Annotated in this window: 57 protein-coding genes and 1 pseudogene (2 of these 58 cut by a window edge); 17 read left to right on the top strand and 41 right to left on the bottom strand. The window is 41.2% G+C overall.

Annotated elements, in window-relative coordinates; genetic code table 11:
* Positions 1 to 27, bottom strand: partial view of a glycosyltransferase gene (locus IGI94_RS08210; protein WP_086332390.1) — the start only. The gene continues 1218 nt to the left of window position 1, outside the view; only the first 27 of its 1245 coding nucleotides appear in the window; its start codon is at positions 25 to 27; its stop codon lies beyond the left edge, outside the window.
* Positions 28 to 188: 161 nt separating this feature from the next.
* Here IGI94_RS08210 and IGI94_RS08215 point away from each other — a divergent pair, with 161 nt between their 5' ends.
* The 3 genes from IGI94_RS08215 to IGI94_RS08225 all read left to right on the top strand — a co-directional run bounded on the left by IGI94_RS08215 (position 189) and on the right by IGI94_RS08225 (position 1966).
* On the top strand, positions 189 to 581 hold the full coding sequence (locus IGI94_RS08215; RefSeq protein WP_008379958.1) for a hypothetical protein: 393 nt from the start codon (positions 189 to 191) through the stop codon (positions 579 to 581).
* 61 nt (positions 582 to 642) lie between these two features.
* The gene (locus IGI94_RS08220) at positions 643 to 1182 is read left to right on the top strand and encodes a sigma-70 family RNA polymerase sigma factor (protein ID WP_051013026.1); all 540 of its coding nucleotides are present in this window, start codon (positions 643 to 645) and stop codon (positions 1180 to 1182) included.
* Positions 1172 to 1966 carry a hypothetical protein gene (locus tag IGI94_RS08225; RefSeq protein WP_005235915.1) on the top strand — a complete coding sequence of 265 codons (795 nt, stop codon included), beginning with the start codon at positions 1172 to 1174 and terminating at the stop codon, positions 1964 to 1966. The genes IGI94_RS08220 and IGI94_RS08225 overlap by 11 nt, the downstream gene beginning before the upstream one ends.
* Positions 1967 to 2683: 717 nt before the next feature.
* Here the strand turns inward: IGI94_RS08225 and IGI94_RS08230 are convergent.
* On the bottom strand, positions 2684 to 4009 hold the full coding sequence (locus IGI94_RS08230) for a dihydrolipoyl dehydrogenase family protein (protein ID WP_008379964.1): 1326 nt from the start codon (positions 4007 to 4009) through the stop codon (positions 2684 to 2686).
* Positions 4010 to 4189: 180 nt separating this feature from the next.
* Here IGI94_RS08230 and IGI94_RS08235 point away from each other — a divergent pair, with 180 nt between their 5' ends.
* On the top strand, positions 4190 to 4378 hold the full coding sequence (locus IGI94_RS08235) for a hypothetical protein (protein WP_005226063.1): 189 nt from the start codon (positions 4190 to 4192) through the stop codon (positions 4376 to 4378).
* Positions 4379 to 4440: 62 nt separating this feature from the next.
* On the opposite strand, the gene IGI94_RS08240 is transcribed toward IGI94_RS08235, so the two are convergent.
* From IGI94_RS08240 to IGI94_RS08250, 3 genes are all read right to left on the bottom strand, one after another.
* Positions 4441 to 5418 (bottom strand): Gfo/Idh/MocA family protein, encoded by a 978-nt coding sequence (locus tag IGI94_RS08240; protein WP_008379967.1) that lies wholly within the window; start codon positions 5416 to 5418, stop codon positions 4441 to 4443.
* 23 nt (positions 5419 to 5441) lie between these two features.
* Complete coding sequence (locus tag IGI94_RS08245) at positions 5442 to 5882, bottom strand: heme-binding protein (RefSeq protein ID WP_315042034.1); 441 nt, start codon at positions 5880 to 5882, stop codon at positions 5442 to 5444.
* A 72-nt stretch (positions 5883 to 5954) separates the two neighbouring features.
* Entirely contained in the window at positions 5955 to 6980 is a 1026-nt protein-coding gene (locus IGI94_RS08250) for a Gfo/Idh/MocA family oxidoreductase (RefSeq protein WP_016611799.1), read from the bottom strand.
* Between the two features lie 204 nt (positions 6981 to 7184).
* Between IGI94_RS08250 and IGI94_RS08255 the strand changes: the two genes are divergently transcribed.
* The 4 genes and pseudogenes from IGI94_RS08255 to IGI94_RS08270 form a co-directional block, all read left to right on the top strand.
* Positions 7185 to 8078: a MurR/RpiR family transcriptional regulator gene (locus IGI94_RS08255; protein ID WP_016611800.1), complete on the top strand. Its 894-nt coding sequence runs from the start codon at positions 7185 to 7187 to the stop codon at positions 8076 to 8078.
* Complete coding sequence (locus IGI94_RS08260) at positions 8075 to 9040, top strand: Gfo/Idh/MocA family protein (protein ID WP_008379972.1); 966 nt, start codon at positions 8075 to 8077, stop codon at positions 9038 to 9040. The genes IGI94_RS08255 and IGI94_RS08260 overlap by 4 nt, the downstream gene beginning before the upstream one ends.
* Before the next feature lie 159 nt (positions 9041 to 9199).
* Complete coding sequence (locus tag IGI94_RS08265) at positions 9200 to 9424, top strand: hypothetical protein (RefSeq protein WP_005235901.1); 225 nt, start codon at positions 9200 to 9202, stop codon at positions 9422 to 9424.
* Positions 9425 to 9723: 299 nt separating this feature from the next.
* Positions 9724 to 10077 (top strand): annotated as a pseudogene (locus IGI94_RS08270) (GNAT family N-acetyltransferase); the annotation flags it as partial.
* Between the two features lie 69 nt (positions 10078 to 10146).
* Here IGI94_RS08270 and IGI94_RS08275 read toward each other — a convergent pair.
* The 8 genes from IGI94_RS08275 to IGI94_RS08310 all read right to left on the bottom strand — a co-directional run bounded on the left by IGI94_RS08275 (position 10147) and on the right by IGI94_RS08310 (position 18503).
* Complete coding sequence (locus IGI94_RS08275) at positions 10147 to 11190, bottom strand: AI-2E family transporter (RefSeq protein ID WP_008379977.1); 1044 nt, start codon at positions 11188 to 11190, stop codon at positions 10147 to 10149.
* A 172-nt stretch (positions 11191 to 11362) separates the two neighbouring features.
* Positions 11363 to 12220 (bottom strand): triphosphoribosyl-dephospho-CoA synthase, encoded by an 858-nt coding sequence (locus tag IGI94_RS08280; RefSeq protein ID WP_016611802.1) that lies wholly within the window; start codon positions 12218 to 12220, stop codon positions 11363 to 11365.
* Positions 12221 to 12232: 12 nt separating this feature from the next.
* Positions 12233 to 13318: an acyltransferase family protein gene (locus IGI94_RS08285; RefSeq protein ID WP_016611803.1), complete on the bottom strand. Its 1086-nt coding sequence runs from the start codon at positions 13316 to 13318 to the stop codon at positions 12233 to 12235.
* Between the two features lie 24 nt (positions 13319 to 13342).
* Positions 13343 to 13936, bottom strand: coding sequence for a malonate decarboxylase holo-ACP synthase (locus IGI94_RS08290; RefSeq protein ID WP_005231351.1), 594 nt, complete (start codon positions 13934 to 13936; stop codon positions 13343 to 13345).
* A 3-nt stretch (positions 13937 to 13939) separates the two neighbouring features.
* Positions 13940 to 15622, bottom strand: a complete 1683-nt coding sequence (mdcD, locus tag IGI94_RS08295; protein ID WP_086372983.1) for a biotin-independent malonate decarboxylase subunit beta — start codon at positions 15620 to 15622, stop codon at positions 13940 to 13942.
* Positions 15612 to 15911 (bottom strand): malonate decarboxylase subunit delta, encoded by a 300-nt coding sequence (locus tag IGI94_RS08300; RefSeq protein WP_005226050.1) that lies wholly within the window; start codon positions 15909 to 15911, stop codon positions 15612 to 15614. Before IGI94_RS08300 ends, mdcD begins: the two co-directional genes overlap by 11 nt.
* A gap of 25 nt (positions 15912 to 15936) precedes the next feature.
* Entirely contained in the window at positions 15937 to 17583 is a 1647-nt protein-coding gene (gene mdcA / locus IGI94_RS08305) for a malonate decarboxylase subunit alpha (RefSeq protein WP_438899625.1), read from the bottom strand.
* A gap of 5 nt (positions 17584 to 17588) precedes the next feature.
* On the bottom strand, positions 17589 to 18503 hold the full coding sequence (locus IGI94_RS08310) for an ACP S-malonyltransferase (RefSeq protein ID WP_086372985.1): 915 nt from the start codon (positions 18501 to 18503) through the stop codon (positions 17589 to 17591).
* Between the two features lie 117 nt (positions 18504 to 18620).
* On the opposite strand from IGI94_RS08310, the gene IGI94_RS08315 reads away from it, so the two are divergent.
* The gene (locus IGI94_RS08315) at positions 18621 to 19475 is read left to right on the top strand and encodes a LysR family transcriptional regulator (RefSeq protein WP_042890734.1); all 855 of its coding nucleotides are present in this window, start codon (positions 18621 to 18623) and stop codon (positions 19473 to 19475) included.
* Positions 19476 to 19684: 209 nt separating this feature from the next.
* Here the strand turns inward: IGI94_RS08315 and IGI94_RS08320 are convergent, their stop codons facing one another.
* The 4 genes from IGI94_RS08320 to IGI94_RS08335 form a co-directional block, all read right to left on the bottom strand.
* Positions 19685 to 20104 (bottom strand): cupin domain-containing protein, encoded by a 420-nt coding sequence (locus IGI94_RS08320; protein WP_086372986.1) that lies wholly within the window; start codon positions 20102 to 20104, stop codon positions 19685 to 19687.
* Positions 20105 to 20449 carry a carboxymuconolactone decarboxylase family protein gene (locus IGI94_RS08325; RefSeq protein WP_086316141.1) on the bottom strand — a complete coding sequence of 115 codons (345 nt, stop codon included), beginning with the start codon at positions 20447 to 20449 and terminating at the stop codon, positions 20105 to 20107.
* A complete protein-coding gene (locus tag IGI94_RS08330) occupies positions 20418 to 20984 on the bottom strand; it encodes a flavodoxin (RefSeq protein ID WP_086372987.1) in 567 nt (188 codons plus the stop codon). The genes IGI94_RS08325 and IGI94_RS08330 overlap by 32 nt, the downstream gene beginning before the upstream one ends.
* 164 nt (positions 20985 to 21148) lie before the next feature.
* Positions 21149 to 22030, bottom strand: a complete 882-nt coding sequence (locus IGI94_RS08335; RefSeq protein WP_034872660.1) for a LysR family transcriptional regulator — start codon at positions 22028 to 22030, stop codon at positions 21149 to 21151.
* A gap of 288 nt (positions 22031 to 22318) precedes the next feature.
* Between IGI94_RS08335 and IGI94_RS08340 the strand changes: the two genes are divergently transcribed.
* A complete protein-coding gene (locus tag IGI94_RS08340; RefSeq protein ID WP_196044522.1) occupies positions 22319 to 22507 on the top strand; it encodes a hypothetical protein in 189 nt (62 codons plus the stop codon).
* A gap of 211 nt (positions 22508 to 22718) precedes the next feature.
* Here the strand turns inward: IGI94_RS08340 and IGI94_RS08345 are convergent, their stop codons facing one another.
* From IGI94_RS08345 to IGI94_RS08370, 6 genes are all read right to left on the bottom strand, one after another.
* Positions 22719 to 23423: a flavodoxin gene (locus tag IGI94_RS08345; RefSeq protein WP_196044521.1), complete on the bottom strand. Its 705-nt coding sequence runs from the start codon at positions 23421 to 23423 to the stop codon at positions 22719 to 22721.
* A gap of 191 nt (positions 23424 to 23614) precedes the next feature.
* A complete protein-coding gene (locus IGI94_RS08350; RefSeq protein ID WP_196044520.1) occupies positions 23615 to 24556 on the bottom strand; it encodes an ABC transporter ATP-binding protein in 942 nt (313 codons plus the stop codon).
* Between the two features lie 102 nt (positions 24557 to 24658).
* Entirely contained in the window at positions 24659 to 26089 is a 1431-nt protein-coding gene (locus tag IGI94_RS08355) for an ATP-binding cassette domain-containing protein (protein WP_429967805.1), read from the bottom strand.
* A 6-nt stretch (positions 26090 to 26095) separates the two neighbouring features.
* A complete protein-coding gene (locus tag IGI94_RS08360; RefSeq protein ID WP_016620098.1) occupies positions 26096 to 26992 on the bottom strand; it encodes an ABC transporter permease in 897 nt (298 codons plus the stop codon).
* A gap of 11 nt (positions 26993 to 27003) precedes the next feature.
* On the bottom strand, positions 27004 to 27933 hold the full coding sequence (locus IGI94_RS08365) for an ABC transporter permease (RefSeq protein WP_438899626.1): 930 nt from the start codon (positions 27931 to 27933) through the stop codon (positions 27004 to 27006).
* Between the two features lie 61 nt (positions 27934 to 27994).
* Positions 27995 to 29572, bottom strand: a complete 1578-nt coding sequence (locus IGI94_RS08370) for an ABC transporter substrate-binding protein (RefSeq protein ID WP_042890729.1) — start codon at positions 29570 to 29572, stop codon at positions 27995 to 27997.
* Positions 29573 to 30064: 492 nt separating this feature from the next.
* Here IGI94_RS08370 and IGI94_RS08375 point away from each other — a divergent pair, with 492 nt between their 5' ends.
* Positions 30065 to 30577: a GNAT family N-acetyltransferase gene (locus tag IGI94_RS08375; protein ID WP_016620095.1), complete on the top strand. Its 513-nt coding sequence runs from the start codon at positions 30065 to 30067 to the stop codon at positions 30575 to 30577.
* Positions 30578 to 30662: 85 nt separating this feature from the next.
* On the opposite strand, the gene IGI94_RS08380 is transcribed toward IGI94_RS08375, so the two are convergent.
* From IGI94_RS08380 to IGI94_RS08415, 8 genes are all read right to left on the bottom strand, one after another.
* Entirely contained in the window at positions 30663 to 32705 is a 2043-nt protein-coding gene (locus tag IGI94_RS08380) for a glycosyl hydrolase 115 family protein (protein WP_176273501.1), read from the bottom strand.
* 498 nt (positions 32706 to 33203) lie between these two features.
* On the bottom strand, positions 33204 to 33455 hold the full coding sequence (locus IGI94_RS08385) for a hypothetical protein (protein WP_015509648.1): 252 nt from the start codon (positions 33453 to 33455) through the stop codon (positions 33204 to 33206).
* Between the two features lie 273 nt (positions 33456 to 33728).
* Positions 33729 to 34679, bottom strand: a complete 951-nt coding sequence (locus IGI94_RS08390; protein ID WP_061054202.1) for a zinc-binding dehydrogenase — start codon at positions 34677 to 34679, stop codon at positions 33729 to 33731.
* 566 nt (positions 34680 to 35245) lie between these two features.
* Positions 35246 to 35773: an NUDIX hydrolase gene (locus IGI94_RS08395; RefSeq protein ID WP_315041827.1), complete on the bottom strand. Its 528-nt coding sequence runs from the start codon at positions 35771 to 35773 to the stop codon at positions 35246 to 35248.
* 24 nt (positions 35774 to 35797) lie between these two features.
* Complete coding sequence (locus tag IGI94_RS08400; protein ID WP_016620089.1) at positions 35798 to 36247, bottom strand: pyridoxamine 5'-phosphate oxidase family protein; 450 nt, start codon at positions 36245 to 36247, stop codon at positions 35798 to 35800.
* 10 nt (positions 36248 to 36257) lie between these two features.
* Positions 36258 to 37103 carry an SIR2 family NAD-dependent protein deacylase gene (locus IGI94_RS08405; protein WP_194199717.1) on the bottom strand — a complete coding sequence of 282 codons (846 nt, stop codon included), beginning with the start codon at positions 37101 to 37103 and terminating at the stop codon, positions 36258 to 36260.
* On the bottom strand, positions 37057 to 37866 hold the full coding sequence (locus IGI94_RS08410) for a protein-ADP-ribose hydrolase (protein WP_194199716.1): 810 nt from the start codon (positions 37864 to 37866) through the stop codon (positions 37057 to 37059). The genes IGI94_RS08405 and IGI94_RS08410 overlap by 47 nt, the downstream gene beginning before the upstream one ends.
* Positions 37867 to 37926: 60 nt before the next feature.
* Positions 37927 to 38772, bottom strand: coding sequence for an SDR family oxidoreductase (locus tag IGI94_RS08415; RefSeq protein WP_086299416.1), 846 nt, complete (start codon positions 38770 to 38772; stop codon positions 37927 to 37929).
* Between the two features lie 115 nt (positions 38773 to 38887).
* Between IGI94_RS08415 and IGI94_RS08420 the strand changes: the two genes are divergently transcribed.
* The gene (locus tag IGI94_RS08420) at positions 38888 to 39355 is read left to right on the top strand and encodes an Rrf2 family transcriptional regulator (RefSeq protein WP_008380035.1); all 468 of its coding nucleotides are present in this window, start codon (positions 38888 to 38890) and stop codon (positions 39353 to 39355) included.
* A 1108-nt stretch (positions 39356 to 40463) separates the two neighbouring features.
* Here the strand turns inward: IGI94_RS08420 and lepA are convergent.
* Positions 40464 to 42299 carry a translation elongation factor 4 gene (lepA, locus tag IGI94_RS08425; RefSeq protein ID WP_005235823.1) on the bottom strand — a complete coding sequence of 612 codons (1836 nt, stop codon included), beginning with the start codon at positions 42297 to 42299 and terminating at the stop codon, positions 40464 to 40466.
* 145 nt (positions 42300 to 42444) lie between these two features.
* Here lepA and IGI94_RS08430 point away from each other — a divergent pair, with 145 nt between their 5' ends.
* From IGI94_RS08430 to IGI94_RS08445, 4 genes are all read left to right on the top strand, one after another.
* A complete protein-coding gene (locus IGI94_RS08430; protein ID WP_429967807.1) occupies positions 42445 to 43659 on the top strand; it encodes a GNAT family N-acetyltransferase in 1215 nt (404 codons plus the stop codon).
* Between the two features lie 51 nt (positions 43660 to 43710).
* Positions 43711 to 44196 carry a nucleoside 2-deoxyribosyltransferase gene (locus IGI94_RS08435; RefSeq protein WP_010748216.1) on the top strand — a complete coding sequence of 162 codons (486 nt, stop codon included), beginning with the start codon at positions 43711 to 43713 and terminating at the stop codon, positions 44194 to 44196.
* Positions 44197 to 44862: a hypothetical protein gene (locus IGI94_RS08440; protein ID WP_008380055.1), complete on the top strand. Its 666-nt coding sequence runs from the start codon at positions 44197 to 44199 to the stop codon at positions 44860 to 44862. It abuts the gene before it with no gap.
* Positions 44863 to 45138: 276 nt separating this feature from the next.
* Positions 45139 to 45324, top strand: a complete 186-nt coding sequence (locus tag IGI94_RS08445) for a hypothetical protein (protein WP_005226019.1) — start codon at positions 45139 to 45141, stop codon at positions 45322 to 45324.
* Between the two features lie 59 nt (positions 45325 to 45383).
* Here IGI94_RS08445 and lepB read toward each other — a convergent pair whose 3' ends face one another.
* The 4 genes from lepB to clpB form a co-directional block, all read right to left on the bottom strand.
* Positions 45384 to 45953 (bottom strand): signal peptidase I, encoded by a 570-nt coding sequence (gene lepB / locus IGI94_RS08450; protein WP_016611831.1) that lies wholly within the window; start codon positions 45951 to 45953, stop codon positions 45384 to 45386.
* 167 nt (positions 45954 to 46120) lie between these two features.
* Positions 46121 to 47074 carry an ABC transporter ATP-binding protein gene (locus tag IGI94_RS08455; RefSeq protein ID WP_005235811.1) on the bottom strand — a complete coding sequence of 318 codons (954 nt, stop codon included), beginning with the start codon at positions 47072 to 47074 and terminating at the stop codon, positions 46121 to 46123.
* Positions 47071 to 48612 carry an ABC transporter permease/substrate-binding protein gene (locus IGI94_RS08460; protein WP_016611832.1) on the bottom strand — a complete coding sequence of 514 codons (1542 nt, stop codon included), beginning with the start codon at positions 48610 to 48612 and terminating at the stop codon, positions 47071 to 47073. Before IGI94_RS08460 ends, IGI94_RS08455 begins: the two co-directional genes overlap by 4 nt.
* Before the next feature lie 163 nt (positions 48613 to 48775).
* A complete protein-coding gene (gene clpB, locus IGI94_RS08465; RefSeq protein ID WP_087664106.1) occupies positions 48776 to 51382 on the bottom strand; it encodes an ATP-dependent chaperone ClpB in 2607 nt (868 codons plus the stop codon).
* 307 nt (positions 51383 to 51689) lie between these two features.
* Between clpB and IGI94_RS08470 the strand changes: the two genes are divergently transcribed.
* Positions 51690 to 53216, top strand: a complete 1527-nt coding sequence (locus IGI94_RS08470) for an ABC-F family ATP-binding cassette domain-containing protein (RefSeq protein WP_438899627.1) — start codon at positions 51690 to 51692, stop codon at positions 53214 to 53216.
* 39 nt (positions 53217 to 53255) lie between these two features.
* Here the strand turns inward: IGI94_RS08470 and IGI94_RS08475 are convergent, their stop codons facing one another.
* From IGI94_RS08475 to IGI94_RS08495, 5 genes are all read right to left on the bottom strand, one after another.
* On the bottom strand, positions 53256 to 54287 hold the full coding sequence (locus IGI94_RS08475) for a lysylphosphatidylglycerol synthase transmembrane domain-containing protein (protein WP_016620081.1): 1032 nt from the start codon (positions 54285 to 54287) through the stop codon (positions 53256 to 53258).
* 27 nt (positions 54288 to 54314) lie between these two features.
* Positions 54315 to 54587 carry a DUF1294 domain-containing protein gene (locus IGI94_RS08480; protein ID WP_005235800.1) on the bottom strand — a complete coding sequence of 91 codons (273 nt, stop codon included), beginning with the start codon at positions 54585 to 54587 and terminating at the stop codon, positions 54315 to 54317.
* 33 nt (positions 54588 to 54620) lie between these two features.
* Positions 54621 to 55529, bottom strand: a complete 909-nt coding sequence (locus IGI94_RS08485) for a diacylglycerol/lipid kinase family protein (RefSeq protein ID WP_008380060.1) — start codon at positions 55527 to 55529, stop codon at positions 54621 to 54623.
* 101 nt (positions 55530 to 55630) lie between these two features.
* Entirely contained in the window at positions 55631 to 56863 is a 1233-nt protein-coding gene (gene pepT / locus IGI94_RS08490) for a peptidase T (protein ID WP_301389208.1), read from the bottom strand.
* An 11-nt stretch (positions 56864 to 56874) separates the two neighbouring features.
* Positions 56875 to 57671: the 3' portion of a Nif3-like dinuclear metal center hexameric protein gene (locus IGI94_RS08495; RefSeq protein WP_438899628.1), read on the bottom strand. Its footprint extends 322 nt past the window's final position; the window shows 797 of its 1119 coding nt (coding positions 323-1119); the start codon falls outside the window, past its right edge; it ends in the stop codon at positions 56875 to 56877.

Genomic DNA, 57671 nt, shown 5'->3' on the forward strand with positions numbered 1-57671 from the left:
CGCAGGTGCAAAAAGAATCATTGGCATGCAATCCTCCTCATGTATCGAGTCCATCCACTCGTTTCTTTCAAGTATACTAAAAGAGCGCATACTTAGGAGAAGTTTTTTGCAGACCTTCTCGTTCATCTTTTTACATTGTTTAACTAAAAATTTGCTATAATAAAGAAAACCTTTCAAGGAGTAAACCAATGCGAAAAAAAATATCTTCCTTGCGGCTTAGTATATTCTCACGCGGGCTCATTCTCTTTGCTTTCTTTTTCTTGATTCAACAATTGAGGGAAATGGTTGTTTCTGACTTTGCACTTTTTCCTTCTCTGGCATTCATCCAAATTCTCTTGATGATCCTTTCAACCTTTCTCATTAGCAAGTTTGTTAAAAAACGCTCGTGGCGGCAAGTGCTTTTTGGCAGCTACCTATTCATCATCGGCTCGCTGTTTTCTTTCCGGCTAGCAAATAATCCATTGGAGCTGCAAGCAGCCACTCTTTATATGATAGGCGCTTTTTTTGGTGGCATTCTTTGGGAGTATTTGGCACAGCGCTTAGCAACAGATCTTATGGCCAAAGAACATGAACCTCGTTAACAGAGGTTTTTTTCTTTTTCTGATAGAAAAGACAAAAATTCTTCGTATATAGTGTGAAGGGGTGAAAAAGGTGCAGGATGAAGAAATCATTAAACGAATCAAAAAGAAAGACTATGCCGGCTTAGAAGAACTGTTAGCTGTTTATGGTGATAGCATGCTGAGGACGATTCATAGTGTCCTCTCCCAACCGCATGAAGTGAGCGAGCGCCAAGATGTAGCGAACGAAGTTTTTTACGAGGTTTGGCAAAAGATTGCTGCGTATCAACCTGACAGAAGCCGCTTGATTACTTGGCTGCTTTTGATCAGTCGTAGTCGTGCGATTGACCACAAGCGAAAGTTGAACAAGCGCTCATTGGAAGAAAAACCTGTTGATGAGCAGGAACTAGCTATTGAAGAATCACCTTTAACAAAGGAAAACTTTTTGGGCTTTATTGAAGACCTTGAAGCCCTTGATCAAAGGATCTTTCTGCTCTACTATTTTTATCAGGAATCACCCGAAACCATCGCAGAGCAGACGGACTTAAATGTCTCAGCAATCTACAATCGTCTTTCCCGTGGCCGCAAACGCTTAAAAGAAAGGATGACTATCGATGGATTTTAAACAGTTAGTCTTAAATGAAAATAAATCACTGATAAAAGTAACTGAACAAGAAAAAGCAACAACCTTCGAGCTGTCCAAACAATATGTTTTCTTGCAAGATCTATTAGAGGAGCTTCGGACGCTTTTAGCAAAAGACGAAACGATTCTTGGCTATCTGCCTTTGACGCCAGATGGAAACCTCGCCTTCGCCAACCAAGGGCTTGGCGCCTATGCGTATGCAACAACTGAGAAAGCAAAAGCATACCGTGACATCTTTCATGATACCCGCGGCAATCGTTTGTTGGTTTTCACAGAAACCCGAATGCTTTTTCTGGTCATCATCGACTATTTAGAAAGTAACACCTATTTCAGTTACCCCTATGAGAACATCAAGGCGTTCACCATCAAGCCAAGAAAGCTGATGAAGCACGAATCACCAGAGGATAAAGAACAATTCCATTGGGGCTATTTCGACTTTCAAGCGGGGACGCACATTTTCTCAGAAGTGCTGACGAAAAAAGACTACGAATTATTTACGTCCTATCATGAATCGATCCCTGCACTCAAGAAAATTCCAATTCAAAACAAAATTTACAGAGCAGCCAAATATCAGTATTTCTTGAGTAATTGGCATTTCAGTTTTCGCTTGATGACCATTTTCAACCTGCTTTTTCTGCTGCTGTTTGTATTACTGATTCTCGGATTTTTCTTACACTTTGGTCCACTGAAAGGATTTTATTATAAGGATCTATTGGATATAGGTATGATCATTTCCCTTTTGTATAGTAAGAATATCTTGCCATAAAAAAAGACTGCCGTTCCTTCCTAATCATTTCTTTGATATCAATTGAATAAAGCACCAGATTTTCTACGGAAGAGCACCTCTTGCAGGATTCAAGTGAAAACGAATGCTGCAACAGGTGCTTTCTTGTCTCGGACTATTGGGACATTCCTAATTGCTCGATTTTCATTTCCTTTTGAAATTCTCAGATTTCTTGTGAACTTTTCAGAAGACTCCACTCATAATTTCATACGTGCCTAATGGGATTATTTTTTCATTCACGCTTGCTTTTTAGGAAGAAACGTTATGATGATTTTACTTGCTAGGAGGTGTGAAAAATCGAACTTATCGGACATCTGATCTTCTGGGTCCCATTTTGTCTTTTTCTAGTGATTGGATCGTTTTTCATACAATGGCGGAAACGTTTCGTTTCAACCCTTATTGCAGCGATCCCGTTTCTCTTTTTTATGATAAAAATATTCAATTATCGGCATTATGAGCCGGATTTTATTTTCATCATCTATTTGATCGGACTCTTCTTGTCATCGATCGTACTGATTGTTGCTGTCCGTCGGCTTTCAAAAAAAGCCTAAACCTAGGGTTACTAGAAAACAAAGACATTGCTTAAATGAAACCCAGCCTAACTTTAAGGTTCATTTAAGGTTGGCAGACTATAGTCAATACGGACATAATAATTTAGAGCCTGTGCTAGCGGAAACTAGCGCAGGCTTGTTTGTTTATTTATAGAAAATAGGACAAATCGCTAGCAGGTGTGGGGTAGGCAAAAATCATTTGTGCCAGTGCTTCTTTCGATAGCTGATTTTCCAACACAAAAACGAAGTGGTTGATCAACTCATCCGCCAATGCAGAAAAAATCGTGACAGCAACGATTGTATCAGATGTGTCATAAACCAATTTGATTTTTGCCTCTTGATCATTGATTCGTCGATAGGTGTACCAAGAAGAAAGATCCATCACCTCGCTATGATATTCTGAGGCATGATCGGCAATCTCTTGCTCACTGATTCCGATTCTTGCCAGTTTTTCCGCACCAAAAACCAGCGTAGGGATTAGCGGATAGCGGATGGGCGTTTTCTGGTCATCTATATGCTCGACAAGATAGGCGGCTTCAAAGCTAGCAACAGGCGTCAGTTTTGGCTGCTTTTTCGCTAGCACATCTCCGATTGCGTAGATGTGTGTTTGACTAGTCTGCAAAAACTCATTTACAACGATCCCTTGTTTTGACGTTTCTACCCCTGCCTTTTCCAGTTGCAGCTGATCGCTATTGGGTCTGCGTCCCGTGGCACCAATCACTGCTTCTACGGTGAGAGACAACGCTTGTGTCTGAATTGTATAGTGGTTTTGTTCTTTCATGATTCGCTGTGTGTTCTGGTTAAAGTGAAACGAAACACCTTGGTCCTGCATTGAACGAACCATTTCTGCGGTCAATTCAGCATCAAATCCTTTTAGTGGCTGGTCATTATGATGAATCACATGAACTTCAGCACCTGCTGCTTGAGCGATCATCGCCAATTCGAAGGTAATATATCCAGCACCTATGAAAGCAATCGTTGCTGGCATCTTTTCAAAGGAAAGAAAATCAGTACTGTTTTGTAAATGCTCCTTGCCGACGATTGGTAGTACGGCTGGACGCTGTCCTGTCGCAATGATTATTTTTTCTGCTTGAATCTCTTCGGCGTCCACGACGACCGTATGGGCATCACGAAAAGCGGCTTGTCCGTAGTAAGTAGTGATTCCTTCTGCTAGTAACCCTTGTTTGGTTGACTCCGGCACACGATCAGTATACGAGCGCTTAAACGCCATCAGTGCCGGCCAATCAATGGCTACCTGCCCTTGAACGCCATTGCCTTGCATACGTTTCGCCTCTGTTTTGACTTCTACGCCTCGCATCAGTAGTTTTTTCGGATCGCACCCGCGATTGGGGCACGTGCCACCCCATAAATCAGCTTCGACGATCGCCACTGTCTTTCCTTTGGCTTTTAACCCGTAGGCAGCAGCCGTACCAGCTGGACCCGCTCCGATAATCAGTACATCCACCTTTTTCATCTGTCTCCTCCTTCTCTTAAAAAAATCCTGCTCTTTCTCTTCCCTTCAAGTATAGCGAATCACGGTCAGCCCACAAAACAATTCGCCTTTAACGGCTCCTGCGAATGATCACAATCATCCCTTAAAATTGCGTTTGATATGGTATACTTTTCTTGTCAGTTTAACGACAAAGGAGAATGAATGACTGTGAGTTTTAAACGTTTTTTTCAGCTCTTTCTTTTTTATTTCCTCTCGATTCTGGTGGCCTATGGCCTGATTGCGTTTCTAGCAGTAGATAACTTTTGGCTGGTCGTCTGTTTGATGACAATTGTCGGCTATCTCACCTTGGGTATCCCACTAACCTTATTGAGTTTAAAGAAGAAAAAATAAGACAACAGACAAAGACACCAGCAACTTCTCTAAGAAGCTGGTGTCTTTCCACATTGATGCGATTATCCTAATACAATCTGGGCATCTGCCAATGCTTTTTCCACTACTTCCATCACCAGCTTGCTATGTGCAAGGCGTTCCTTGACAAAGGCATGATCATTTTCGTGAATGGCTTGTGCAAAACGGGCAAATTCTTCAAACATACGATGTCCGTGAACGCTTTGATCCTGATGGCTTTTTGCCCCATTGACCGGTTCAACGTCATAGCTGGCAAGCATATTCGTCGGTCCATTGACGATGATCGATCCTTTCGTCCCTTGGATCGTTGAGCGAATCGTCGCTGTCGAATCTTTGGCGCCAATACAAACGACTTTTGTTTGTTCATAGTCTAAAAACAGCATGCCAGAAGTATCGATCCCCTCTTCGACATTAGCAAAATAGCGGACACTTTTAGGTTTTCCTAAAAGCCCGACCACAAAATGAATATTATAGATATTGATATCCATCAATGCCCCACCACCCATTTTTGGGTTAAATGCAGGTAAAACGGTTCCCTCTTTGAATGAATCATAACGAGAAGAATATTGCGAATAGTTGCATTCAATCACTTTCAGCTCTCCCAATGTTTCAAGCTGCGCTTTTATTCCTTGGTAGTTGGCTAAGTACTGATTCGTGATGGCTTCCATCAAAAGCACCCCATGGGCAGCAGCCAATTCTGTTAATTCTACTAATTCTCGTGCCTGCAACGTAAATGGCTTTTCACAAATGACGTGTTTGCCAGCGAGGATCGCTTCTTTGGCAAAGGAATAATGCAAATGATTGGGCAATGCGACATACACGGTGTCAACGGAGGGATCCGCCAAACATGCCCCTAACTCTGTATAGACGGTTTGAATCCCGTATTGCTGTTTTAAGTGATTCATTTTCTCTAAATCATTTTCTGTCCCAAAAATAGCGGACAGTTCAAGCTGTGGGACATCCCCTGCCACCGTCAAAAAATCATGGACGATCATGCCTGCCCCTAAAATCGCTAAGTTCATCTTGCTTCCCCTTTTCTATCTTCTTAGATCATTTGTTTCAATACCTCGGTGATCACTTTATGATCCTCTAAATGAGCCAAACCTGACACACAGATAGCACCCGTTACATTTCTGTCTTCGATAATTGGAAAACCACCACCACAAATTGCATAATGTTCGTCTTGTGCCCATTTAGCAAATTGTATATCTCTATTTTTTTGCGCATAGACGTATAGTGAACTATGCCCGCTTTCTAGTACCGTTCGTTCTTTTCTTTCAAGCCAAGGGCTTTCTTTTCGCCCTGCCATTAAAAATCGAATGATCGGCAAGCCATGATGAACAACTTTGATTCCTACCGGCTTCGGGTAGTTCCTTTTAACGTACTGATCGATGGCAATAACCAACCGCAATGCGAGGTCATTGTCAAAATGAGCAAACTGCAGCTGCTGTTCTTCTTGCAGGATTTCTGAAGGTTCGATTCGTATCTACTCCTTTTCGTTGAGTCAGTTGATGCCTCCAGGCGCTTTGTTTGTCAAAAGCCCCATAATCACCCTGCCTTATGACTCAGTGATCATTTGATTGATGCCTGTTTCTAGCATTTCGATTTGTAAAATCGTTTCTTCGTCTTTCACGATTTTCTCTTTACCATTGATGATCGTTTCATAGACGCCCTCGTACACACGGCTATAATCACCAATTTCAGAGATGACTTTTTCTTCATGGTAGTCACCGTTAGCATCCATATAAGTTAGTGTGCCATAGTGTTCCGGTAAATCGATCCCAAAATCGGCATGATCCGGGAGATAAAACTGTTTTAGATGCTCTTCTTGTCGATCCTTCGTTTGTTTAACAAAAACGCCGTTTTCACCATAAACGACGAAACTAGGCCGTTCTTTTAATCGGAAGTAACTAGATTTGACTGAGACTTTCATTCGACCATAAAACAGATCCAAATCGAAGTAATCATTCATGCGATTTTTTCCAAGCAATTGCCGAACCTCATAATGGACATCGTCTGGTTGCCCAAAATAGGAGATCACTTGATCCAGTGTATGACAAGCGTGTCCATACAAGTAGCTAGTATTCAGTGAAAATTCGGTCACTGACCGTGGAATCTCTGGGCGAAAATAATCATAATGCATCTCTACTTCTAAGAGATCTCCGAGCACGCCGCTTTCGATCACTTTTTGCGTGGTCAAAAAATCGGAATCAAAGCGGCGATTTTGATAGCATTGCACAAACAAGCCTTTCTCCTGCGCCAGTGCGAACAATTCCTTTGCTTGTGCCGAAGTTTCCGTAAAAGGTTTTTCGATCAAGACATTTTTCCCATGGAGCAAGACATCCTTGCCTAATTTATAATGCAAATGACTAGGGGTCGTGACCACAACTAATTGAATTTCAGGATCACGGTAGATATCCTCTAAGTCAGAGGTGTAATGAACGCCTTCTAGTGTTGGCCAGGTCAGCTTGCCGCTTGGTGAATAGATCGTCTTTACTTTGATCTTATCCTGCAGCTTGGTTGAAAAAGGCAGATGGTAGCGATTGGTGCTTTTTCCGTTTCCGAGATATGCGATAGTTAACATTGTGACGCCTCCTATGAATTGATAGCTTGATTATTGCTGATATCCTTCGAAATGAGAAGTCTTTTGCCAAAAACAGGTTCTTTTGACCAGACTTTTTCGCAAACTGCTGAGTGGTTCTGAACATTTTTACCAAATTGCCAAAAAGGTACAGTTTTTGCTTTTGGTTTTCTTTGTCCTAGGCTATGATTAGAAAGAGGTGGTTTGATGTTATTAGGAGATAAATTACGGCTTCAAGAAGGATTGACCAATACGGAGAAGCGGCTTGCCGATTATATTTTGCAAAATATCAATGATGTGCCTTCGTTGACGATTGAAGTCATCGCTAAGCATACATACACATCCCACTCTTCCGTCATTCGTCTAGCCAAAAAGATGGGGTATGAAGGATTTAAAAGTTTTCGCTTAGGTCTGGCTGAAATTGCCCATAATCAGATGTTCAACCCAACCTTTGTTGACGCGAATTTTCCCTTTTCGCCCAAGGATCAAACACCTGATATTATGAAAAAAATGGCCGATCTAACGATCAACTCGATCCACAAAACCCACGCTCAGGTCGCTCCAGAAACGATGGAAGCAGTGGTGCAATCGTTGGAAGCTGCGCAGCGGATTTTCTTATTTGCTCGCGGTGATTCTCAGATCCGGGCAAGAAGTTTTCAAAATAAGTTGGTCAAAATCAATAAGTATCTGATCATTGCGGATGAATATGGGGATGATGCGTGGAATGCATCGAACGTCACGCAAAATGATTGTGCCGTGTTTATTACCTATCGTGGGAAAAATACACAATACGAAAAAATCATGCAACACTTTCGTGATGTTGGGGTACCAGTGATCGTAATCTCTGGCAACGCCCATGCGAAAATCATCCCATTAGCGACCCATGCGATCATCGCTTCTCATGATGAACGTGATTTTCTCAAAGTCGGTACCTTTTCTTCACAGGTCGCCTTTGAGTATATTTTAGATTCACTGTTTGCCTTGCTGTATGCCAAAGAATATCAAAAAAATATTGTCGAGTTAAGAAAAAAACAATCTGTTTTGGAATCAGGGATTCTCTCAGAATACCCGTCAACTGAAGAAAAGAGGGAAATGAAATGATCAATTGGGGAATTATTGGTGCCGGAAATATCGCCAATCGCTTTGCTGCAAGTTTAGAAAATTTTCAAGATGCCCAGCTTTATGGGGTTGCTTGTCGTACGATGGAAAAAGCGCAAGCGTTTCAAGCAAAATTTCCGTGTGATGCCGTCTTTGATAACTACCAAAACCTATTAGATGATCCAGCTATCGATATCGTTTATATTGCTTTGCCGCATTTGTATCACTATGAATGGATCATCAAAGCCTTTCAAGCAAAAAAAGCTGTTTTATGTGAAAAACCAGCAACCTTGACTGCACAAGAAATGCGCGATGTACAAAAACAAGCCCAAGCACACGAAGTCTTCTTTATGGAAGCCATGAAGCCACGCTTCACCCCAGCGTATCGCAAACTAAAAGAACTTGTGGATGGTGGTCATATCGGTGAGCTAACAAGTGTCACGACTACTTTTCGCCGCCATTTACCAGTCGAAGGCAGTTCTTACCATTATCTGCCAAAACAAGGGGGTGCTTTACTGGATATGGGGATCTATAACTTAGCCTTTATCCAAGATTTTTCACCAGAAAATTTAACTGCCGAAATGATCGATTACAGCCTTTATGAAACTGGGGTTGATACCTATGTTGAAGCACGCTTTGTCAGTGAAGACTTTGTTGCAGTGATTGAGACTGGATTTGACCAAACAAAAGAGACGGTGGCGGAATTACAAGGAACAAAAGGGAAAATCACGATCCCCAACTTCCATCGCCCCGCTTCTTTTACCGTGACGATTGACCAAGAAGACACGGTCTATGATATTGGGTACGAGATCGATGATTTCCATTCAGAGATTCAAGCAGTTCACACCGCTCTTGCACAAGGACAACTCGAAAATTCCCTGATGTCCTTAACGGATAGTATTGCCTGTATCGCTTTAGCAGATGAACTAAGAAGCTTGCTAGATGCGGAAAAAAAAGACAATTAAGATCATGCCCCATCGTTTTTGAATAGAACTGACCAGTGGCTACCACTCGGTCAGTTTTTTGTATCAAAAATTGAGCGCTTTCTTTGACGGTATCGAAATGGTTATATTATATTTATTGAGTATATTTTTATACAAATAGAAAAAGAAAGGAAAACGCCCATGACACCAGAAATTATTACGTATCTTATTTGTTTATTGACCTTCGCTTATCTAGCTGTGACGATTTTTACTTTTGTAAAAAATCGCCGGACAGGTGACGGTTATCGCCTCCGAATTTTTTACGTGCTGGCAGCAGCCCTCGTCTTTTTGCTTTCCGTTTATGCAATCGCTACCGGTCAAACCTATGACGACTTGGTTACATCGATAAATGATCTTTTTCAATAAAACACCGTTGGCACGAAGCCCTGCGGATCTCTTCGTTTTTGAACCTCTGGTTGAGGGAAGGATCAAAACGGAAACGAGCCAATGAAAGACTGCTCTTCGATGGCTTTTTCATCAGGACCTTCTATACCGAATCAATGTCTTTCAACAAATGATGTCTGACTTTTTATGGAGTGTGCATGCTCATTCAGCTTAAAGAAGCGAAGCTTTCCGATTTACTTTCTATCTACTTGATATAAAAAGCTGCCTTCAAATCTCTCTTTCTCCGTTATCAAGATGGAGAAACTTCTCCCTATTTACAAAGTTTTGAGAAGCTAAACGCAAAGTTTTCTGCGTCGAATACCACTTATTATTTAATCATGACCGCTCAGAAAACCGTGGGCTTCCTAAAACTGACGGTTGAGCAGGAGCATACGACGAAGCTATCTTCCATCGCCCTTCTTCCCTCCTACGAGAACCGCGGGATCGGTAGACAAGCAATGACCTTGATTGAAAGGAACGTACAAACAGATACGATACATTTGAATACGATCCTGCAAGAACCCAAGCTGGTTCACTTTTATCATTCTTTGGGGTATTCCCCAACAGGCAGGTTTCAAAGCACCTCTTCAGCAATCTGCTTTGTCTCCTTTACGAAAAAAATTGCTGCGAAATAAAAAAGCCATCTCGCCTTTCATCGGCAGAGATGGTTTTTCTATCAATTGCCATCCTTTACAGCAATCATTTTATTGGTCCTGCAAGGTGTCATCGGTTTTTTTACGCAATCGCGGAATCTCTTTCACATTCATTAAATCTAAAAAGAAAGTAAACAATGGGATCCCAATGATCAAGCCCCACAAACCAAAGAGATGTTCGCTAAGATACAGGAGAATAAACGTGTAAAACATCGGAATCTCTGTTTTATTGGCCATCAAGCGGGGATTTAAGATATAGGATTCCAACGCATGAACAAATACTATGATCAAAAGAATATAGATCACGTCATTAAATCCGCCGATAGAATAGGCAATAAACGTCAATGGAATACACGAGATGATCACACCAGCAACAGGAATCAAGCTGAGAAAGAAAATCATCAACGCCAAACTCAACAGCTGCGGAAAGCCCATCACCGCTAAGGCGAAGACAGTGATTGCTGTATTAACTAAGGCGATCACCAACTGCGTCTCAATCACATTTCCGAAAGCACGCGTAAACTTAGCTCCTAAATAGTAAACATCTTCAAAGAACCACGCCCCTCGCCCTTGCAAAAATAGCCGAGAAAACGCAACGGTCTTTTTGTTATCGATCATAAAGAAGAAACTAAGCAGAAATGAGATCAGCACCGTCAATGCCAACTCACCGAAATTATACAGATAATTGATCACGACTAGAACGCCGCTTTGTAATTTCTGAATATATTCACTGGTTTGCAATAAATTCAAGACATATTCGATCAATTCATTGTTGGAGTCTGTCCGTTGGTAGAAATCAGCAACGGAATTGACTAATTGGACGGATTGTTTGATGATGATTGGTACATAATTTGTTGCTACTAAATAAAGAATAAAAACAATCAAGCTGTAAGTCAGGATGCTCGTAAGCTTAATGGGCAGATGACTTTTTCGATGGAGCAAAAGAACCAGCCGATAAATCAGATACGTAAAGATAAAGGTCAGCAAAAGAATGGTCATCATACTGCGAAACAAAAAAAGAATGCCCGCAAGCATAAACAGGACCGTCCAGCGCCGCAACACAAGATTTTGAAGAAAAGCATTATAGTATTTCATCTGTAACTCCTTTATTCGTTGCAATGGAGCAACGAAGCATTTCAGTAGTGCCTAAGAATTATCTAATCATTAAACTATGCAAATAGCAAGAGATTTTATTTTTCTTAATCGAGCGAAAAAATGAAACAAAAAATCCTTAGAAGAATCGTTGGCTTTCTTCTAAGGAAAAGAGTTATTGGTAAACGGTCTTTCCTTCGTTTACGGGTAAAACCGAGTTGATGGACAATAAAAAGAAGCTGGCAGCCAACAGATCAGCACTGCCGCCTGGAGACACATTTTCTGACTGGCAGAAGGCTGCTAGTGCATGAAATGCTGGGTTCGGCAACGCTTGCTGATTGGCTTTTTGTGCGAGTTGCTGAACCAGTGCCAGTACCTCTTGATTGCTGCGGTATAAAATACACGTATCGTCCAGTGTAGCGATGATCGCCAACAGCATGTGGAGCCTTTTTTCAGTCTCATTGGAACAATCCCGAGAAAAATAATCCGCTAGAGCGATTTGAACATGGGGGAACCCAGCAGCAGCTTCCCCATACGCACCGAGATGTCCATATTTGGCTTGAACAGTTTTGCCATGACTTTCCGTTTGTTGAGTCAGCGCATGATCAGGAAATGCAGTGAGAAGCTGGATGTCAGAAAAGACTTCTGGCAAAAAAATCCGCTGTTTGCGACTAAGTTGGCTACTGACGGCGCTGATGAGCAAGCCTAATGCCCAAATGGCTCCTTTATGAGTGTTGATGCCACCAGTGGCTGCCAACATCGCCTGTTCTGCCTTCCGACCGATTGCAGCGATTGCTTCCCGCAACTCTTGAGACATGCTGCTTCCCCAAGACACCAAGGCCATTTCTTCAAAGTATGGCGTCAATGCTCGAGCTGATCGCAGAAAGAGTGCTTGATCCATATCGTGATGGGCACCTGAATCAATGGCATCCACTAACCCAGGTTTTGGGGACAATGTCACTTCTGCAATCAAGGCTTCTTCTACCAATTGGGCGAGTCGTCGACAATTTTCTTCTACAGCAAATGCAAACATCCAACTCCTCCTCTATTTTTTGATTTGACCTTTGATCGTTACCCATAAAACATGCAAAACATAGCTTGTTAAAAAACCACAGCTGGCAGTTGCCAAATAAGCGACGATGATCATGATGCCCATTGGCAGTTGCAGCAACAAATCTTTGAAGCATAGCAACAAAACTTGAAAGACAAAAACATTGGCAAGATAGGTTCGATACGCATAAGTAGATAGCCACTTAAATGTCCCTAACTGAGGGGCATTGTTCTTGATCATAGTTGACCCAAACATAAAGACTGCAAAAATCAATACTAAGCTATATAAGCTTTGCAATGTATTTAAATACGGTGCATGAGCGAAACTTAGATCACCTGCATAATGTAGCAGATGATTGGCAGATAATAGCCCCAATGCTAAACCCACTGGCAAGAAAGCATAGCGAATCTTGTATAGGAAGCGATAGACAGTTTCGTGATAAATCAAAGCGGCTTCGCCATAGATCCCATAGATCGCAAAGCTAAAGACAAACCGATCCAATAAATACCAGTTTTCATGATGCGGTCCTTCAAAAACTTGGCGATCATAAAACACATACCAAGCGGCATACAAAGCAGTTGCGACGATCAATACTGGCCAAACAGCTTTTTTCTTCGTCAACACTTTGTAACCTAACCAGACAAAAAACGGCATCAACAATTGGATCTGCAGCATCATGATCGTATACCACAAGTGTGGCGCCGCATCCCCCGTCACATATTTCAGTAAAAACGTTGCTGTATCAGTATAAGGTTTTCCTTGTTGGACAGCGGGAAAGAGCCATAAATAAGCCGTCGTCCAAAGCACATATGGCACGACAAGTTCAAAAAACTTTTCTTTCAAAAATTCTAGATAAGACAGATGTTGACTTGTCTTAACCATGTTATAAACAATAGCAAAAATAAACAGGGGTGCGGTAAATTTCACCAAGACATAAAAGGTACCGATGAATGCTGCAGTCTTTTCATCTTGGGTATTGGATAAGGCAAAAGTCAAAATCGTTTGCATCATTACTGCTGTCACGGCAAATACTTTTTGGAAATCACTGATGTTGATTTTTAAATCGTTGTTCTCAAACATGTTTTTCGCTCACTTTTCTAATAATTACCAAATCTCAGTGGTGAGTTTTGGCCCTTCGTCTGTTTTTACTAAGATTTTTTTTGATGGATGTTCCAAATACTCCTTTAAGGCAAACCCGCCTTGTTTTGTGATAACTTGAACATCGATCTGTTGAAAAAAGGCTGCCTGCTTTTCCAATAGTTCCAATGGCAGCTTTTCTTTCGTGTCGGCATAAAGCAACAGATCTAAATCACTTGTCGGCTTGATTGCTGCCTGTTTTGCAGCCAATTCAAAACCCAAGCTGCCACCGATTCCCCAAGAATAGTGCTTCAATAAAAGCCGTGCTTGTTGATAGTTGCGGTAAACTGGATAATTGGCTACTTCATTGAATCGAAAGCTCTCACGAGTGATCAATTCCCAAGGATGGATCGTTCGTTTGATCATGTTGCAAGGTGCCTCAAAGGCAAACCGTTCTTGCCGCTTTTCCCCGCGCAACCCCACGGGTAAATAGCTGGGGTTACGGGGTTTCCCACGACGGACGGTCGCAAAAAGCTGTTCTTTTTCAGAAAACCATTTGGGAATATCAATCATATCAAGAACTTCTTTATCTAATTGAACGATATCGTGGGCACGGTTCATTCGTTACTCATTCCATTCTGCATTCATTTTTTCAAATACGTTATTCGTTTCCAGCCGGCCGCTCTTTTTAGCGATCGGATTGGTGTAGCGACTGGTCAACATCGTGTCATTCGTTTTACGCACATCATCAATCGCCTCATTGATCGCTTCAATTACAGTCGCTTTGCTTTCAGAGGTGACAGACTGATCCGTAATGGAGGATAAGAAAGTGAAGATTGCCCCAAGTTTCGTATAATTTTTGATATCATAAGCAATACTTGGTACTTTTTCCGCCGCGGCTTCAATCGCTGCAATCGACCGTTTGGTGACCCGACTTGCACTTTCTTTTGACATTGCTTGAACAGTGATCTTTTCACTATTTAATGCGATCAGACGACTTGATTGCAAGCCATGCGCTAAGAAAGCCCCAGAGATCGCATTACCAGCGATAAAACCGATCACTGGATGACCCGCTTGGCGTAGTTTGGCATAAGCTGCCGCACTGTTTGCTAAAGCTGCATGAATACCAATCAATTCTTCATTGTAGCCATACGCTTGGCTAGGGACATCGATGACCGCAATGATTGGTCGTTTGACTGCTTTCTCTTTGTCTTCTTGATAAACAGTTTCTAACAGGTGGCCCATCTCGTACCCTTCGACTAAACCAACTTCTCCATTGCGTACCCGATACATCGGATTAGTTGGGTTTGGCACGATCGCTGTAACAACGACTTCTTCAGTAAAAAGGTCAGATGCAGCTGCATAGACTGTTGCACTAGTTGAGGTTGGGAACTGCAGATTCGTCAATGCTGAAAACCAATGATAACCGATACTGTCAGCAGCAGCTTCTTGGCCTTCTGTTACAGTAATAGGTGCCACTTCAGTTGCTTTGTGCGTTGCAAGAGCCTTATTGTATGCCTCGATAGTCAGCGGCTTTGATAGATCAAGTTCGTTTAAAAGAGAAAGATAAAAACCACTTTTTTCGCTGCGATGACTGTCTTTCTTTTCAACCATCGCCGCAATCACAGCTTCTTGGATCGATTCGACACTGTCAGTCACTAGTTCATCGATCATTTGTGCTGCCAAACGTTGTTTGGCGCCAATGGTATTCCAAATCAAATCTTTATCACTGGAATCAAATTCTCTCACGCCAGCTTCTTGTTCGATGACTTCAGGACCGTTCAAACCGATACGGGCTTTCTTCGTCGCTATCAAGTAGCTCATAAGTGCTGAGGTAATCGACATACCGCCAAAAGAACCCACCCGACCTGGCACTAAGCCAATCACTGGCACATACGATTTTATTGCAACGATCAAATTGCCGATTTCTGCAATCGACAATAAGCCGTAATTCGCTTCTTGGAGGCGTACGCCACCAGTATCGAGGATGATGATCGGTGTGATCGGATTGCCCTTTTGGTTTTCTTCCAACACATGAGTCAATGCCGCGATGATTTTAGCACCAGAAACTTCACCGATCCCGCCACCTTGGAATTTTCCTTCCATAGCGATCACGACCACGTTTTCTCCAGAAATCGTTCCACGGCAAACAACGATCCCATCATCGCTTTGTGGCACGATGTCTTGAGCCACCAGATTGGGTGCGATCATTTGGTCGAATGGATCGATCAATTCACGACCGCTCTTGGCATCCAATAATGCGTGCACCCGTTCTCGGGCATTTAATTCTACAAAACTATTCTTCATCTGCTAGTTCCTCCATTGCTTGGGTTAATCGTAGGTAAACCACACCGGGAGTAGCGCCAAAGTCGTTGATCACTATTTGCGCACTGATTGGATAGCGCTCAAAAAAACGTGTCAAGACATTTTGCCACACATCGCCAAAGCCATCACTTCCTGTACAAACTGAAACGGTGGTTTCTTGTTTGTCTGTTGGAAAAAGCAGAATTTCCAAGTCACCAGAACCAACCACGCCAACATGGACTTTTTTGGTGACTGGTTTCGTTGTTTGATACGTATAAGCTAATTTTTCCATCTCTTCTTCTCTCCTCTTGCTCTTATTAAGACCACGTTCTGAATTTCATTGGCGGTTCATACAACCCATCGGACCATTCGATCAAATCATCAACGGTTTGAGCTGCTAGCAATGATCGTTTGGCATCACTGCGTTTGATCCCTAAGTCTTCTGGTAATTTCACGATTCCCGCTTTGCGCAAGGCATTCAGAGAAGCTTTTGTGCTGGTCATTCCTAGTGGGGTTACACCACCGATGGCTGCGATTGCTGCTTGTTTTTCCTCTTTTGAGTTTGCTTTATAAAGATAAGCGATGCCTTCTTCTGTCACGATATGCGTCGTATCTTCGCTATAGATCATAATTGGGGCATTGGCTAAACCAGCTTGCTTTTGGACAGCCAACGCATCTAACGTTTCTACAAAAACAGGTTTTTTATTGGAACCATACGTTTCAACCATTTGAACGACTAATTTTTGTCCTTTTGCTAAAGGATCTGTTTCATCCCGCAAGGATTGCCAAGCTGGAGTCGAATGCCGACGGCCCCCCGGATTATGCCCCATATTTGGTGCACCACCAAATCCAGATAAGCGGCCTTTCGTCACTGTAGAAGAATTTCCTTGATAATCCAGTTGTAAGGTTGAACCGATAAACATATCGATGGCATATTGACCTGCAGTTTGGGATAATGCTCGATTGCTGCGCATCGTGCCGTCTTTTCCGACAAAGAATACATCTGGACGAGCGGCAATGTATTTTTCCATACCAACTTCCCCACCAAAACTGTGGATGCTTTCGACCCAACCAGATTCGATAGCTGGAATCATCGTTGGATGAGGATTCAAGACCCAGTTTTTCGCTACTTTTCCTTTGATTCCAAGCGTTTCTCCATAGGTTGGTAAAAGTAACTCGATCGCAGCGGTATTAAAACCGATCCCATGATTCAACGATTGTACTTCATGTTCTGCATAGATTCCTTTTAATGCCATCATCGCCATCAAAATTTGTAATTCCGTAATGTTTTGCGGATCTCTCGTAAAGAGCGCTTCTAATTGATACGGTTGGTCTGCTACCACGACGACATCGATCCAATCGCTGGGAATGTCGACCCGCGGCAAACGATCGACCACTTCATTAACTTGAACGATCACAATCCCATCTTTGAAGGCTGCTGCTTCGACGATCGTTGGTGTTTCTTCCGTATTGTAACCTGTATAAAGATTTCCTTGGCGATCGGCTTTGTCCGCCGCCACAAGGACCACATTCGGAATCAAGTCGATAAATAAGCGACCATATAATTCCAAATACGTATGAATGTCCCCTAATTTCATGGTTTTGTCTTCAATCATTTGGGCAACGCGCGTACTTTGTGCGCCTGCATAAGAAAAATCGATTTTCGCTGCAATGCCTTTTTCAAATATCGTCAAATGTTCTGGACGGGAGATACTCGACATGATCATATGCAAATTGTTGACTTTTTGAGCATCGACTTGTTCTAAGCTTTTTGATAGAAAGCTTGCTTGTTTTTGATTGTCGCCTTCAAGGACCACTTTGTCTCCCGGACGGATCAACTGTTCTAAGACTTCAATGATTGCTTCCGTTGGGACATATTTCCCATCGAGAAGATGCTCGATTTTTTTCATGGTTTGGGCTTTCTTTTCACGTTTACTTGCCCAGTTTCTTGCAGGTTTTTTCATTGTATTCATCTCCATTTTTGATATAGGAATAAAGCATCATCCATGCCATGTTGATCCAAATTGATCACACGGATCGCTTTGTTTTCACCAAATTTTGCTTGGATCAGTTTTGTTAGGGTATTGCCAGGAGGAAATTCAAGAGCCAAATCAAGTCCTGCTTCGTAGGCAACATCCATGATCTTGTTCCACTGCACCGGATAAGCAATATTTTGCAGCAAATCTCGACGGATCTCTTCAGGGTTCATGGTCATCCGACCATCCGTATTTTTGAGGTAGGGACAGATAGGCACATCAAGGAATACCGTGTTCATAAATGGCGCAAATCGTTTCACGGGTTCTGCCATCAACACACAATGGGACGGGACAGGCACTGCTAAAAGTTTGGCGGTTTGCGCATGATAATCTTTCGCTTGAGCTAGCGTCTTGCGCAAGCCTTTGAGATGACCAGAGATCGTATGCTGCATGGGGCAATTTTCATTTGACAAATAGACGGGAGCAGCAGGATCAAATGTTTTTGCCACGAGCGCTTCTGCTTCACTTCTCGTTACACCAACAAGTACCCCCATGGCATAATCAGTCGGATAGGCTTCTTTCATCAATGTCGCCCGATGATAGACCAAGCTAGCGGCATTTTCGAAACTTAAGCTTTCACAAGCTAACGCAGCGGAAAAAGCGCCAATCGAATGCCCCGCCACAAGCTGAGGTTGCACACCAGAGGTTTTCATCTGGTCCGTGTAAAAAGCCGCTTTTACTAAAAGCGCCAACTGAATAGAGACGGTATCTTGTTCGAGATCCCCCGATACAGGGTGTAAATCAAAGCCTGTCGCCTGTTCTAGCCGATGGAAATAACTGGCAGGTACGTCTTCAAGCATCTTGCTGGTCTGACTGCCTTGTCCTGGGTATACGAAACCTGTACTCATGAAACACCTCCTAAGCAATTTCTCTTTCCTGTGTCATAATAACGGAAGTTTGTTATAATAAAAAATACCAGTTTCGTGAATATCCATAACCAAAAGGTATGGAAAGAGGAGTATCTGATGAACCTTGATCATTTACGCTACTTTAAAAAAGTAGCCGAATCGAAAAATATTACCCAATCTGCACAAGAATTATACATCTCGCAACCTGCCTTGAGCCGTGCCATGAAACACTTAGAAAGTGAACTAGGCGTTCCTTTGTTCTATCATGCCGGTCGGCATATCGAGTTGACGATGTATGCTGAAGAATTTTATCCCTATGTCGTTGAGACGTTAGCACGTTTCGACGAAGGAATGAGTGCGATCCAAGCCTTAAATGGAGAAATGGTCCCGGCAGTGACGATCTACTCTGAAGTCGCTTCTGTTTCCTTGCCCAACTTGGTGGCGACATTCGTTGAAAAGCACCCTGAGATCCAACTTTCGATCAAGCAGCACGGCAGTAAGGAGACCAACAAAGAACAAGCCTTCTACATTACCTCTGAGCCAAAGAACGGCTTGACTAATCTGCCGATATTCACGGAACCCATCTTATTGGCGATCCCCCAAAAGCACCCCATGGCAGAAAAAAAAGACTTGCAAGTTGCCGATATCCAACACGTGCCTCTGCTGATGCTGGTTGAAAACAGCCCGCTGCGTAGAACCATCGACGAAGCTTTTGAAGCAAAAAAAATCAGTTTGACTATCGGCTCAACGACGGACGATCCAGCGACGCTGCGCTCCCTTATCAATCAAGGACTAGGAATCACCTTCTTTCCTAAAATTACTTGGGGTTATGAAGATGAGGCACCTTTCGTTTTACGTGAACTAGCAGATTTCCCCTTATCAAGGACGATTTATTTGGCATCAAGCTTTACGAAAGGTCATCCCATGACAAAATTGATTGCAAAAACCTTGATTGAATTTTATCTTGGTTAAACAAAAAGAAGCGTCCACTCGCACGTTAATTGTGCAAGTGGACACTTCTTTTTGTTTCCTATTTACCCCGGTTGAATCATCGAATCGACCGTACATTCATTCACATTGATCTCTTCAATCTCTTTTGACTAGCCACAGTATTGGCTGCAGTCAAGTGAGACCCCATAAGATTTGTTACACGCCTTCCAGTACGGCTGCCTTATCATCGCTTATGCATCGGGCAATTGATCGTATTCTTCATCACTGACTGCTTCTAACCATTCTGAAGCACCAGCAGTAATCGCTACATGGGCAAACCAACTATTTTTTGCTGCACCATGCCAATGTTTGACCCCTTCCTTGATGACTACGACATCACCAACAGTAAGTTTTTGCGGTTTCTTTCCTGCTTCTTGGTACCAGCCTTCTCCTGAAGCCACCAACAACAATTGATACCCACCATCAATATGCCGATGCCAATTGTTGCGGCAACCCGGTTCAAAGGTCACATTGCCAACGTTGACTGGAATCGCTGAATCAGCTACTAAAGGATTCAAGTAACTCTGACCGCTAAAATATTGCGCATAGGCATCATTTTTATTGCCTAATGAAAAAATACCTGCTTCATTTGCTGCATCGAGTTCGGACATTTATTTTTCCTCCAATTCAGCTAGCTCTTCTTGATAAACCGTTTTGGCGATGTTAAAAGCAGACCAAGCTTTAGGCCAGCCAACATAGAAAGCCAGATGAGTGATTACTTCTGCAATTTCTTCTGCAGTGATCCCGTTTTCCTTGCCAATCGTCAGATGGGCAGTCAATTGTTCGAAATTGCCACCGGAAATCAAGGCCGATATCGTCAATAAACTTCTCGTATGAGGAGCCAATTCTGCCTCACGTGACCAAACTTCACCAAATAACACATCATCATTCAGTTGCGCGAATTTCGGCGCAAAGTTGCCTAAGTTATCTCTTCCTGCTGTTTGTTTCTTGACCATATCGATCGACTCCTTCATCTATTTTAATGAAATGCTGATTTAACCAATTTTGAATAGCTATATCCGCTTTAGCTACTCTTGAACCACGAACAGCTAATCCAGGATAAACAGTTGCTTCAGGACAAATCTTTTTAAAGTCTTCAATGCTATTGCCGAATCCTGAGCCTTCATGAGTACAAAACGGAAATATACTCTTCCCTATCAATCGGTGATCTTTTAAAAAACTCGCTAGGATCATCGGGTATGTGCCCCACCAATTGGGAAAACCGATAAACAAGACCCGTTCTTTAAAAAACGCTGCCGATATCTCTTGATAGAAGGGGAATTCATTGGCCGCTTTTTCTTTTTTTGCTAGCTCGACCATTGCTTGATAGCTTTCAGGGTAAGGATAAGCCGGTTCAAGAGAATAAAGCGGGCATTGTAATTTCTCTGCTATTTTCTCTGCTAGAACCCGCGTATTTCCCACTATCAGCTTTTTTCGTTGCCCTTCAATAAGATTCTCCCCTGCTCGTGAATAAACAAGTATTGCCGGCATTTTGTCACCTCCTTGTTTTCTCTTCTTTGTATATTCAATAGTAAGGCAAAGCGGAGCCGTTGAATAATGCTTTTTATAAAAAGTCCCTATGCTTACGAAGCATAGGGAGAGGTGGAAGCCAAAAGAAGCGGATCACTCCACTTCTTTTGGCTTTTAGGATGCAATTATTCAAAAGCGTCACGAAAGCGGGCAATGAACGCCGTCACAACCGGCGACATTACACGATTTCTTTTCCACACCAAGACACAGCTGGTTTCGATTTGAGGGACTAAAGGCAAAAATTTGATCGTTTCATCCCTCCGTTCTCCGACTGCTCCGCTGATGGTCAACGCCGAACCAACATGGTTTTCTACTAAGGAAAAGACATTGAAAATCAAGTTATATGTTCCAACGATCGGTAATTCTTCTATTGGTATTTTTGACCATTGACTAAACATTTGCTGCACTTCCGGACGCCTTGACACTAGCAAAGGCACCCCTTTAATATCTTCTGGTGTGATCTCCTCTTTATGGGCGAGAAAAGAATCAGCTGATGTCAGCATGCCCCAAGTTTCTTTTCTTGGTAGAACGACTTTTTCGTATTTCTCGATTTTGATGGGTTCGATCAAAATCGCCAAATCCAATAAGCCTTTCTCCAAACGCTCGTTGATATCATCTCCTGTGCCGCTGTGAATATGAAAGCGGACATCTGGATAGTCACTGATAAATTCTTCCAACATCAAGGAAAGCGTGTCGGAATTATCTGCTTCCACACAGCCAATTGTGAAATGACCACTAAACAACTGTCTCTTACGATCTTCAAACTCTTGCATGGTTTGATCCGTTAGACTCAATATCTCCTCGGCACGGCTTTTTAAAAAACGACCTGCTTCGGTTAAGAGCATTGTACGATTATCACGAATGAAAAGAGCCGTCCCTAATTCATCTTCTAATTCTTTTAATTGGCGGCTCAATGTCGGTTGGGTGATGTGGAGCACTTCTGCAGCTTGAGAAATTGTCCCTTCCTCTGCAATCGTGAAGAAATATTTTAATAAACGAAATTCCACTAAATCGCCTCCTCTTTTTTTCTTGTGCATTCAAGGTGTTCGAAACAAAAGAGAAGCTCCCTCTCCAGTCTCCTTATCAATTCTTATGATAACAAAGAATCACTGTTCCAGCGAATCTAGCTAAAAAAGCGTAGGAAATTACAGAATTGTAAAAAGATTCTTCAACGACATGTAAAAACTATTCGCTTAAACGAACAGTTTTGTCAGCTGCTTGCTTTTTACGGCTTTTGGCGTAGGATATATGAGTATCTTGGTATGAGTCCTCATACAATGATTTGGAGGAATATGATGTTAAATTTATCAATTCTTTTATTTTGTGTAGCGATCGCTTTACTAGGACTTGCAGGATTCATCTTTAGAGTGCGTGCGTTGCTGAACAACTGTCCGTCGAATGGTCCTGTATTGCCATTGTCGGTCATTGGTGTGATTCTTTCCTTCGTCTCTTTGGTCATGATCTACCTTTCTTATCCGAAATAACAGAATTGTAGTCAACCTAGAACGAATAAATCGGAAAAACTGACTATTCTCAGGAATAAGTATAAGCTCTTGCTTTTAATCCATCAGCTCATCCCAAATGATTCATAAATCAACTGCATTAGTTTACCATAATTATATTATGATTATTTCGGTTTGTGGTACATCATGAACATGTAGCCAATTGAGAAACGGCTACTAAACTTGAATTTTGCTAATATCCTAGTTCATCGAGCCAATTCAACAGATTCGGTTCAGCCTCTTCAACACTTCCCGCTCTTGCTGCAAAGCCTTCCAGAAAGTCATACGCTGGATACAACGTTTGAAGTTCGTTTTGACTATTAGTCAGTCCACTTCCCCCATGGGTTGCAAAAGGAATGATTTGTTTATCCGTAAGATCATAGGCTTCAAGAAATGTTAAAACGGCTCTTGGGGCACGGTTCCACCAAACGGGAAAGCCGATAAAGAGAACATCCACTTCAGTCATTTGGTCAACGTCAGTCATCAACGTTGGTCGGGCATCTTCTTCCACCTCTCTAGTGGCAAAAGCTGTATGTTCATCGTAAACGTTAGGGTAACCTACTTCTGTTTGAATCGAGAACAACGCACCTCCGGTCTGTTCAGCGATCATCTCTGCTATGACTTGGACATCTCCTACTAAAGTGTTATCGATCACATTAAAACTACTTCCAGAAACTGCTTCGACTGCTGGTTCATGCTCTAAATTTTCTGGTCTTGTGAAGTAGGCGATCAAAATATCGGCCTCTCCATCAATCCCTGCTTCTCTCATTTGTTGCGTAACGGTGTCACTAGTACTTGTTTCCGTTGTACTAATGTCTGGCTCGTCATTCATTGAATCACTGCTGCATCCTGCTAGAAAAAGCATTGTCAGAAAAAGTCCTTTTGTCCATTTGTTCATTGAATTGCTCCTTTCTTTTCCCATCAAAAATGGTAGTTCCAGTATAATTCTTGAAGTGGACTTTAAGGCAAGGCTCTTGAGCAAACCTTCCCCTATTTTTTACATCTTTCTCACAACTTCCTCACAAAAGTCTTCCTTCCCAGCATACTGAAAAAAGCCGTAAACAAAGCTTTGTTTTACGACTTTTTCGTTTAGTTATCGATTTTTCTCAAACTAGCAGCGACAAAATGATTTGTTCCTACCTGAACCCAATCCGGGTCCGCTGTTTCTTCTGTTTTAAATGTGGTGAAATCAAAGACATTGTTTTCCTTACTGTAAAAGTCATCAGGCGCTGTTTTCTTGTTTCGAATGTCGGTTCTTAAAAACGCAGCAAGTAAGCGCCTTGTGTACGGATGGTAAGCATTTTTGAATATCTCATTGATTGGGGCACTCTCGACGATTTTTCCCCCATGCATCACGATCACATCATCGGCCATTTTACTAATGACACCCAAATCATGGGTAATAAACAAAATACTTGTATCCAGCTTGTCTTTTAACTCATTCATTAACTTAAGGATTTCTGCTTGGATGATCACATCGAGTGCGGTAGTCGGTTCATCGGCAATCAATAGCTTCGGATTGCAAGCTAATGCCATTGCGATCATTACCCGCTGACTCATTCCTCCAGATAACTGATGAGGAAATTGCTTGGCTACTCGTTTAGGATCTGTGATCTTGACAGCTTCTAACAGCTCATATGCCCGTAAAGTCGCCGTCTTATTGTCGACGTGCTGATGAAGTTTCAAGGCTTCTGTCAGTTGTGCTTTGATTGTAAATACCGGATTCAAACTTGTCATAGGCTCTTGAAAGATCATTGAAATATCATTTCCGCGAATTTTCAAAAGCTCTTTTTTGCTTAATTCGAGGATATTTTTTCCATCAAAACGGATCTGCCCTTCCGCTATATATTGATTTCTCTGAAAAAGTTGAAGGATCGACATGGCTGTTTGACTTTTGCCACTCCCACTTTCTCCAACGATTCCTAATGTCTTCCCTCTTTTTAATGAAAAAGTAACGCCTTTGACAGCTTTGACAGTGCCCCGTTTCGTATCAAAATACGTATGCAGATTATCAACTTCTAGTAAATCCATCTGGACCTCCTTTTGATTTTTCCCATTAAACCAATCGTATCATGCTTATGGTTCGATTGATTGACTCATCAACCATGTTTCAATTTCTATGTTCTAAAAAAACTATTTTCGCGTACACTTCACAAAATGATTCGGCTCGACTTCTACCCAATCTGGATCAGCATCCGTTTCTTTTGAATAGTTGAATGCCAAATCAGGATGGGTTTCATCAAGAGCCCATGGGCGATACTCTTCGTCTAGCGTTGGAATGGCATTTAATAATTGCCGTGTGTACGGATGGATCGGGTTAGAAAAAATCGTCTCAGCTGAAGCTAATTCTACAAGATGCCCAAAATACATCACACCGATCCGATCAGAAATAAATTTTACGACTCCAAGATCATGGGTGATAAACAAGTAAGTCAAATTGAGTTCTTCCCGCAAATCATGAAGCAAATTGATGATCTGTGACTGAATCGAAACATCTAACGCTGAAACAGCTTCATCGCAAACAATGAATTTGGGCTTTAAAGCTAAGGCACGAGCAATCCCGATTCGTTGTCGTTGTCCACCAGAAAATTGATGCGGATAGCGATGAATAAATTCTTTCTTTAACCCGCATTTTTCCATGATATCAAGAATATAGGTTTCATAGTTTGGGTCCTTTTTACTAGCAAAAAATTTGTGTATCAACAAACCTTCTCCAATAATATCACCCACTGTTAACCGTGGATCTAGTGAGGAGTAAGGGTCCTGAAAGATAATTTGCAGGTCTTTTCGTAAAACTCTTGATTCCTTTTGAGTCAAAGCAGCTAGATCGATGCCAGAATCAAGCTGCTCTTCATAGTATGAAAAATCTTTTTTGTTCATAACTTCTTTTTTTAGTTGTGCGACTTGCTTATCAATAGCTGCTAAGTCATTTTGTTGTTCAGCGATCGTTTTTTCCAAGTTCATGAGCCCTGTTTGATCTACTGCCCCATTCATCGCTTGTTTTTGCTGATTAAATGTTAACGCTCGCTTGCTAGCGGCAACTTTTGCTGCAGCTTCGTAACGAGACGAAAGAAGCTTACTGACCTTTTGTAGATCATCATGCAAAATCAAGCCTCCGACTAATCGCAGGGTATTGCCATATTCATTTTCAAAAGCGATTTTCTTTAGACGCAACCGTTCCGTTGTTGCTTCTACATCAGCAGCTGAATCAGTAGCGAGTTTTGATTCGATCGACTGGAGCTCATTGACAGAATCAGTAAACTGTTTCATCTTTTGTGGCAGTTGTTGATAGACTTTTTTTACGTAACGAGGCATGAAATCTTCGATCGTCTCTCCATAGTAAAGGGTCGAGCCTCCGGTTTGTCGCTGGAGCTGAATAATCGTGCGTCCAAAGGTCGATTTTCCACAGCCACTTTCACCGACGATGCCTAATGTTTCTCCTTCATATATATCGATCGTAAGATCTTTATTTGCTTTCACATAGTCTTTTCCCACCCCAAAAAAGTTTTTCTTCTTCACAGGAAAATACTTTTGTAGATTCTTGACGCGCATGATCGTGTCCATAACTGCTTACCTCTCTCTCATCTTCGGATCGATGGCATCTCGGATTCCGTCACCGATCAAATTGAAGGATAAAATGGTCAACATGATCGCGATCCCTGGATAAATCGTCAGGTAGGGATGTGTTCGGATATAGCCTCGTCCAAAATTTAACATCGTTCCCCATTCCGCAACGGAAGCCTCCATACCTAAGCCAATAAATCCTAAGCCAACAGCAGATAAAATTGCTGTGGCAACGCCCATTGATGAATGCACGATGACTGGTGAAAGGATATTTGGCAAGATGTGTTTAAAAATCAGCAATCCATTATTTGCGCCCAGCGCTTTTCCAGCTTCAATAAATTGCTTCTCTTTGACCGCCATCACACTTGCCCGAATAATACGAGCAAAAATGGGGATATTCGCCAACCCGATCGCCAAGATCATGTTCGGCAGACTGGATCCCAAAGAAGCCACGATGGCGATTGCCAACAAAATGGAAGGGATGGATAGTAAAATGTCACAAAAACGCATAATCAGCGTATCGATCCACCCTCTGAAATAACCGGATAAGACACCTAAGATGCCACCAAAAAAGAGTGCCAGTAACACCGCACAAACGCCTACAGTCAGCGATATTCTCGTGCCGTAAATCAAACGAGACAATACGTCACGTCCCAAGTCATCTGTCCCAAACCAATGAGAACGACTTGGAAATTGCAATGCATTGTCTAGATTTTGCTCCCTCATACCATAGGGAGCTATAAAGTCTGCAAAAATCGCAGTAATCGTCAGTAACGTGATAAATAGTAACCCAAACATTGCTCGGCGATTTGCTTTTAAGGAAAGCCAAATCTCTTGTTTCGATCCTTCTGGTACGCCTGCAAGTGCTTGCGTTTTCGCTATGGCCTTTTTTCTAGAAAACATGAGTTCCTCCCTTAATCATATGAGGTTTTAATTCGCGGATCGATATATGCATAGAGAATATCGACACATAGATTAACCATCGTAAAAATAAATGCAATAAATAAAACGCCGCCTTGGACGATCATTGTGTCTCTTGTACGGATCGCATTCACCATCAATGTCCCGATCCCATTGATACTAAAAACAGTCTCGGTCAATACAGCCCCACCTAATAAAGCCCCAAACTGCAAACCAATGACTGTCACTACGGGAATCAAGGCATTTCTTAAAGCATGATGGAACGTCACCTTTGAACCATTTACTCCTTTGGCTTTTGCCGTACGAATATAATCTTGGTCTAAAACGTCCATCATACTCGACCTTGTGATTCGGGCGATCGTGCCAATTGACGAGGAAGCCAATGCAAATACTGGCATGATCATTTGCTGCCAAGTATCAAAACCAGATGCTGGCAACCAGCCCAGGGTAGAAGTAAAAAGAATAATTAAAAGGAGTGCCTGCCAAAAGGTTGGCATAGAAACCCCCACTAGTGAAAGAAACATCAAGAAATTATCAACCTTGGAATAAGGTCTCGAAGCAGAGATCACTCCCAGTGGAATCCCAATCAGCGAGGCAAATAACACACTCCATACTGATAATTTGATTGTGTTGGGCAAACGGACTAGGATTTCATCCATGACCACCCGGCCAGAAACATACGATCTCCCAAGATCAAATTCGACAACAACATTTTTTATATAATGAAAAAATTGTTCGATAAAACTACGGTCAAGCCCCATTTGCACACGCATGGCCTCATATTGTTCAGGAGTCGCTCCTTCCCCCAACACCATCGTTACAGGGTCTCCAGGTGATAGATACATAATCGCAAATACAATAAAAGAGACGCCTAGCAGGATAGGAAACAACCACAGAATTCGTTTTACAATATATTGGAACATCTATTCATCTCCTCAAAATAAAGAGCCATTGCGGCTCTTTATTTTATACTCTCAATCCAATTTAGTTTTTTGACACCGTATCTAAGAAGTAACTTCCAGTTGGATGATGTTCGAACCCTTGCACCCAGTTGCGGATACCTGAAACATTTTCTCTGGTTTGTAAGTAAACCCATGGCATCTCATCATTGATAATCTCTTGCGCCTCATGATAATAGGCCAAGCGTTCCTCTTGGTCAGAAGTGCTACGAGCTGCATCAAGTAATTCATCTACCCGTTGATTATGATAGAACGTACGATTTCCAGCTTCGCCAAAGCTACTTGAATGGAACAGTGGATACAATCCATAGTCAGCATCTGTTGTGATCGTTGTCCAACCTAGTAAGAACATATCTGGTTCACCAGCTGCTGCAGCATCTAAAAATGCTCCCCACTCCATTTGGTTGACCTCAACAGTGATACCTAATTCTTCTAAAGCAGCGGAAACAACCTGCGAGACACGGATTCGTTCTTGATTGTTATCACCGACGTACAACGAAAGGGAAAACCCGCCATCTGGATAACCAGCTTCTGCTAATAGTTCTTTTGCTAATTCAACGTCATAAGGAGTAGCTTCCAAGTTTTCATTAAATCCAAAAACCAATTCGTTGATCGGTCCACTCATTTGAGTCCCGATCCCCATATGAACCGTTCGGATAATCGATTCGACATCGATAGCATGGGCAATCGCGCGACGTACCCCTACTTCTTGCAATGGTGTATCATTTCGAACGTTGAAACCTAAGTATTCCGTTCCTAAATTTTCTGTCGCTAATAAGGTCAACTCATCGTTTTCTTCAACCTTTTCATTATCAGAAGGAGCGATATCATAAACAATATCGACGGTTCCTGACTCTAGTTCAATCAAACGAACACTTGAATCTGTAATTGTCCGGAACTCGATTCTTTCCATTCCCGCTGGCTCATCCCAGTGATCGTCAAATCGATCCAATGTCACGTGACTACCGGTTGCCCATTCAACAAATTCAAAGGGACCCGTTCCTACAACGCTGCTGATACCATAATCTTCACCAGCTTCTTCCACAGCTTTCTCACTCAAAATTCCAACCGCAGGATGTGCTAAATGAGTCAAGAAAGGCCCGAAGGCACCATTTGTCCCGATAAGGATCGTATGATCATCGATCACTTCGATCGTATCAGGATCGATCGAACCAATGATATGACTGATCGAAGGTGAGGCAACCGCCCGTCGAAGGGTGTAGGCAACATCAGAAGCTGTCATCGCTTCCCCATTATGAAAGACAACATCTTCTCGCAACTTGAACTCATAAAGGTTCTCTTCAATTTCTTCCCACTCTGTTGCTAACCCTGGCACTAACTCAAGATCGTTGGTCTGTTTGATCAGTGTTTCGTAAATCTGTCTTGCTACCCTGGTAGTTGCTTGGTCGTTCGTTTGATGGATATCTAATGTCACTGGATCCGCACCTGATGCGACCACTAATACATTAGGATCAGAACTAGCTCCCCCTGACACATTCCCTCCCGAACTATCTGTTGGGTCTTGGCCTCCACTACCACAAGCACCTAATACCATCAGACTTGTTAACAATACGAGAGCCCAGCTTGTTTTCCTTTTTTTCATGTTATCCTCCATTTCGTCCCCTGTAACTTAAGGATTTTTTTTTGCGCTCTTCTTCATACCAGCAAATATAGAAATTAGACGCATTGGCGTGTAACTTGGATCGAAAACACATACGCTCGTCCTGTTTTCTATCAACTAACTATAAAAAATTTGCTCATAATGAAGAAGCTTTTATCTGAATGATGAAAATTTTCAGATAATAACAAACTTTAGCTTGGAAATGTGATAGATTTGTGATGAATACCTAAGAAAATTGTCATTTTGTTAGAATAAAATGAAGAATTGCGGATTATTATCATTAATTTGACTTTTTCTTATAAGAACCCATTCAGTTAACAATTACTAATTCTTATTTTTGTTTCATTTGATTGAAAGTGTGACAACGATTCTGTATTAGGAATTTTAAGTCTCTAAATTTTTATCGTTATCAAATATAAACGTTATATATCATTATGTGATAAACTATTTTTGAATAAAGATGGGAGTGATTGAATGAACATTTTCTTCAGACCACCAAAAGAAGATGATATCGATCAAATCATGCAGATTGAAAATGCAGGATTTACAGCTGATGAAGCAGCATCCAAATCTGCGATGATGGATCGTATACTTACAATAAGTGACAGTTTTATTGTTGCAGTAAATGAAAAGGATTGTCCGATCGGCTACGTTGTAGGGCCCATTATTTTTAAACGTTATCTTTCTGACGATCTCTTTGAAAGTACTTGTCCTAATCAGCCTTTTGGTGGCTACCAAAGTATTCTGAGCTTAGCTGTCGCTCCTGATTATAGAAACTGCCAAATTGGTAACAAACTACTGTCAGCCCTTGAAGAAAAATGTCGTCTTCAAAACAGAAAAGGAATCACCTTAACTTGTTTAGAATCATTGGTTCCATATTACAAAAAGCATGGCTATCAACTAGAAGGACTGTCAGAATCACAACATGCAGGTGTTGCTTGGTATAATATGGTGCTAGAATTGGCCAACACGCCTAATGAATTCTAATAAAAAACTGCATACTAGATGAAACGCCATTCAAAAGTAAGATATTAAGTCTAACTTTTGAATGGCGTTTCATCTCAAATTAATATTATTTACGAACTTTTCTAAAACTTACTCTGATTTTTCTTGCTAACTTTTCATCCGTCAACGCTTTTTTAGTATTTGAAAGCAACATAACTCTTGATTCAATGGAGTCCATAATATATTTTCTCTCCCACTGGTCTTGATCTGGACCATCGCCAATGATACGAATGTAAGACAACAGACTTTTAATCATCTCTTTTGTCAATGTTAGGTTGGTATAGCCATCGTTTTCATAAAAATCATACCATGTATCACTTGGATTTTCTTTCAGTATTTGAATTAGTTGATGGATTTCTTCTAACGCATCGAAAACTTTTACAAATACAAAAACCATTTCTTCCCGATCAATCATCTGATAAGCGTCTAACAAACGGAGCAGTGCTTTTAATGTTTTGCATTGAACGGCTACTGAGAGGTAAATATCATTAAAAAAGCGAGCATTTTCCGGATTTTTATCCTGAAGGGATAATGTAATCTGCTGGCATCTCAGCAATAGATTCTCCCAGGCTACTATCTTTTCTCCTACCATAGAGAAAATTTCTGTGACTTGCTCCTTGATTTTCCGATCACCCGTCAACCATTCTAACCTCGGAATTTTTGTTTCTTGCTTGAGCCAGGATTGAATAATTTTTCGAATCAAATAACAGGCAAACTCATCCCCAGCGGTTTGATCCTCATATGTTCCATAGCGGATAACCGCTTCAAAGCAAGCTTCATAGACAGCTTGGATCTCTTCTTGCTGATTTTGATAGTATTGTGTTACATGCTCTAAAATTATCTCTTGATTGGTTCGTAACTGATAATCTGCTCGCCAGAAATTCGCTATTTCTTGTAAGAACAAAATATGCGGTTTTATGTTACCTGTATTAACTAAGACAAACTTATCCATCTTGACTTCTCTAACCGCCATTAACTCTCTAGAAACAAATTCTGGGCTATTAGGCAAGATCGTCAAGAAATTAGATGCTTGTAAATCATGAAAGGCAACGTGATAATAGATTCCTCTTGATTGATTTGGTTTTGGTGTGTTTGTTAACACCTCATCTCGTGGATCGTGATTCCCTTGTCTACGAGAAACCATTTTGCCATAACCATTATCCGCCCAAATCTCAATCACATCATCTGGAAGCTCAAGTAAGCCAAGATTAAATAATTCCGTCATCTCCCCATAAATGTTCATCGAGCATACTGCATGAGGATCGACTTCTTTAACCATATGATATTGTAGATGGACGATTTCATTGATCACTGCTGCTTTTTCCGCTGCAGACCACTGTCGATCAAGATCTTCTGACCAAAAAGGACAATCCCCTTGTCCACGAAAACCGAGTGTGTAAATAACCTTGGTACCTTTTTGCTCGTGTAAGGCTTTTTTCCATAATTCCTGAAACAACACAAAATGTTCCTCGTATGAAGCCTTCAAACTGGGATACCTTCTAGCAAACATCTCAGCGCCTAGTGGCTCGGCATGATGATGTGTATAGATCAACCCCATCGCTTGCGCACTTTCTCGATGTCTATGACTGTTCTTATCTGTTCCAGGGATGATGACATTTCCGCCTAAACGTAACAATGTTTCATAAATACGTTCCCATACATATTCATTTGAACCATTATCTTCCCATTGATCCAGCAGCAACTCATCATTAACGAACCAGCCCCGATAGTCCGTTGCAAAATCAGGCAATGTTAAGTCAAAACCTGTCCATTCAATAAATGGCTTTTTTATTGGGGGAATCTCCATGAAATACCAAAAGGGTTGAACACCTAAAATTTTATGAGAGATTTCAAGAACCCCATACATTAATCCTAACGGTGTTTCAGCACACACTTTTACTTTATCTGGCGATACGAAAAGTATATGAAAAGCATCCGTTTCATTTTTTTCATCAAGTAAAACCAATTCAATTTTATTTGCCTTCCTCGTGTCTGTCACAACGGTTAAAATGTCACGTTGCAAGATCTCGCAAGCATGTCCAATCACTTCATTTTCCAACTGTTTTGACGTAACAGAAGTATTTTTAGAAATGAAAAATGTTGTTTCCATGTAATCACCCGTTTCATCCATATAGTTTATTATTTTATCTTCAATAAAGAACTTTCTACTATGTTGTAAAAGGCAATCGAATTGCATATCAGCCATAAATCTCTCGTCACTATTTTCTGCAAAGGTATTTTCAAATGGTCTAAACGTTTTGTTAACTTTTTACTTTGATACCGCTCATAAATTTAGAATAAGCGAAAAGCTTGTCTAAAAAAATGGAGAAAGTCGATGAAAAAAACGAAAAAACAGACTTTCTTTGTTTTTTTTGATTTTTCCCCGTCTCCCTTTAACTAAGGTTTTATCTTGTCGTTGTAGAACATGATCTTTTATGCCTATTCAGCTTGTCGTGTTTAATCATATGTACAGCAAACAAGCCCACACTCATAAGAGCATGGGCTTAGTGAGATCATCGTCCATTCTAAATCTTCAATTAGAATCTGGCTTTTATCAATTCAGATTTCAATTGCTGAATAATGAAGACAATTTCTTATTTTTCTTCAATTACATATACTTCTCAACTTCATCAATTTCTTTTTGTAGTGCTTTTTCATCGTACTTTTCATACTTACCGGCTTCGTGTGCGATCTTTTTGATTTCGTGAATCGCTTTTTTCTCAACGATCCATTTCTTCATACTATGTTTTTTTGCGTCAGCATCTAGTGTGTCTAATTCAGCTAAATTCTCATCTAACTTATCAAGAACCTCGGCAATCTTTACCAATGCTTTTGCTTCCTTTTCTTCATAGTTTGTCATAGATATCACTCCTTAAGTATTTGATATATTTATCTTACTGCTGTAATTAAATATTTTCAAATTAAATGTACTGCTTATCACAAAGTTTTATCTGATTCTCACTGAAGAAACAGAAAACATTAGATTCTTGCAATATTCTACTCATTTTATACTTATTTTTATCCTTAATGATTTATCATAAGAAAAGTATCGATTATATAAAAAGATAATTTAGTGAATTAGCAAACATTCGGTGTATCTTTTATGATAAAGTCATTTAGCTTTTTTACTTTCTTATGGTTGCAGCAAAATTTTCCCGACACTTTTTCCAGATTCTAAATAATCATGGGCAGCTTTTCCGTCAGCTAAGGAAAAAATGGTTGGTTGACTGATTTTCATTTGATCCTTGCTAAAGTAAGTAAACAGTCGGGTGCTTCTTCTCTCCCGCTCTTGAAAACTTGTCAAGTAATCCCACAGATCCCCTGTTAAAATACTTTTTGATTTTGATAACAAGGGAATAAAGTCGATCGCTGGCGGATTTCCGCCGGCCATGCCAAAAAAGATAACCTTCCCTCTATTTTTGAGCAAGTCGACACTTTCGGCTAATGTATGCCCAATGCCATCATAAACGGTATCAAAGAAAGAAGTATAGGTTTCTTGCCATTCTGTATTTCTTAAAAAGACTTGTTTTGCTCCTTGGTCTAAAGCCAGTTGTCGCTTTTCTTCCGTGGAAGTGACGCCATAAACTTCTAGACCATCTGCGGTTAATAGTTGCGATAAAATTTGTCCAACACCACCACTTATCCCATGGACGAAGACCTTACTATTATTCACATTATTGCCAAGATCATGGGCTAAAAAATCAGCTGTCAACCCTTGCAGACCAATACTGGCTGCTAATTTAGATGGTATACCTGATGGAATATGGATGGCATTTTCCTCAGGAACAGCCACCAATTCTGCATTAGCAAAAGGAACATCCACAAAAAGAATCGTTTCCCCTAGCTGAAACTTAGAGACTGATCTTCCTTTTTGAACAATCTTCCCTACTCCTTCATAGCCATTGATAAAAGGGTCTCGGGATTCAATATGATAGCTGCCCTTTCTTCGATAAATATCTGCATAATTCAACCCAATATACATCATTTCTATCATTAGCTCATTTTCTTGAATGACGGGATCAGGCAATTCACCATAAGTTAACACATCTGAATCGCCAAATTCTTTAAAGTACAATGCGTTCATGCACAAAACATCTCCTATCTTTTGCCAATCAAAATCGTGTGATTTTCTTTATGAAACCAAAGCTCTATCACTTAGCCAACTATCATTAGATTGAAATCATAAAAAAATAGATTAAGTTCTTTTGGTCATTTCTTTACTATAAAAAAAACACCTTCTCACGAAGGTACTTTCATTCTATTCTTCTAGATGAGATTCGTCAAAGTAGATTATTCGTTCAGATCCTCCTTATCAATTCCAGTTATGTCTAACCCACCTTATTCCTAGATAAATCAACTACTTTTGTGTAAAACAGGATTATAACAAAGCTGACTATTACTAAGAGAAAGAAGTGAGGATTTGAAGCCATCATCTTTTAAGTCTGACAAATCCTCAGAAGTAGCTCATTACAACGGAACCAAACTGACTATCCATGGTTTTTAGAGGATATCAGGAAAGCGATGGCAAAAGTCGCCGGCGATCAATCAATTGTATCATATAAATAATTATCCCCACTCGAAAAAATTAAGCCACATCGCTTCTACTTGTTAAAGGCCTCTTTGCCTTAATTCGTCGTTCAACCACTTAAATCATTCATGGATGATTTGCGCATGATCAAAAGCAAAAAGAGATTCCCAGTTCTCCGTAGAGGATCGTTCTTTTGACGTAACATATTGATAGAGTACTTTATCCTTATCAACCCTATACCAAAAAGCCTCAGAAGCATCATCTCCTGCATAAAGAGTCTTCATCTGCTGTAGAACAGTTATATAGACAGCAGAAATAGTCCATCCACGGGGATCCCGATTTTTATCTCCATATACACCTAATAAAGAAACTTCCTGCACTTCCACGCCCGTTTCTTCCTTTAACTCTCTGATGGCGGCTTTAATGATATTTTCTCCTTCGTTAACGAAGCCACCTGGCAAAGCGAACCTTCCTTTGAAAGGATGATTTTTTCTTTTGACAAGTAAAATGTATACTGCGTCCGACGTGACATTGAATATCAAATTGTCAACAGTAAATGCTGGTTTTAGATATTGTGGTAATTCCTGCTTCTTATACCAGCTTAACCACTCTTCTTCGTTCATTTCCTCTTCTGATACTTTATTTGCCATGTGATTGTCTCCTTTTGCTTTGAGTTATCCGAAAGATTTAACGTTTTGATAGATAGGCTTTTTGCTTAAATCAAAGATTGACATAACGCCTTTATAAATTTCAAAGACTCGTAAAACATTTCGGTCTTCTACAGAGGGGTATATTTTTGCCATGTAAGGATTTTTCTCGAAAATTTCATCTAAATAGGTAGAGCCTATTTCATTTACTCTCCCTTGTAAGGTAATAGAAAACGATTCCATTGATGTTTCTCCTTCTATACCTGTGATGGAAACGACCGGGTTCATTTTGAGCTGTTTATAAAACGGCTTGGATATTGCAGTCAAAAAATACAGCTTCGTTTCTTTCACCAACATAATATCGATTACCCTGGTGACCGGATTTCCGTTTTCGTCTACTGTGGCGAACACAGTAGAATGAATCTCATTTTTTAAATAATTCAAATAATCTTCTGTCTTCATTTTTGAATGGTCCATGAATGCGCTCCTATCTAAAATGATCGATTTCTCTGATCGTTTCAACTATATTTCCTTGCAGAATAATCGTTTTATCCATGAGTTCATCTGGTATGCGTTGTGCTTGTTGGTTACAGACGATATAGGTCGACTGATTCGTCGCCCTCGTCATTTCTTGGAATGGATATTTTATAATGGAAGGCGTGTTGTTACCAATGCCGATCTCCCAAAAAACGATTTTAGTACCTAAATAATTTTCTAGAAATTCTTTGTATCGGTTAGCTGCGCTTTCCCAACCATCATCTTGTACAAAAAATTGATCTATCCGTAAATTGACCCGCATCGGTTGTCCACATTTGGGGCAATATGGTATGAGGTGCTTGGGAATTTTGAACTGACTCTGCTGATCGACCATTTGCATAATCAATGATTCATTCTCGTACGTCTTGTTATGGCAGGCACGTGAACATTGAAATAACCCATAATCACCTTGTGTATAAAATAATCGTCTCTTATCAAAGCCCGTCTTTTGGAACTGATGATCTACATTAGTAGTAATGACAAAGTAATTTTTTTCTTCTACCAAAGATAGAAGCTCTTTATATAGCGGCAAAGCCTCAGGCTGATATCGATTATGAAAAACATGTTTACTCCAATAACCCCAATACGTCTCTAATGAATCGAAGGGATAAAATCCGGCAGAATACATATCGGTTAAATGATAATAATCAATATAGTCTCTGAAATATTTTTTGAACCGTTCACCAGAATAGGTTAACCCGGCAGCAGCAGAAAGGCCTGATCCAGCACCGATAACGATTGCCTCTGCTTCAGTTATCTTTTGATAAACTTCCTGATAATTGTTGTAGTTTTTCATGGTACAACTCCTTATCAATGTCTTTAAACACATTGAAAATAATTTTTATAGGTGAATGAACACGCGTTACATATTCTTGCGTTGTTTTGATAGCGATCTCTGCAGCTAACTCATTGGGAAAACGAAATTCTCCTGTTGAGATACAACAAAAAGCGACGCTCTTCAATTGATACTCTTCGCAAAGCAACAAGACGCGACGATAACAGTCAGCCAATAAGGATACGTGTTCTTTAGTTACGGTATCTTTTATGATTGGCCCAACAGTATGTATCACTTTTTTTGCAGACAAGTTATAGCCGTCGGTGATTTTTGCATAGCCGGTTTCTTCCAAATGCCCTTGTGCGTCCATGATTTCTTTGCATGCTAGTCTTAATTGAATACCTGCTGCAGAGTGGATCGCATTGTCGATGCACCTGTGTAATGGAACAAAACATCCTAGTAGCTGTGCGTTTGCAGCGTTTACGATGGCGTCCACTTCCAACCTCGTGATATCTCCTTGCCAGAGATAAAGGTTTTTTGTATACTGTTGCGCATCGTTTAGTGAAAAAATCTGATTTTCAGCTCTTTCTTCTAAAAGAAATTGATTTTGAATGTCAATAAAGTCCTTATGAATAGGTCGCGCTTCTCTTATATTTAATAAGCATCGCAATAAATCATTTTGTTCTTTCGGATCATCCGAGCTAGCATCTACTATTTTACTTAAGTGACTGTTTTCCTCTAATAAATAGTTAATCAGCCATTTCCTCTTTTCGCTATGGTTCATCGTCAACACCTTCTTTATAAAAATTTCCCGATTATTTTCGATAATCGGGAAATAGCAAGACTAATTTAACAACTCTTTGATTGCTTCTACGCGACTCGTCAAAGGTTTACCCAAAGCTTGTTCAAAGTCACTAGATGTCACATCTAATTGATTATTTTTAATATCATGTTGGAAAGACAAGAACATTTCTGCAACAGGTTGTGGTAAACCGCCTGCTGTCAAACTATCTACAAAGGTTTGATCATCAGATGAAACTACTTCGATTTCCTTCCCTGTTGCTTCTTTTAAAGCTGCTGCTAATTCAGCATAAGTAATAGGGCTGCCCGATAATTCAAGGATTTCAGGGTATTCTGTTCCTGCTAGTGCTTTTGCAGCAACCTCAGCATATTCGCGCTTCAAAGCCCAGCCGGTTTTGCCTTCTTTAGCTGCGTAAACGAATTTCCCACTAGCTAAAGCACCGCCAATAATCGGCATTTCATTTTCTAAATACCAGTTATTACGTAAAAATGTATGCGCAATTCCCGCTTCTTTGATTTGTTTTTCAGTAAAGATGTGATCAGCAGCTAATGCACTTGTTGAGTGATCTGCATCAGCAAAACTTGTATAAGCAATATACTGAACACCAGCGTCTTTGGCTGCCTTAACCACATTAGCATGTTCTTCTTGACGATTGCCTGGTGCGCCAGACACAAAAAGCAAGCGGTCAATGCCGTCAAAAGCGTTACTCAACGAATTGATGTCAGAATAATCCCCTACTCTTACATTGTAGCCTTTCTCTTTTAGTGTAGCTGCTTTTTCTTCAGATCGTACCAAAGCATAGATCTGATCTTTAGAAACTAAATCTTTCAAGAATTCAAGTGCATATCCTCCAAAACCACCAGTAGCTCCTGTTACTAAATATGTCATATAAAACACTCCTTTTTAGTTCGTACATTCAGCTGTACAATTATAAGATACACCTATATAATAAATAGTATGTTAAGATAAGTCAAGAAGAAAATCTAAAAAGGACTGAATTCACTTGAAATATTCTATTCAACTCAGTGATGCAATTCATATTATGTGTTATATCGTCATCTATAAAGATACTAATATGCTCTCAAGTGAGATGATTGCTCAAAGTGTAGAAACTAATGCTGCAAATGTCAGAAAAATAATGGCAAACTTAAAAAAATCTGGACTGATTCGAACAACTACTGGGAAACCAAAGCCCTATTTAGCAAAGGACCCCAAAGATATTAGTCTACTTGATATATATAAAAGTATTCATGGAAACACAAATCTCATTCAAGTCGATCCTAAAACGAATCCAGACTGCATTGTTGGTGCAAATATACAAGAAGTACTGGATGGTGCGTATAATGAATTGCAAGTAACTGTCGAAGAAAAAATGGCGAAAATCAATCTGTTCTCTCTATTAACAAGTATTGCAAGTTTAGAGGAAAGCAAACGACCTGAAAACAAATCTTTTCTTGAGCCATTTTTATAAAACCAAAAAACCCATTGAGATACTGACATCTCAGTGGGCTTTTTCGTTACAAATGAAATTGATTTACGTCTTCACATCTTTCGACACCACTCATAAGAAATAGCGTTGTCATTCACTTGCTTTTTCTGCAGCTCTGACTATTGCTCATAGAGACAGTGTATGCACAAGAGCAAATATTTCTTTCTTATCGACCAAACGACTAAATTCTTTCACTACTCGACTGCCTAAATTCACTGTGGCACCAGTAACTGCCTACTTCATTTCCGTTCCTCTTTTCTTTTACTCGTGGATGTAAAACAGCTTGATCTATCGGCCTGCTACTTAGATCAACTACAGAAACATTTCATTCTTAAAGTTCAAATACCCGTAAAACATGTTTGTTTCCCTCTGATGATCGATGTCATTTCAATACGGATTTTGCATCCAAAAATTTAGTTACTCTCTGAATTTTCCATTGACGATATTTGAGTGAGCTGGCGTCGATTGCTCACCCTTCATTTAATTATCGAATCATACGGAGGGCTATCAATTTGATAGTAGAACGGTTTGGTGATCGCCGTCAAGAAATAAAGCTTCTTCTCTTTTTCTAGCGTGCTTTCTTGATGATCATTTAAAAGTGGCATCTCAATTTAGTTTTTTGATAGTGTTTCAGGAGAGAAGTAATTAATACGCTGCTATTTCTTTATCTCTGTTAATAGCCGAGACTTTTTTTTGAGCTACTTCTCTTATACATTTGTATCATACTCAAAACTTTATCACACTGCTAAGATAGGTCACTCAACCCATTTTCTTTTTTCAATAGCAGCTTGAAAAGAATTTTCTTCATCGCTAAATATTCCAGAGTTGAACGATTGGATAATCTGCTTTTCTTTAAATGCTTTCCTCTATGGATTCATTCATTTTTATGTAATGGTATGAAAAAAGCACCTCCTTATGAGATGCTCTTTCATACGCTGACAACTAAAAATTCTCAAGCAAGAGATTTTTTTCTTGTCCTTTTATTCAACAGTGACAATCCGTATAACTGTTTAAATTTTATAAACGGTTAAATCACTTTTTTCTAACACAAGAAAAGATTGCTTTATTAGACTTTTCAAATTGAAACGAGTTACTTCTTCGGTTCATCCTCATCCATCTTAAGAACTGCCATGAAGGCTTCTTGCGGTACTTCGACAGAGCCGATTTGTTTCATCCGCTTCTTCCCTTCTTTTTGTTTCTCTAGGAGTTTGCGTTTTCGAGAAACGTCACCGCCGTAACACTTCGCCAATACGTTTTTACGCAAGGCTTTGATGTCTGAACGCGCAACGATTTTTTGTCCGATGGCTGCTTGGATCGGTACTTCAAATTGTTGTCGTGGGATCAGTTTTTTCAGTTTTTCAACGATGGCTTTGCCTCGTTCATAAGCAAAGTCACGGTGAACGATAAAGCTCAACGCATCGACTTTTTCAGTGTTCAGCAAGATGTCCATCTTCACTAGCTTGCTAGTTCGGTAACCAGACATTTCATAATCCAGTGATGCGTACCCTTTGGTGCTGGATTTCAATTTATCAAAGAAATCAAAGACGATTTCCGATAGTGGGATCTCATAAACGACGTTTACACGATAATCATCCAAGTAATCCATCGTGACAAAGTCTCCCCGTTTGCGTTGGGACAATTCCATTACAGCACCGACGTAATCATTAGGCACCATGATTTGTGCTTTGACGTAAGGTTCTTGTACGTTGTCGATCGTGACTGGTTCAGGAAATTCTGCTGGGTTATCAACGACGACCATTGAGCCATCTGTCTTGTTGACATGATAGATTACGGATGGTGCAGTCGTAATCAACTCAAGGTTAAATTCACGTTCTAGCCGTTCTTGCACGACATCCATGTGTAATAGGCCTAAGAAGCCGCAGCGGAACCCAAATCCTAACGCTTGAGAGGTTTCTGGTTCAAATTGCAGTGCTGCATCATTCAGTTGTAATTTTTCCAATGCTTCTCGAAGGTCGTTGTAGCGTGAGGTATCGATTGGGTACAATCCGCAATAAACCATCGGATTCATTTGGCGGTAGCCTTCCAATGCTTCGGCTGCTGGATTGTTGGCTAAAGTCACCGTATCTCCGACTTGCGTATCTTTAACAGTCTTGATGGCAGCAGTGATATAGCCAACATCGCCCACCATCAACGCATCTCGTTGAATGGCTTTGGGTGAAAAGACGCCGACTTCCGTGACATCAAAGGTCTTGCCATTGCTCATCATTTTGATTTTATCTCCAGGTTTGACCATCCCGTCCATAATGCGGACGTTTAAGACCACCCCACGATAGGAATCGTACACGGAGTCAAAGATCAACGCTTTTAACGGTGCTTCAATATCACCTGCTGGAGCTGGGACATACTCAACGATTTGTTCCAAAATGTCTTCGATCCCAATACCTGCTTTGGCACTCGCTAAAACAGCTTCACTGGCATCGATTCCGATAACATCTTCGATCTCTGTTCGTACCCGCTCAGGATCGGCAGCTGGCAAGTCTATTTTATTAATGACTGGTAGGATCTCTAAATCATTGTCTAACGCCAAGTAGACGTTTGCCAATGTCTGTGCTTCGATCCCTTGAGCCGCATCAACGACGAGTACGGCGCCTTCACAAGCGGCCAAACTGCGGGAAACTTCATAGGTGAAATCGACGTGCCCTGGGGTGTCGATCAAATGGAAGATGTAGGTTTCTCCATCTTTGGCGGTATAGTTAAGTTCCACAGCATTTAATTTGATCGTGATTCCTCGTTCACGTTCAAGATCCATGGAGTCTAATAATTGGTTTTGCATTTCCCGAGACGTCACCGTATGGGTTTGTTCCAAAATACGGTCCGCCAGTGTTGATTTCCCATGGTCGATATGGGCGATAATGGAGAAATTACGAATCTTCTCCTGTCGTTTTTTCATTTCTTCTATGTTCATGGATACGTTCCTCATTTCTTTTAGTCAGCTTTTCTATTATACCAACGAAACGCCAATAGTTAAAGTATTTTTCTTAACCGTTATTTAGACATATTCATTCAGGTTTTGCTATACTAGAGCTAGCAAATAAATTGGAGTTGAAAGAATGGACAATAATTTTCATCAAAATCTACATATTCGAGCGGTGGATGAAAAAGACGTTGATCAGTTCAATGAACTGTTAAGCTACGTTTTTCAGATCACTGAATCGGATATTGAAGAAAGTGGCTATGAGAGCAAACGGGAAATGATTAAATCTAAGCGCCCGATCTTAGAGCTTTCCAAGGTCTTTGGCTGGTTCAATGAAGACAAGTTGATCTCGCAAATCGCCGTTTATCCTTGTGAAGTCAATATACACGGCAAATTGATCAAAATGGGCGGAGTGACCGGTGTTGGGACCTACCCTGAATATGCCGGACATGGCCTGATGAAAGACTTGATCAAGCTTGCCTTAGAAACCATGCGGGAAGATCAGCAATGGATCTCCTACCTTTATCCATACAATGTGCCCTACTATCGTCGCAAAGGCTGGGAGATCATGTCCGACAAGCTGACCTTCAAAATTCGTGATACCCAGCTTCCGAAAACCAAAGAAGTCCCTGGGATCGTAGAGCGCAAAGAAGTAGATGACCCTGATGTCTTTACTGTCTATAACCAATTCTCCCAGGAAAACCATGGCGCCTTGCAGCGGACCTCTTTTCACTGGGAAGAGTATTGGCGCTATGAAAATGAAGAAGAGCGCACCGCGGCTGTCTATTACAATGCCAGTGGTCATCCGACTGCTGTACTTTTTTATTGGGTAGCCGAAGAAGTCTTCCATGTAAAGGAAATGTTCTACTTAAATCAAGAAGCCCGCAATGGTCTTTGGAATTTTATCTCTGCTCATTTCTCAATGGTCTATTGGGTCAAAGGAGACATTTATTCAAATGAACCCCTGTCCTTCTACCTGGATGATAGCCAAATCAAAGAAACCATTGAGCCTTATTACATGGCGCGGATCGTCGACGTTGAACAGTTTTTGAAAAACTTCCCATTTGAAACCTTTCAAACACCCTTTCACTTTGTTGTTTCTGACCCAGTTGCCGATTGGAACAACGGAATCTTCGGTGTCCAATACAATCACGGGGAGATCGTGGTTTCAAGAGAAGCCATCGGAAAAGCTGTCCAGCTGGATATTCAGACATTGTCTTGTCTGTTGATGAATTACCGCCGTCCAGCTTACTTAGAGCGTGTGGAACGGCTAAATACCGATTCAGAAACACTGGCATTACTAGAATCGATCATCCCTGATATGGAAGCCTATTTCAGTGATTATTTCTAAACAACGAATCAACAAAACGTACAACTATGAATGATTAAGGAGTGTTTTTGAATGAAACTATATTTTGCTGCTCCCCTGTTTGCTGCTAGTGACCTTCGCTACAACGCCGAACTTGTTGCGTCGATTCGCCAGCAGTATCCGCAGCTGGAGATTTATTTACCTCAAGAAAATGCCGCGATCAATGATAAGTCCGCCTACGCGGATAGCAAAATGATTGCGTTGGCAGATACCGAAAAAGTACTGGAAAGCGATTTGATGATCGCTTTGCTGGATGGTTTGACCATCGATGCTGGGGTTGCCTCTGAGATTGGCGTCGCCTATGCAAAAGGCATTCCTGTTTTAGGGCTTTATACGGATAGTCGCCAACAAGGTGCCGATAATCAGCAAAAGCTGGCAGCATTACAAACCGTTGCGGAAAATCAGTTCCACTATGTCAATCTTTATACGGTGGGTTTGATCAAGCTAAACGGTGAGATTTATTCCTCTGAAGCAGCCCTTTTAGCTGGCTTAGCAGACTATCTTTCGGAGGACAACTAAATGGGGCAAAATTATCAGCGACTGCAAAAGGTATTCACTATTTTCGGTATTCTCGTGTTTTGTTTTTCTTTGTGGGAATTTTTCCGTGGCGTCTATCCGCAAACACAAGGACTGATTTTCTTGGGTCAAGCATTACTTGGGATTTTATTGATCTTTGTCCCAGAAATGAGTAAAAAGTTCTTAAAAATCCAGCTACCAAATGCCACCGTCTACTTTTATTGGTTTTTCTTGCTGATCTCCGTATTCATGGGGACGATCTTACATTTGATCGAAACCATTGCTTTCTGGGATAAAATTCTGCATGCGGTAAGCCCAATGGTCTTGACGGCTGTAGGCTATGGATTGATCTGTCTCTTACTAAAAGAAGTGCCCGTTTCAAAAGTTTCGCCTTGGTTATTTTTACTGATGGGCTTTGCTTTTGCTGGCTTGTGTGGTGTTTTCTGGGAGTTTTGGGAATTCATCTGCGACTCTGTTGGTGGAATGAATCTCCAACGTTATGCAACCTTAGATGGCACCCCGTTTATTGGTCGTGAAGCATTGATGGATACGATGGGCGATTTACTAACCAACACGATTGGTGCTGCTTTGATGGGCGTGATCGCGTATGTTCAAGGACGAGGCAAACCTGATTACTTTGAAAGTTATCGGATTAAAAAATTATCATAACCAACCTTTAAAAGCTTGTTGAAACCATCGTTTTTCAACAAGCTTTTTTCTTTTGTTCTTTTATTGATAAAGAAAAATTTATAAAAATACTTAAATAACACGGCTTATTTTTATAATTTCGCTGTCTAACAAGGTTCGACCTTTCTTACACTTCCCTATAAAACGGTTACAACTACAAGAAAATTCCCTCGTTTAATCATTTTTATTTCCCCAAAAAACCATGGTCTGTTATAATTACATTATTCATTTGACATTGCGTCAGTAAAGGAGAGGCTTATGGTTCTAACAGTGTTTTTTATTTTATGCTGCTTGATTTTTTCATCGATCACCTATGCGTTCTCTAAAGATGCCCGAAAATTTGTCCAACCTTTATCAATCAAAATTATTTTTATCGCATCAGCTATTATTGCGGTTTGGACAATGTTCTTTTCAATGGTTGCATTTGTCGCTTGGGTCATCTAAAAAAACATTCTTGCCAGTTGCGGCGTTTTCGCTGCATTGGCAAGAATGTTTTTTTGTGGTTAGAAAAGTTTGATTTGATTCAAAGGCCAAAAACGCAGCAGCACTTTCCCTTCCATTTGATCTTCTGTTACGACCCCGAAACTACGACTGTCCCGAGAGATCAAACGATTGTCTCCCATCACAAAATAGCTGCCTTCAGGAACCGTTACCGTGAAATCATCGGTAAAGTGTTCGGCACCAGCGGCGATTTGCTGAAACATTTCGCGATAAGAATATTCGTCTTGTAATTGATCGTCCGCAAATTTCTCTTTAAACTCATCTAAATAGGGTTCTTCGTATACTTCTCCATTGATTGTTAGGACATCATCTTTCATCTCAATCGTATCACCGGGTAAACCAATCAGCCGCTTGACAGCAATTTTGCTTGGATCATCTGGTTCAACACATATCACGATGTCTTGGCGGTCATATGAAGAAATTTTTGATGCAATCAAACGCTGCTTATCGGCCAAAGTTGGATCCATAGAATGGCCACTGACTTGAACTGGCGTCAGGACAAACAAACGGATGAGAACCACGGTGACGATAAAGAAAAGCAGTAACCAATTCTCTTTTAGGATTTTTACCATAGCTGCTCTTTCGCTCCTTTACTGCATCTTTTGTCATTATCAAAGCTCGTTTCTGGCATTCTGACAAAAGATATCTTCCTCAATCTTACGTGGAATTTTTACATTGAGCAAGAGAAATCATCGATTTTTAAAAAAATATGACATTTCTAGTGGCCATAAAGAACCTTTTACGTTCGATCACGACTCAAGAAAGCAAACACATCTTTTCGACTTAGACTCCCTACGAGTTTCTGCTCTTCTTCAATCACTACCGTGTCATGAGTTGCAAATAAGGTATACAACTCATTTAAAGTAGTAGATGCAGCGATTTGAGGAGCCACTGGGTTGACTTCATCGCTGAAAAAGTTCATCCGCATCAAATCCCCTGCAGTGACCAGTTTTGCTTCGTCTTCACCGGTCTCTTCAAAAAAACTTTTCACAAAAGCAGTTTTTGGTTGCGAGACAATCACTTCCGGTGTATCACATTGGACGATCTTCCCTTGATTCATGACAGCAATGCGCGTACCTAGTTTTACCGCTTCTTTCATGTTATGCGTGACAAAAATAATCGTCGTCCCAAGCTCTTGGTGCAAATCGAGGACTAACTCCTGTAAGGAATTTCGAGAAATTGGATCAAGAGCACTAAAGGGCTCGTCCATCAGAATAATTTCTGGGTTAGCAGCTAACGCTCTTAAAATCCCGATCCGCTGCTGTTCTCCTCCTGACAACTCTTTAGGCATTCGATGGCGGTATTGCTCTGGGTCAAGTTTGACCTGTGTCAGCAAACGATCCACGGCTTCTGAGCGATCTTTTTTCGACCACCCTAACATCTCTGGGATTACTTCAATATTTTGCTTCACATCCATTGTCGGAAACAGGGCGATTTGTTGGAGAACATACCCCATTTGCCAACGCATTTTTTGGATATTGTATTCTTTGATTCGTTTTTCTTTGAAGTAAATATCGCCATCCGTTGGTTCTGACAACGCGTTGATCATCTTCAAAGTCGTCGTTTTCCCACTCCCAGAAGGACCGACCAAAACAAAGATTTCCCCTTTATTGATGCTCAGATCTAATTGATCGATCACTATTTTTTGATCAAACTTTTTACTGACGTTTTTAAATTCAATAATTGGTGTCATTCTTGTCCCTCCTTAATTAATCCTTCATCTATCAGGAAGGTACGCGCGACTTCTGCTGGATTTTTTCCTTCGACATTGACCTGATAATTCATTTCACTCATTTGTTCTTCGGTGATTTTACCTGCCAGCTTTTCCAATGCACGGACGACTTCTGGATGTTCCTTGGCAAAGGCTTCTTTCATCAAAGGCGCTCCTTGATAAGGTGGAAATAGTTCTTGATCGTCTTCTAGAATAACTAAGCCATATTGACGCAATTCACTGTCCGTGGAATAGGCATCCAGTAGATTGATGTCGCCATTATTGATGGCTTGATAACGCAATGCTGGTTCCATACTTTGGACACTTGGAAAATCTAGCCCATAGAGTTCTTGGATGCCCGCATAACCGTCCGTCCGATCAATGAATTCGAGGGTAAAGCCGGCTTTGATTTGATTTTCGATTTTCTTCAAATCAGAGATCGTGGTTAGTCCATTTTCCTCAGCAAATTCTTTTTTCACAGCCAACGCATAGGTATTTTGATACGCCATCGGCTGAAGCAAGGTCATCTCAAACTGATCCTGTAACAGATTGACTGCTTCGGTATAGGTTTCGTCAGAGTCAAGTTTTTGACTAGCGGTTTTTTCCGGTACATCCACTAAACTCTCCAACACAGTTCCAGTAAACTCTGGATAAATGTCGACTTGGTCATTGTCTAAAGCACTGAATAAGAAAGAAGTTTTCCCAAAGTTAGGTTCCAATTCAACCTGTGCATCAGGATCTTCTTGTTCAATTAATTCTTTGTACATGTTGATCAAGATATCAGGCTCAGACCCTAACTTCCCAGCGATGGTAATGGTTTTCGGCGCGAAAAATCCGCTCTGTGAAAAAGAAACGCCGCCAATCAGCAAGATGATCGCTGCCAGCGTAATCAAGGTATAGCGCGGTTTCAGGTGTTGTAGATAACGGATCAACGTACTGAAAATAATAGCAAGTAAAGCAGACCCGATCGCGCCGATCAAGGTTAATTCAGGGGCATTCCGATCGATCCCCAACAAAATAAAGGAACCTAGCCCACCAGCGCCAATCAGAGCGGCTAAAGTCGCTGTTCCGATGATCAAGACCAACGCCGTGCGAATCCCAGAAATTATGACAGGCAAGGCAATCGGCAATTCGACTTTGATCAATCGGCGCATCCGAGACATACCAAATGCCGCCGCAGCTTCTTCGATTGATGGATCGATCTCCGAAAGGCCAATATAGGTATTTTGAAAGATCGGCAATAACGCATAAATAACTAGTGCGATCAACGCAGGCGGCGTTCCGATCCCCACAAATGGAATCAATAAACCTAACAGTGCCAGTGATGGAATCGTTTGTAGCACACTCGTTATTTGTAGGCCGACTTCCGCTGCCCGTTTATGATTAACCAGCCAAATGGCTAACGGGACAGCAATAACGATCGCCACCAGCAGCGCAATGATCGACAATGACAAATGCTCAAAGACAGCTGTCAGCAATTCCCCTTTTCGCTCATTTAACGTTTCAAAAAAAGTATTCATCTTTTCATTCCTCTCCTACTCCATAAGAACAGTATAATCGAAGTGCGAATTTCCTCCAAACAACAAGCAAGGGGATTTTTTTGTCTTATGTTGAGCGACAAAAAAACGATGGCTACCAATGAAACGGCAACCATCGTTTTGCATTTATCCTTTTTTTATCTTTTTATTCCTCGGTAATTGGCGTATTTTCAAAAACCAGCTGATCGTTCAATAATTCGATCGTAACTTGGGTCTTTGGTAAGACTCTGCCGGCAACGATTTCTTTTGCCAATGGGGTTTCGACTTCTCTCGTAATAAACCGACGGAGAGGTCGCGCACCATATGCTGGCTCATAAGCATTTTCAGCAATCCAACGTTTGGCTTCTTCAGTGATCGTCAGCAGAATATCTTGGACTTCCAGTCGTTGTGAAAGCTGTGCGATGATCTTGTCGACGATGCCTGTCACATCGTTTAGACTAAGCGGTGTGAACAAAATCGTGTCGTCGATCCGATTTAAGAATTCTGGTTTAAAATGCCCTCTCAAGAGATTACGGACATTTTCAGCAACGTTTTCTGGGATCGTCCCTTCTGCGGTCACGCCATCTAGCAAGACTTGAGAGCCGATATTGCTAGTCATGATCAAGACTGTATTTTTGAAATCAACGACTCGCCCTTTTGAATCTGTCAAACGGCCATCATCAAGCACTTGTAATAAGATATTGAAAACATCAGGATGGGCTTTTTCGATCTCATCCAATAAGACGATCGTGTATGGATTGCGTCGAACAGCTTCAGTCAATTGGCCACCTTCTTCAAACCCTACATAGCCTGGAGGGGCACCGACTAAGCGAGACACCGAATGTTTTTCCATGTATTCGCTCATATCGATCCGAACCATATGCTCTTCTGAATCAAAGAGATTGACCGCCAACGCTTTCGCTAATTCGGTCTTACCGACGCCGGTCGGACCTAAGAATAAGAAGGAACCTAATGGTCGATTTGGATCTTGCAGGCCAGCTCGTGAACGAATGACGGCATCACTGACGGCATCGACGGCTTCGTCTTGTCCGATCACTCGTTGATGCAAGGTCTCATTTAATTTCAACAGTTTTTCCCGTTCGCCTTCCACTAATTTCGCAACAGGAATCCCTGTCAAACGTCCAACGACTAGGGCAATCTCATTTTCGGTCACTGATTCTTGGACCATCCGAATGCCTTCGTCTTGGTTTTTTTCTTCCAATTCAGCTAGTTCTTTTTCCAGTTGTGGAATCGTCCCATGACGAAGAACAGCTGCCCGTTCCAAATCATAGTTATTTTCAGCATCTTCCAACTCATGCTTGGCTTTATCGATCTCTGCCCGTTTGTTGGAAACTGCATTGACTTCTTCTTTTTCCGTTTCCCACTGCATTTTCATGGTATTGACTTCTTCACGCAATTCCGCCAATTCTTCTTGTAAAATGCCTAAGCGTTTTTTCGATGCATCATCGGATTCTTTTTTCAGTGCGGCTTCTTCGATCTCTAGTTGCATCAAACGACGGGTAACTTGGTCGAGCTCAGTAGGCATCGAATTCATTTCCACCCGAATCGTGGCACTTGCTTCATCGATCAAATCGATGGCTTTGTCTGGTAAAAAGCGGTCCGTGATATAACGGTCAGATAAGGTAGCCGCTGCAACAAGCGCGTTGTCATGGATGTTGACGCCATGATGGATCTCGAACCGTTCTTTCAACCCACGTAAAATTGAGATCGTATCTTGAACGGTTGGTTCCTGTACCAGCACTTTTTGGAAACGACGTTCCAAAGCTTTATCCTTTTCCATGTATTGACGGTATTCATCAAGGGTGGTTGCGCCAATCGTATGCAATTCTCCCCGTGCCAGCATTGGTTTCAGTAAGTTTCCAGCATCCATGCTGCCTTCCGTCTTACCAGCACCTACAATATTGTGGATCTCATCAATAAAGAGAATGATGCGTCCATCGGCTTTTTTCACTTCTTGTAAGACAGCTTTCAAACGCTCTTCAAATTCACCTCTGAATTTAGCACCTGCGATCAAGGCACCCATATCCAGAGAAAAGATCGTTTTGTCTTTTAGGTTTTCTGGGACGTCTTTTCGCACGATCCTTTGTGCCAATCCTTCAACGATGGCTGTTTTACCAACTCCTGGTTCACCAATCAAAACGGGATTGTTTTTTGTCTTCCGAGAAAGGATGCGAATCACATCGCGAATTTCTTCGTCTCGTCCGATAATTGGGTCCATTTTTCCGCTGCGGACTTGTTGCACCAGGTCAACGCCGTATTTTTCTAAAGCTTTGTATTGTTCTTCTTGATTTTGTGAGGTCACACGATCCCCTCCTCTTAATGTTTCGATCGTTTGCTTGATTTCTTTCGCGCTGATTCCTTGTTTCTTTAAATACACCGTCAATGGATGATTTTTCAATTTCATCAACGCATAAAGGACGATTTCTGTGGAAAGATACTCGTCTTGAAATTCATTTTTTAATTGATCTGCCTCAGACAAAAGATGAAACAGATTTTGACTCATGGATTGACCATAACGAACATTTCCTCCTTCAACCGAAGGCAGTTCATCTAATAGTCGGTCGACTTCCTTTTCAAAAGCATCGACATCGAGACCTGTGTCCGTGTAAAAATTGCGGCCGAATTGATTGGCTTGCAATAAAATCTTCCATAAATGCGGAATATCAATTTCTTGATGGTGACGGGTCATGGCAATCTGCTGGGCTTCAGCGATAGCACTTTGTAATGTAGTCGTCATTTTTTCTGGGTTCATACTTTTCCCTCCCAAAATGGTAGTCAGAAAAAAGTACGCTGCAAGCAGTATCCTTTTTTCTACTCTTCTATTATACAACATTGGTCAGTAATGGTCAAAAGTTTTCCCTCGAACATCAAGATTTTTTTCAGTATTCTTTCATGAAAATTGACAGATGGGAAGCAGCAATGGTATGCTAGGTCCTGATTGGTCAGGAACAATCGATTTTCCTGATCGTTTTGATCGCTTTTTGGCGATTTTTATTCAGTAAGATTATCTACTTAGCTGTAACGTCTACTGTTTACAGCTTTTTTATATGGAGGAAATGATGTTAACATTAACGAATATTAGCCAACAATTTGGCGACAAATTGCTTTACGAAGACGTTTCCGTTCAAATCAACCGTGGTGAAAAAGTCGGTTTGATTGGACGGAACGGCGCTGGCAAAAGTACTTTAATCAAAATCATTACAGGAGAAATTCTCCCCGATGATGGCTTCGTCCAATTTCCGAAAAATTTGAAAATGGGCTATTTGGATCAATACGTCAATGTTGATGAAACGCAATCGATCCGTGATTTTTTGCGCTCTGCCTTTGCAGAAGACTTCGAAAAAGAGCAACAGATTGCCGATCTTTATACTTCTTATGGCGAAAGCCTCGACGATAAGCTTTTAGAAAAAGCGGGCGAATTGCAAAATCAATTGGATCAAGGAAATTTCTACCAAATGGATACATTGATCGATGATCTAACAGAAGGGTTAGGTATTTCGGTTCTCGGAATGGATACCCCCCTCGCTTCTTTAAGTGGTGGTCAACGCTCAAAACTGATCTTGGCAAAAATGCTGCTAGAAAAACCCGACATGCTGATTTTAGATGAACCGACCAACCACTTAGATGATGAGCACATCAAATGGCTAGTTGAGTTTTTACAGGACTTTACTGGTACCTATTTAGTCGTTTCTCATGATCGTCAATTCCTTAACGAAATCACGACCCATATCATTGATATCGAATTTGGCAAGCTTTCTAAGTATACGGGGAATTTAGACAAAGCATTAAAACTAAAAACGCTGCAAAATGAAAGCTATATGAAGCAATACGAAGCACAACAAGAGCATATCAAGAAAACCGAAAGCTATATTCGTAAATACAAAGCTGGTTCTCGTTCAACGATGGCAAAGAGTCGTGAAAAGCAGTTGGCAAAAATTGATCGTTTGACCCCACCGCAAGATGTCCCTAAACCCCATTTAGGATTTGATTTGGCACCAATCGTTACCACCTTGGCCTTGGAAACCACCAATCTAGTCATTGGATACGACCAAAAGCCCTTACTCTCCCCGATCAACCTAACGATCCGCTATGGCGAAAAAATTGCTATACGGGGATTTAATGGGATCGGTAAATCAACATTGATCAAAACGATTCTTGGTGTGATCCCAGCAATTGAAGGGGCCGTTTCTTACCCACAGCATACAAAATTCAATTACTTTTCTCAAGACCTTGACTGGGAATATCCATTGCAGACCCCTCTTCAATACCTTGAGGATCTTTTTCCGAAGGCCACCAACAAAGAATTGCGACGGCAACTTTCTCGGGCAGGTTTACCTAGCCAATTAGCCCAGGAAGAATTGAAGCTATTAAGTGGTGGTGAACAGACAAAAGTCAAACTAGCCGAAATGATGTTGATCAAAAGTAACTTCTTGATTCTTGATGAACCGACCAACCATATCGATCAAGATACGAAAAACAATTTGGAAGAAACCCTAGCGGCCTTTCCTGGAACAGTTTTGATCGTTTCCCATGAAGGCGAGTTTTATGAATCCTTTGTTGATCGGATCATTGATTTGAAAGACTAAAAAAACACGCTTATCCTCTATTCGAAGATAAGCGTGTTTTTAACTTTCCACTTTTTCTTTTCTTAATTCAGTCAACTCTTGGCTAATATCTTTGCGTTTTTCTTTCATTACATAAGCAAAACCAATTATGAAGGGCCAAATGAATGTTGCTAAACGGTACAGTAGCATGGAAGACGCAGCATCGACCGTGCCAACTAATGGACCAAAAAGCAGCATATAAATAAATTCAAATGATCCGATCCCTGCCGGTGTTGGAATCACCCCGGACAAGACGACGGCAAAACTGATGAAGGATAACGTCAACAAGAAATCGATCTCTGGATGCTGCACAACAAGAATCACATAAGGAATCACATACCAAGGCAGCATCTTCAAAAGATTCCACAAATAGATACGCAAGAAAGCGGTGCGGTCGGTAATGATCGCATTGACTGTTTCTCGTAAAGAATAAATTTGGGTGTTGCATTTGTCAACGATTCCTCTTAATGTCGCACTTTTGAACAGCTTATTGCTGACGATCACGAAAAAGACTTGAATGTTGATGCTGACCGAAAGTGCTAACAAAGCGGCAATGATCAAAAAAACGAGTACGATCCCCGCTAAAATTACCCAAATCATATTGGGTGCATTGTCATAGAATAGCGAAAATTGAATGATCAACCCAGCGATTGCATAAGTCAATATGGCGAACTTATACATCACCATGTGTAAGGTGGTGACCCCAACGCCCTGTGACAACTGCAAGCCATTTTTACGGTAAAAATTCACCTCTGAGATTAAGGTGCCTGCCCCAAACGTCACAATCCGATAAAAACCACTGTAACAGACGGTCAGAAACCCCGCCTTGGTTGTGAATTCCGGTTGGAAAGTCACGGCAATCTCTTTGACTGTTCGTCCTTCAATCACTAGGTACAATGTGCCAAGCCCCATAACCAGTAAGACGACGAGAAAGCTGGTCTCTCTTAGCCCCGCCAAAATATCCATCATCGAGTTACGGACAAAAAAATACATCACACCCAGAATCCCTACTAGTAAAAGTAAATTAAGGGCGAACTTCACTTTAGTTTTCATATTAACTCCTTGCTTGTTATACCGAATTTATGCAAAAAAGACCATCAGCAGGATAGCAAAAACGGTGCCAAAAGCAAAAAAGAGGTGAAACTTCTTCTTTCTTGTTTTGTGGCGAAATACGCGTTGCGCAATTAAACCGCCTAATCCTCCGCCAATCGCCCCCATAAAAAGGAGATTTGCTTCGGGAACCCGCCAACCTTGTTTCACTGCCTGATATTTATCATACCCCATCAGACAGAAAAGATAAAGATTGACTGCAATTAAATAAAACCACAATGGATTGTAAATCAGTGCATTCATCCATTTCCTCCATATGATTGATCGTAGGGATCATTATTTTGATTCTTGTGCTTCTTCAGGTACCAGCATCGTCAAACCATGTTTGATAACTTTCATCTCAATCGGTAGATCATCCGTTGGGTCGCCATCGGTTCGAGTATGAACCGTTTTTTCTTTGGCCTTTATTGAGACCTTTGCGGCAGTGAAATATTCAACACTTGGTACTTTGGCAATTCTACCACGAATAATTCTTGGTAAATACAAAATAAATCGTAAAATATTCAGTTTTGGCAAAAGAATGATATGAAACAATCCGTCATCAGGCTTTGCTTCTTCATCGAAGTTCTTAAACCCACCTGCTGAATTCGACATGACGATCGTCAGTAATTGAGTTTTCCCCTGCCATTTCCGTTCGTCAGCAATGACTTCTAATTTGTATTGTTTCTTTTTGATTAACAGATGAATGAACCGTTTCATAAACGCTAACGGCCCATATTGCTGTTTTTCTTCTTGGGAAGTGGCTGCGGCGGTATCTGCCAGAAGACCAATGGTCATGGTCGAGATCATGACTTGATCATTGACCGTCCCGTAGTCGATCGATCGCTCAACCCCCGTTAAGATCGTCTCGAAGGCCTCTTCGGGCTTCACCGGTATCCCCAACATTCTGGCAAAATTATTTACGGTTCCACCAGGAATGATGCCGACCTTCAACTCATCTAACTTTTCTTTAAAGGTTTGCAATCCATGATGGATCGTCCCATCTCCACCAATGATCACAATCGTATCGACTGCGTGTTTTTCGGCAGCCTCTCGAACGTCTTTGGGATCCACGTCTGGATTTGAGGCCTGCAAGAACGCTTGATGCTCTTCGCCTTGTTCTTTCACATAGGCTTGGAATTTTTCTGCTGTTTCTTTTGCTTCACTTTTCCCCGCTGTATCATTGTATAAAACGAGAATTTTCATCCTATTCACATCCTAAAAAGGCCGGGTCTTACGCAAGACCTGCGTGAAGAGTTCCCAGCCCAAGAGTTTTTCATTTATTCCAACAAATCAAAAATCAACGTTTATGCTTGAGCATTCAGTTCGGCGATTTTCACAATCACATCGGTCGCTTTCATCATTGATTGTAGTGAGACGAACTCATAACGTCCGTGCATATTTTCTCCACCAGCAAAGATATTCGGTGTTGGAATCCCTAAATAGGAGATTTTCGAGCCATCGGTTCCACCACGAACAGGTTCTGTGATCGGAGTGATTCCCACTGCTTCCATCGCATCTTTTGCTAGATCAATGATACTCATATCTTTTTCGATGATTTCTTTCATGTTGTAGTATTGATCATATAGATGAACGTGTACTCTCGGTTCATCAAAGCGGGCATTCAAGCTTTCTTGAACCGCTAGTAATTGTGCTTTTCTTTCTTCAAAACGGGTCCGGTCATGGTCTCGAATAATGTATGCCATTTTCGCTTCTTCTACTGAGCCGCTGAGACTCATCAAATGGAAGAATCCTTCTGTCCCTTCGGTTTTCTCAGGAACTTCATCAGCCGGTAGCGCATTTTGAAAATCGACTGCTAGTTGCAAAGCGTTGATCATGGTGTCTTTAGCAGTTCCTGGGTGGACATTTTTTCCTTGGATCGTAATTTCAGCTTGCGCCGCATTAAAGGTCTCGTATTGCAATTCTCCTACTGGACCGCCATCCATTGTATACGCAAAATCAACATTGAAATCTTCAACATCGAATTTATCTGCACCAACCCCAATTTCTTCATCAGGGCCAAATGCGACTTTGATTTCCCCATGTTTGATCGTTGGGTTTTTAAGTAAAATTTCCATGGCTGTCATGATTTCTGCAATACCTGACTTATCATCAGAACCTAATAAAGTAGTACCATCAGTAGTGATCAAGGTTTCCCCAGCATAATTTTTTAAATTCGGAAAATCTTTTGTGTTTAATGTGTATTTTCCTTCTTTATCTAATTTAATGGTTGATTCGCCATCGTAATTTTCGATGATCTGCGGATCAACATTCTCTGCATTAAAATCGGCGGTATCCATATGGGCGATAAAACCGATGGAGCGTACGTCATGATCCACGTTACTTGGTAATGTTGCGATCACAAAACCATTTGATTCATTGTAATGAACATCGCTTAATCCTAATTCTTCAAGTTCTTTTTGCAGTTCTTTGGCAAACGCGACCTGGGTTTGGGTAGAAGGTGTTGTCGTGCTTGTCGCATCAGAGCGAGTTTCTGTTTTTACATAATTCAAAAAGCGAGGCAATAAATTTTCGTACATAAAAGATTCTCCTATCTATAGTCAAATGGATTTGTTGAAGTGGTGGAAGGAACAAAGGTCACAGCCCAGTTCTCTTCTGCTTTCCACTGGTTGAATTTCTCAATAAAACGAGGAATACATTCCTTTTCGATGTTGTGCCCTGGATCGATCCCAATCAACCCATTGGCTTGCATGTCATGGGCGAAATGGTAACTGATATCGCCAGTGATGTACACATCCGCTTGATGGCGTAAGGCATCCGAATAAAACGATTGGCCACTGCCGCCGCAAATGGCGATTCGCTGAATTTTTTCAGGTGCACCAGGAAAGCTGACGAGGCGTAAAGCAGTCAAACCAAAGCGCTCTTTGACACGTTCGACAAACTCATCAAGGGAAAGAGGCTCAGCGAGGTTGCCAACCCGTCCGATTCCATAGGTTTTCGGCAAATTGTCTAAGGCATACAGATCATAAGCTGGCTCTTCGTAAGGATGAGCAGCGATCATTGCCGAAAGCACCTTTTTCTCGATCGTTTCTGGAAAAATGACTTCGGTCTTCGCTTCTTGCACCTGTTCTTCTTTTCCGATCTCACCAATGGCAGGATGTGCCGCTTGCTGTGGCGTAAAGCGACCGGTGCCAATCAAGGAATAGCTGGTATTTTGGTAATTGCCTTGCTGACCAGCACCTGCTTTACCTAATGCCTTTCGTAACGCTGGTGCCGATTCAACAGGGGTAAAAACAGCTAGCTTCTTCATTTTTACTTGATGGGTTTGCTTCAAATACGTGTCGGGTTCAACTTCTAATAGTTCACAAAACCAATCGTTCAAACCAT

Origin of the sequence: Enterococcus sp. AZ149 (assembly GCF_051714285.1) — a bacterium.
GTDB lineage: Bacteria > Bacillota > Bacilli > Lactobacillales > Enterococcaceae > Enterococcus_D > Enterococcus_D entomosocium.

What these genes read in the sequence shown, in the direction of transcription:
- IGI94_RS08215 (WP_008379958.1), top strand. Translation starts at nt 189, where the DNA reads ATGCGAAAAAAAATATCTTCCTTGCGGCTTAGTATATTCTCACGCGGG.
- IGI94_RS08225 (WP_005235915.1), top strand. Translation starts at nt 1,172, where the DNA reads ATGGATTTTAAACAGTTAGTCTTAAATGAAAATAAATCACTGATAAAA.
- IGI94_RS08230 (WP_008379964.1), bottom strand. Translation starts at nt 4,009, where the DNA reads ATGAAAAAGGTGGATGTACTGATTATCGGAGCGGGTCCAGCTGGTACG.
- IGI94_RS08235 (WP_005226063.1), top strand. Translation starts at nt 4,190, where the DNA reads ATGACTGTGAGTTTTAAACGTTTTTTTCAGCTCTTTCTTTTTTATTTC.
- IGI94_RS08240 (WP_008379967.1), bottom strand. Translation starts at nt 5,418, where the DNA reads ATGAACTTAGCGATTTTAGGGGCAGGCATGATCGTCCATGATTTTTTG.
- IGI94_RS08250 (WP_016611799.1), bottom strand. Translation starts at nt 6,980, where the DNA reads ATGTTAACTATCGCATATCTCGGAAACGGAAAAAGCACCAATCGCTAC.
- IGI94_RS08255 (WP_016611800.1), top strand. Translation starts at nt 7,185, where the DNA reads ATGTTATTAGGAGATAAATTACGGCTTCAAGAAGGATTGACCAATACG.
- IGI94_RS08260 (WP_008379972.1), top strand. Translation starts at nt 8,075, where the DNA reads ATGATCAATTGGGGAATTATTGGTGCCGGAAATATCGCCAATCGCTTT.
- IGI94_RS08265 (WP_005235901.1), top strand. Translation starts at nt 9,200, where the DNA reads ATGACACCAGAAATTATTACGTATCTTATTTGTTTATTGACCTTCGCT.
- IGI94_RS08275 (WP_008379977.1), bottom strand. Translation starts at nt 11,190, where the DNA reads ATGAAATACTATAATGCTTTTCTTCAAAATCTTGTGTTGCGGCGCTGG.
- IGI94_RS08280 (WP_016611802.1), bottom strand. Translation starts at nt 12,220, where the DNA reads ATGTTTGCATTTGCTGTAGAAGAAAATTGTCGACGACTCGCCCAATTG.
- IGI94_RS08285 (WP_016611803.1), bottom strand. Translation starts at nt 13,318, where the DNA reads ATGTTTGAGAACAACGATTTAAAAATCAACATCAGTGATTTCCAAAAA.
- IGI94_RS08290 (WP_005231351.1), bottom strand. Translation starts at nt 13,936, where the DNA reads ATGAACCGTGCCCACGATATCGTTCAATTAGATAAAGAAGTTCTTGAT.
- mdcD (WP_086372983.1), bottom strand. Translation starts at nt 15,622, where the DNA reads ATGAAGAATAGTTTTGTAGAATTAAATGCCCGAGAACGGGTGCACGCA.
- IGI94_RS08300 (WP_005226050.1), bottom strand. Translation starts at nt 15,911, where the DNA reads ATGGAAAAATTAGCTTATACGTATCAAACAACGAAACCAGTCACCAAA.
- mdcA (WP_438899625.1), bottom strand. Translation starts at nt 17,583, where the DNA reads ATGAAAAAACCTGCAAGAAACTGGGCAAGTAAACGTGAAAAGAAAGCC.
- IGI94_RS08310 (WP_086372985.1), bottom strand. Translation starts at nt 18,503, where the DNA reads ATGAGTACAGGTTTCGTATACCCAGGACAAGGCAGTCAGACCAGCAAG.
- IGI94_RS08315 (WP_042890734.1), top strand. Translation starts at nt 18,621, where the DNA reads ATGAACCTTGATCATTTACGCTACTTTAAAAAAGTAGCCGAATCGAAA.
- IGI94_RS08320 (WP_086372986.1), bottom strand. Translation starts at nt 20,104, where the DNA reads ATGTCCGAACTCGATGCAGCAAATGAAGCAGGTATTTTTTCATTAGGC.
- IGI94_RS08325 (WP_086316141.1), bottom strand. Translation starts at nt 20,449, where the DNA reads ATGGTCAAGAAACAAACAGCAGGAAGAGATAACTTAGGCAACTTTGCG.
- IGI94_RS08330 (WP_086372987.1), bottom strand. Translation starts at nt 20,984, where the DNA reads ATGCCGGCAATACTTGTTTATTCACGAGCAGGGGAGAATCTTATTGAA.
- IGI94_RS08340 (WP_196044522.1), top strand. Translation starts at nt 22,319, where the DNA reads ATGTTAAATTTATCAATTCTTTTATTTTGTGTAGCGATCGCTTTACTA.
- IGI94_RS08345 (WP_196044521.1), bottom strand. Translation starts at nt 23,423, where the DNA reads ATGAACAAATGGACAAAAGGACTTTTTCTGACAATGCTTTTTCTAGCA.
- IGI94_RS08350 (WP_196044520.1), bottom strand. Translation starts at nt 24,556, where the DNA reads ATGGATTTACTAGAAGTTGATAATCTGCATACGTATTTTGATACGAAA.
- IGI94_RS08355 (WP_429967805.1), bottom strand. Translation starts at nt 26,089, where the DNA reads ATGGACACGATCATGCGCGTCAAGAATCTACAAAAGTATTTTCCTGTG.
- IGI94_RS08360 (WP_016620098.1), bottom strand. Translation starts at nt 26,992, where the DNA reads ATGTTTTCTAGAAAAAAGGCCATAGCGAAAACGCAAGCACTTGCAGGC.
- IGI94_RS08365 (WP_438899626.1), bottom strand. Translation starts at nt 27,933, where the DNA reads ATGTTCCAATATATTGTAAAACGAATTCTGTGGTTGTTTCCTATCCTG.
- IGI94_RS08370 (WP_042890729.1), bottom strand. Translation starts at nt 29,572, where the DNA reads ATGAAAAAAAGGAAAACAAGCTGGGCTCTCGTATTGTTAACAAGTCTG.
- IGI94_RS08375 (WP_016620095.1), top strand. Translation starts at nt 30,065, where the DNA reads ATGAACATTTTCTTCAGACCACCAAAAGAAGATGATATCGATCAAATC.
- IGI94_RS08380 (WP_176273501.1), bottom strand. Translation starts at nt 32,705, where the DNA reads ATGGAAACAACATTTTTCATTTCTAAAAATACTTCTGTTACGTCAAAA.
- IGI94_RS08385 (WP_015509648.1), bottom strand. Translation starts at nt 33,455, where the DNA reads ATGACAAACTATGAAGAAAAGGAAGCAAAAGCATTGGTAAAGATTGCC.
- IGI94_RS08390 (WP_061054202.1), bottom strand. Translation starts at nt 34,679, where the DNA reads ATGAACGCATTGTACTTTAAAGAATTTGGCGATTCAGATGTGTTAACT.
- IGI94_RS08395 (WP_315041827.1), bottom strand. Translation starts at nt 35,773, where the DNA reads ATGGCAAATAAAGTATCAGAAGAGGAAATGAACGAAGAAGAGTGGTTA.
- IGI94_RS08400 (WP_016620089.1), bottom strand. Translation starts at nt 36,247, where the DNA reads ATGGACCATTCAAAAATGAAGACAGAAGATTATTTGAATTATTTAAAA.
- IGI94_RS08405 (WP_194199717.1), bottom strand. Translation starts at nt 37,103, where the DNA reads ATGAAAAACTACAACAATTATCAGGAAGTTTATCAAAAGATAACTGAA.
- IGI94_RS08410 (WP_194199716.1), bottom strand. Translation starts at nt 37,866, where the DNA reads ATGAACCATAGCGAAAAGAGGAAATGGCTGATTAACTATTTATTAGAG.
- IGI94_RS08415 (WP_086299416.1), bottom strand. Translation starts at nt 38,772, where the DNA reads ATGACATATTTAGTAACAGGAGCTACTGGTGGTTTTGGAGGATATGCA.
- lepA (WP_005235823.1), bottom strand. Translation starts at nt 42,299, where the DNA reads ATGAACATAGAAGAAATGAAAAAACGACAGGAGAAGATTCGTAATTTC.
- IGI94_RS08430 (WP_429967807.1), top strand. Translation starts at nt 42,445, where the DNA reads ATGGACAATAATTTTCATCAAAATCTACATATTCGAGCGGTGGATGAA.
- IGI94_RS08435 (WP_010748216.1), top strand. Translation starts at nt 43,711, where the DNA reads ATGAAACTATATTTTGCTGCTCCCCTGTTTGCTGCTAGTGACCTTCGC.
- IGI94_RS08440 (WP_008380055.1), top strand. Translation starts at nt 44,197, where the DNA reads ATGGGGCAAAATTATCAGCGACTGCAAAAGGTATTCACTATTTTCGGT.
- IGI94_RS08445 (WP_005226019.1), top strand. Translation starts at nt 45,139, where the DNA reads ATGGTTCTAACAGTGTTTTTTATTTTATGCTGCTTGATTTTTTCATCG.
- lepB (WP_016611831.1), bottom strand. Translation starts at nt 45,953, where the DNA reads ATGGTAAAAATCCTAAAAGAGAATTGGTTACTGCTTTTCTTTATCGTC.
- IGI94_RS08455 (WP_005235811.1), bottom strand. Translation starts at nt 47,074, where the DNA reads ATGACACCAATTATTGAATTTAAAAACGTCAGTAAAAAGTTTGATCAA.
- IGI94_RS08460 (WP_016611832.1), bottom strand. Translation starts at nt 48,612, where the DNA reads ATGAATACTTTTTTTGAAACGTTAAATGAGCGAAAAGGGGAATTGCTG.
- clpB (WP_087664106.1), bottom strand. Translation starts at nt 51,382, where the DNA reads ATGAACCCAGAAAAAATGACGACTACATTACAAAGTGCTATCGCTGAA.
- IGI94_RS08470 (WP_438899627.1), top strand. Translation starts at nt 51,690, where the DNA reads ATGTTAACATTAACGAATATTAGCCAACAATTTGGCGACAAATTGCTT.
- IGI94_RS08475 (WP_016620081.1), bottom strand. Translation starts at nt 54,287, where the DNA reads ATGAAAACTAAAGTGAAGTTCGCCCTTAATTTACTTTTACTAGTAGGG.
- IGI94_RS08480 (WP_005235800.1), bottom strand. Translation starts at nt 54,587, where the DNA reads ATGAATGCACTGATTTACAATCCATTGTGGTTTTATTTAATTGCAGTC.
- IGI94_RS08485 (WP_008380060.1), bottom strand. Translation starts at nt 55,529, where the DNA reads ATGAAAATTCTCGTTTTATACAATGATACAGCGGGGAAAAGTGAAGCA.
- pepT (WP_301389208.1), bottom strand. Translation starts at nt 56,863, where the DNA reads ATGTACGAAAATTTATTGCCTCGCTTTTTGAATTATGTAAAAACAGAA.